We start from the raw sequence: 57671 nt of genomic DNA, 5'->3' as shown, positions 1-57671 counted from the left end.
ATGTGGCCCGTTCGGAAGATAAAAAACGCGTGCGGCTGAATATTATTTCGCATCTCCTGACGCAGATCCCGTATAAAGAAATTCACGTTGAAAAGGTGGAATTACCGAAACGTAAAATTGGCAAAGTGAAACCGACGAAATACCCGTTCCGTTATGTGGAAGAGCGGTTCTAAGATTACTGGAAGACGGCTCGCAGAATGTAGATTACCAGGGGAAAAGGTATTGTTTTTTGTTGGCTGCGGTTGATAATGGCCGCACCAACAAAGGAGATACGAATGAAACACACAGTTGACCACACCCTCTCGCGAAGCATTAAACCAACAGTACCGTCGAGCCATACCTCACCAGACTCCGTTGCGCCGTGTCAGTCATCAGATGCGGATCGTTCATTCATTCACTCAATGAATGAGTTTGTGGAAAAACATGGAACTATTACTGATGATGAGTTTTTCAGGGTGCTTTAATGCTGAGACAATTTAATGTTTACCGGAATACCTCTACAGCAACCAGGGATAAGCTGCCTTACTATATGCTCATTCAGGATGATTATTATGATGATCTTGCCACGCGCGTAATTGTGCCACTTGCGAGAGTGAATAAATTACCGTTATGGCAGAGTCAGCTGGCACCAGCCGTAAATATCGATTTTGAAACGTTTCTAATTTATTCACCCATGATAACCAACCTTAACAACAATAAAATTAACCCCAAAGATTTTGTTTGTAATTTACGTAACACACGTCATGATGTTATAGCCGCAATTGATCGTTTATTAACTAATACATGACGCCAGTCGGCCAGGCATTTGTCCTGCCCGCGCAAGCGCAGCGCCGCCGGGCAAAGCCGACGGCGCAGGTCTTACTTCATCCCTTCCGTACTTTCCTGTTTCGCTTCCAGTCGTTCCACATCGCGATACCAGCGCGGGTGATGTTTCTGCGCCCAGCGACGACTCACCTTCCCTTCAATCATTCCTTTAATCGACCCCTTCACCCAGAACGCCATATACATATGGATCAAAATGGCATGGATCAGAATAATGGCTGAGGTGGCGTGGATCAGCAGCGCGTAGCGCACCACCTGAATCGGGAAATACGAGGCAAAATACGGACGCCAGATAATGACGCCCGTCACCAGCAGCACAAAAATCATGCTCATGATGGTCCAGAACATCATCTTTTGTCCGGCATTATATTTGCCTACTTTCGCCACTTTATGCTCGTTGCCCTTCAGCACTTCGACAATCCCTTTTAGCCACGGAATGTCCTGCTTATCCGGGATATTGTGATGGACGAAGCGCACGAACATAAACATCAGCACCACGAAAATCAGCACGCCGAAGAACGGGTGCAGAATGCGTCCCATCTGCGGGGTGCCGAAAGTTTCCGTCAGCCACTGGAGCGTAGGGAAGAAAAACGAGATGCCGGAGACCGCCACCAGGAAGAAGCAAATGACCACCGTCCAGTGACAGGCGCGGTCGACAAACTTCGTGCGCACGATCATTTTCGACTTACTCATGATGCTCCTCCTCGTCGTCATCCACCTCTTTATTTGGCCCGATACCAATGTAGTGATAAATCAGCCCGGCAAAGGTGGCGATAAAGCCCGCTGCAGAGAGCGGTTTGAGCGCCCCTTTCCACAGGTTGATTGAGGTGTCGATCGCCGGATCTTTCGGCAGATTGTGATACAGCTCCGGCTGGTCGTTATGGTGCAGCACGTACATAACGTGCGTACCGCCCACGCCCTGCGGGTTATAAATACCCGCCTTGTCGTAGCCGCGCGCTTTGAGTTTGTCCACCCGCGCCTGCGCCACATCAAGCATCTCTTTCTTGGTGCCGAAGTGAATCGCCCCGGTCGGACAGGTTTTCACACAGGCAGGCTCCTGCCCGACGCTCACGCGGTCCACGCACAGTGTGCATTTATAGACCCGGTTATCCTCTTTATTGAGGCGCGGAATATTAAACGGACAGCCCGCGATGCAGTACCCACAGCCGATGCAGTTGTCCTGCTGGAAGTCTACGATCCCATTGGCATACTGAATAATCGCCCCCGCGGACGGGCATGCCTTCAGACAGCCCGGATCCTCACAGTGCATGCAGCCGTCTTTACGGATTAACCACTCCAGCTTGCCGTTCTGCTCGGTCTCGCTAAAGCGCATCACCGTCCAGGATTTGGCGCTCAGATCCGCCGGATTATCGTAGACCCCGACGCAGTGCCCCACCTCGTCGCGGATATCATTCCACTCCGAACAGGCCACCTGGCAGGCTTTACAGCCCACGCAGGAAGAGACATCGATAAGCTTAGCGACTTCTGCCTTATAGTCCCGCGCACGAGGCGCGGGGGTAATCGGGTTGGTCGCGGAGCGTTTAATAATGTCTTGTGTTTCCATCGCCATTTAATCGCTCCTTACGCTTTCTCGATGTTGACCAGAAACGCTTTGTACTCCGGCGTTTGCGAGTTGGAATCGCCAACGTTTGGCGTCAGGGTATTGGCGATGTAGCCTTTCTGCGCCACCCCTTCAAAGCCCCAGTGCAGCGGAATACCGACCGTCTCCACCTGCTGACCATGAACGTTCAGGCTCTGCAGACGACGGGTCACCACCGCCACCGCACGGATAAAGCCACGCTTGCTGCTCACCTTCACGCGGTCACCGTTGGCAATCCCCTTCGCTTTCGCCAGCGTTTCGCTTATCTCCACAAACTGTTCCGGCTGGGCGATGGCGTTAAGCCGCGCGTGCTTGGTCCAGGTATGGAAATGCTCGGTCAGGCGATAGGTTGTACCCACATACGGGAATTTGTCCTTTTTGCCTAAGCGCAATTCGTCGTCTTCATAGATCCGCACAACCGGGCTGGAGACCACGTTCGGGTGCAGCGGGTTAGTGCCGAGCGGCGTTTCCATCGGCTCGTAGTGTTCCGGGAATGGCCCTTCTGCCAGCTTGTTGAGCGCAAACAGGCGACCCAGCCCTTCCGGCTGCATGATAAACGGCCCGGTGTTGCTGCCCGGCGCGGCGGTGTTGTAGTCCGGGATATCATTCCCTGCCCACTTCGAGCCGTTCCACTGGATCAGCATGCGTTTTGGATCCCACGGCTTGCCGTTCACGTCGGCGGAGGCGCGGTTATACAGCACGCGGCGGTTCAGCGGCCACGCCCAGGCCCAGCCCAGCGTATTGCCCAGCCCGGACGGGTCGGCGTTATCGCGGTTCGCCATCTGGTTACCCTGCTCCGTCCAGCTGCCGGTGTAGATCCAGCAGGAAGATGCCGTGGTACCGTCATCACGCAACAGCGCGAAGCTGTTCAGCAGCTGGCCTTTTTTCGCCACCAGGCTACCGTTGGCATCATAAATATCCGCCAGCGCAACGCCGTTGTTCTCTTTCGCCACTTCTTCTGACTCTGGACGATCCGGCTGCTTATAGTTCCAGCGCATTTTCAGCAGCGGCTCAGCGCCTTTACCGCCCTCGGTGCGATACATTTCGCGCAGACGATGGTAAATCCCGGCCAGGATCTCACCGTCATTCCGCGCTTCACCCGGCGCCTCCTGGCCTTTCCAGTGCCACTGCAGCCAGCGACCGGAGTTCGCAATGGAGCCCTCTTCTTCCGCAAAGCAGGTGGACGGCAGGCGGAACACCTCGGTCTGAATCGACGCCGGATCGACATCGTTCGCTTCACCGTGGTTCTGCCAGAAGGTCGAGGTTTCGGTCACCAGCGGGTCGATGACGACCATGTACTTCAGCTTGCTCAGGCTGCGAACGACTTTGTTCTTGTCCGGGAAGGACGCTACCGGGTTAAAGCCCTGGCAGATATACCCCGTGACGTTCCCCTTATCCATCATGTTGAAATACTTAATGACGTCGTACGCCTGGTCCCACTTCGGCAGCCACTCGAAGCCCCAGTCGTTCTCCTTCTGCGCCGCGTCGCCGTAGAAGGATTTCATCAGGCTGACGTAGAACTTCGGATAGTTGCTCCAGTAGTTCACCTGATCCGGCAGCGTCGCTTTTGGCGTGTTGGCCTCAAGATACGTTTGCAGATTTGCCTGCTTTTCCGACGGCAGCGTCAGGTAACCCGGCAGGCTGGTGGAGAGCAGGCCGAGGTCGGTGAGCCCCTGAATATTGGAGTGACCGCGCAGCGCATTCACGCCGCCCCCTGCCATCCCCATGTTGCCGAGCAGCAGCTGGATCATTGCCATGGTGCGGATGTTCTGCGCACCCACGGTGTGCTGCGTCCAGCCCAGCGCATACAGGAAGGTCGTTGTTCTGTCTGCCGCACTGGTGGAGGCCAGCACTTCGCACACTTTCAGGAAGTCCGCTTTCGGCGTACCGCAGATGTTCTCCACCACGTCCGGCGTATAGCGGGAAACATGCTGCTTCAGCAGGTTCCATACGCAGCGCGGGTGCGTCAGTGTTTCATCGCGCATCGCATAGCCGTTTTCGTCGAACTGATAGTTCCACGAGGACTTGTCGTACTGACGTTTTTCCGCGTCATAGCCGCTGAACAGCCCGTCGTCGAAGGCAAAGTCATCCCGCACCAGCAGGTTTGCGTTGGTGTAGTGCTTAACGTATTCCGCGTTAATTTTGTTGTTTTCGATCAGGTACAGCAGTACGCCGGACAGGAACGTAATGTCCGTGCCGGAGCGGATCGGCGCATAGATATCGGCCACCGAAGCCGTGCGCGTAAAGCGCGGATCGACGACGATCAGCGTCGCATCGTTGTTGTTTTTCGCTTCCATCGCCCAGCGGAATCCCACCGGATGGGCTTCAGCGGCGTTACCGCCCATTACCACCACGACGTTAGCGTTTTTGATATCAACCCAGTGGTTGGTCATCGCACCGCGACCAAATGTTGGAGCAAGACTTGCTACCGTTGGTCCGTGTCAGACGCGCGCCTGGTTATCAACCGCCAGCATGCCGAGAGAGCGCACAAATTTTTGCGTCAGCATGCCGGTTTCATTACTGGCCGCAGAGGCACATAACATACCGGTGGAAAGCCAGCGGTTGACCGTCACCCCCTCTGCATTCTTTTCAACAAAGTTGGCGTCGCGGTCGGCTTTCATCAATTTTGCAATACGGGAGAAGGCCTCATCCCAGGAAATACGCTGCCATTTGTCCGAACCTGGCGCACGGTATTCCGGATAACGCAGGCGGTTTTCGCTGTGAACGTAGTCCAGCAGACCCGCGCCTTTCGGGCATAACGCCCCACGGCTCACCGGATGATCCGGGTCCCCTTCAATATGATAAATCGCTTCTCTGGCGTTCTTCGCGCCATCACCCAGGCTGTACATCAAAAGCCCACAACCCACGGAGCAGTATGTGCAGGTGTTACGGATCTCTTTCGCGCGCAGCAGTTTATAGTTGCGAGCCTGAGCCAGCGCCATTTTAGGAGCGAATCCCAGCATAGCGGCTGTTGTTCCGGCCATACCGCCCGCGCAGATTTTAAAAAATTGTCTGCGGCTGACGTCCATTGTTGTCCTCGTGTTCAAATAAGACTTCGCGCCGCAAACTAACAGCAAAACCCCTTTTTTTTTTGCGTCAAATCAAGGTCGCGTGACTTCGCCCTCTTAATGGTCACCGCTCGCGCCTTCAAATAATCCTTTAGGGTTAAACACATGCGAGAATAATTCGCAACAGCGTCAGGATTAATGCTATATCTTTTTCCTTTAATTTTTTTAGCGATGAAGACGTAATGGACAGAAAGAGAGCAACGCTTATCGGGCTGGCAGCGATTCTGTTGTGGAGCACAATGGTGGGCCTGATTCGTAGCGTGAGTGAGGGGCTGGGACCCGTCGGCGGTGCGGCGATGATATACACCCTCAGCGGATTATTGTGTCTGGTAACGGTGGGATTTCCTGATATTAAACGCTTTTCACCCAGGTATCTTATTGCTGGCAGCGTACTTTTTGTCAGTTACGAAATTTGCCTTGCCCTGTCGTTAGGCTATGCCGCCACGCGAGCGCAGGCCATTGAAGTGGGGATGGTCAATTATCTCTGGCCGAGCCTGACGATCGTCTTTGCTATTTTGTTCAACGGACAGAAATCAACTCTGTGGGTTATCCCCGGCTTAGTCCTTGCACTGCTCGGTGTATGTTGGGTATTAGGGGGTGAGCAAGGATTACACCCTGATGAAATAATACGCAATATTGTATCGAATCCACTCAGCTATGCGCTGGCTTTTGCCGGGGCATTTATCTGGGCGGCCTACTGCACGGTAACCCGTAAATTTGCTAACGGGCAAAACGGCATTACCCTGTTTGTTTTGCTGACGGCACTGAGCCTGTGGGTGAAATATGCGCTGAGCGATCAGCCGGAAATGGTCTTCACTGTTCCGGTTGTCGTGAAACTCGTTATGTGTGGTGTGGCGCTAGGGTTAGGTTATGCCGCCTGGAATGTTGGCATTCTGCACGGTAACGTCACGGTGCTGGCCGCCGTATCCTATTTTACTCCCGTACTCTCTGCCGCGCTTGCCGCCGTGCTGCTGAGTTCCCCCCTCTCTTTCTCGTTCTGGCAAGGCGCGCTGATGGTCTGCGTCGGGTCATTGCTTTGCTGGTACGCCACCAAAAAATAATTCCGGGTCAGCTGTCGGGTAATATTCATCCCGACAGCAAAAAATTAACATAAATTTAATATTTGGGCGCGCGTTTAACTTCTGTTTATATTACCTTCTTTTCGTAAATTTGCGTCTCTTAATATTGACACAAACTGACACCGCTATGTGATTAATTGCCGTCAAATACTCACAATATTAATAGCACAAAGTGCAATAGTATGTTTCTGTGTGTTTCTGTCTAAGCAACGGAATTTCCGTGCAATTAAGGGCGCAAGGCCGCCACTTTCGGTTAAATACACTCTACCACTCCAACCAAAAGAACGGCATTACCGATAATTAACATATTTTATAACAACCCAATGAAACTATATTGACGGAAATAAACCCCACCCAAAATTGATTAAATACTCATCATTTCAGGCTATTTTTAGGCCATTTATCCGATCTCGATCACACTAAATGAAATTATTATTAATATTTTGAAACTTATTATTGAAAGAGGACTACAAGATTTTTAAAAATAACGTGCCATTGACGAGCAGCCTCGTTTAAAACTCGTTCAAAGTGGCTCAGGAAATACCTAAGAAAATTATAAGGAATATTTAAGATGAAACTTAAATTAGTTGCAGTGGCAGTGACTTCCATGTTGGCAGCAGGCGTTGTAAACGCGGCTGAAGTTTATAACAAAGACGGTAACAAGCTGGATCTGTACGGTAAAGTAACAGGTCTGCACTATTTCTCTGATGACGCTGGCAACGACGGCGACAAAACTTACGTTCGTCTGGGCTTCAAAGGTGAAACTCAGATCAACGATCAGCTGACCGGTTACGGCCAGTGGGAATATGAGTTCAAAGGCAACCGTTCTGAATCCCAGGGCACTGACGGCAGCAAAACGCGTTTGGCCTTCGCAGGTCTGAAATTCAACGAATTCGGTTCTTTCGACTACGGTCGTAACTACGGTGTTGCTTACGACATCGGCGCATGGACTGACGTTCTGCCAGAGTTCGGTGGTGATACCTGGACGCAGACTGATGGCTTTATGACTGGCCGTACGACTGGCGTTGCAACCTACCGTAACACCGACTTCTTCGGTCTGGTTGACGGTCTGAACTTCGCTGCTCAGTACCAGGGTAAAAACGATGACCGTAACATCACCGAAGCGAACGGTGACGGCTGGGGTCTTTCTTCTACCTATGAAATGGACGGCTTCGCTGTCGGTGCTAACTACGCGAAATCTGACCGTACTGACCGTCAGGTTGCTGCAGGTCGCGTAGCCAATACCGTTAACGCTGGCGGTGAAAACGCAGAAGTTTGGGCTGCTGGTCTGAAATACGATGCGAACAACATCTACCTGGCAACCACCTACTCTGAAACCCGCAACATGACCAACTTCGGTGACGGTTATATCGCGAACAGAGCTCAGAACTTCGAAGTTGTTGCTCAGTATCAGTTCGACTTCGGTCTGCGTCCATCCATCGCTTACCTGAAATCCAAAGGTAAAGATCTGGGTTCATACGGCGACCAGGATCTGGTTGAATACGTTGACGTTGGCGCGAGCTACTACTTCAACAAAAACATGTCTACCTATGTTGATTACAAAATCAACCTGGTTGACGACAACAGCTTCACCAAAGCAACTGGCGTTGCTACCGACAACATCGTTGCTGTCGGCCTGACCTACCAGTTCTAAGATTTGTCACGCTAAAAAGCCAGCCCATGTGGCTGGCTTTTTTTATACGGATTTCTGGCGTCAAAAAGGAGAACGCCATGCACCTGTTCAAAGGACGCTGCTTATGCGGAATGAGTCAGTTCAGCGTGAGCCTCAACCATTTTGATGTATATGCCTGTCACTGTACGCAATGCCAGAAGTGGTCAGGCGGCATTGCCATGTATCTTGAGACGCAGGGCGAGCCCCTTGTGGAGCAAGATTCCATTGCTCCGTCTCATTTCGCCTCATCCGCACGCGGAGAACGCTGGTTTTGTCCAGGCTGCGGCTGCCCGCTGTGGTTCAAACTGACCGCAACGGCGCGCTATTTTATTCCCTGGACGCTGCTTGAGATGAGCGAAGATGAACGACGCCGGCTGGTACTTGCAGCAGAAATCTATACTGAAACCCAACCCGCGTTTTTTGGCCTGACCGGGCAATACGCACGCTATAGCGGTTCAGAAATTGAAGCACGAGATGAACACTGCCTGCTAACGCCCTAAACTGCTGCCCGGCCAGCCTGCGCACCAGGCTTGTCTACTGCTTTGGCACCTTCGCCAGGCTAAACCACATTCCTGCCGCCAGCAGCAACAGCATGACCCCCGCACTCCCCAGCGCCACGCTGTGGGAGGTAATAAACGCACTTTTCGCCGCCTCCGTCACCGAAACCGCCAGTGCTGGCGTGAGATCCTGCGCCACCTTCATCGCCTCGCCGATGGATGAAGAGGCTTTGTCGACGAGAGACGCATTCAGCCCCTGCGGCAAATCAATCGACGCAGAGAAACTGCGGGTCAGCAGCAGACCAAAGATAGCGATCCCAAGCCCGGCCCCCAGTTCATAAGACATAGTTTCAATCGCCCCGGCAGCGGCGGCCTTTTCTTTCGGCGCGGCGGCCATGATTGCAGAGGTCGAGGCCAGCAGCGCGCTGGCGGCGCTGAAGCCCAACAGCACCATCAGGCTCCACGCCTGCCACTGCTGCGTGCTGAAATCAAGCATCGAGAGGCCAATGAAACTGACCGCGCTGAGCCCCATGCCACCCGCAGCGACAATGCGTAGCCCCAGACGCCCCACCAGTACTCCGGCGATCGGCCCGCTAAACCCGCTCGCCACCATGACCGGAAGCATAAACATGCCGGCTTCGAATGGCGTAAAGCCGTGAACGAATTGCAATTCCTGCGCCATCAGCAGCTCAAAGCCCACCAGCGCGATCATCGCCGTCATCGCCATCACCACACCGCTGAGAATGATGCGGTGACAAAACAGGCGCATGTCGATCATTGGCACGCGGGCGCGCAGTTGAATACGCACGAAAATCAACAGCATCACAGCCCCGGTAAGCAACGTACAGGCTACCAGCCACGGCGACAGCACGCCTTTCAACGCGGTTTTGGCGCTGTAGACCAGCAGCAGGATCGCCACAATCAGCACGATGGCATGGCTGATATTCAGCGGCTGCTCAGGACGCCCCTGTTGACGGGGTACAAAACGCGCGGCCAGCGACACCACCACCAGCACGATCGGGACGTTGATCAAAAACACCGATCCCCAGTAGAAATGCTCAAGCAGGATACCGCCAATCAGCGGACCAAATGCCGCCCCACCTGAACCCACGGCCGCCCAGACGCCAAGCGCGATATTACGATCCCGCGCGTCGGTAAACAGCGTGCGGATCCCGGCCAGCGTGGCCGGAATGATCATCGCCGCGCCGATTGCCAGCGAGGCGCGCGCCGCAATCAGCCACCCGGCTGACGGCGCAAAGGCTGCCGCCAGGGACGACACCCCGAACAGCATGCTGCCGATCATTAACAATCGTTTAAACCCCATGCGGTCACCGAGTGCGCCCATCGGCAGCACCATACCCGCCATCACCAGCGAGTAGATGTCGATAATCCACAGTAATTCGTTACCGCTGGCGCCCAGCGTCATGCTCAATGTCGGCGCCGCCACGTGCAGCACCGTCGCGTCGATCGCGACCGGGATATAAACCAGCACGATAATCACTAACGCTAACCACTGACGAAACATAAATTTCCTTTTCATTTTAAACATGGACACATGTCCAGAATGCGATCCTACCTAAAGTTGAACGAGTGTCCAGCTTTTTGTTACACTCGTTTCATTCCCATTGAGAGTGAGTAAACATGCGATATCTGAGCAAGGATGAACGGCGGGAAGCAATCTTACAGGCCGCCATGCGCGTGGCGCTCGCCGAGGGGCTGGCGGCGATGACGGTGCGGCGCATTGCGACTGAAGCGGGCGTCGCTACCGGGCAGGTGCATCACCACTTTGCCTCCGGCGGTGAGTTGAAATCGCTGGCATTCGTTCGCCTGATCCGCGAGCTATTAGATGCCGACGTAGCGGATGAGCGTGCCACCTGGCGGGAGCGGTTGCACAGCATGCTCGGCAGCGACGACGGTAAGTTTGAGCCTTATATCCGACTGTGGCGGGAAGCGCAAATTCTCGCCAGCCGGGATCCCGAGATCAAAGCGGCTTATGTCCTGACCATGGAGATGTGGCATCACGAGACGGTGGTTATTATCCGTGCCGGGGCGGAAGCAAGGGCATTCACACTCACCGATCGGGCGGAAAATATTGCCTGGCGTTTGATAGGGCTGGTTTGCGGCCTGGATGGGATCACCGTATTAAATATGCCTGAAATGGACGATGCGGCGCTAAATAAACATCTCGACAAACTTATCACGCTGGAATTGTTTTAATACTCCTTCCGGAGTATTAATTCCCGCAACACTTACAATTGGTAACATATTAAGCGCTCCGCAATTTCCATTCTCACCTCAGGGGCGCGCTTTTTTATCTATCCTTTCAGATGTATCCCAAAACATCCAATAAATCCAACAGCAAATTCTCACTCATCTTTTTGTTTTTACTTCTTTTTTCTTTCCATTAAGGTAAGCAAGAGGGCGCTATGTCGCAACAAAGTGAAAAGAATAATCCGCATCTGTTGAGTAACTGGAAACCTGAAAACGCGCAATTCTGGGAGAATATAGGAAAACATATCGCACGAAGAAATCTATGGATTTCTGTGGCTTGCCTGCTATTAGCGTTTTGCGTCTGGATGTTATTTAGCGCCATCGCCGTCAACCTGAATAAAGTCGGATTTAATTTCACCACCGATCAGCTTTTTATGCTAACAGCATTACCTTCTCTCTCCGGTGCGATATTGCGCGTCCCCTACTCATTTATGGTACCGATATTCGGTGGGCGTTACTGGACGGTATTGAGTACCGTCATCCTGATTATCCCCTGCGTGTGGCTGGGAATTGCCATTCAAAACCCCGCGACGCCGTACTGGATCTTTATCATCATCGCCCTGCTCTGCGGTTTTGCTGGCGCTAACTTCGCATCGAGCATGGGCAACATCAGCTTTTTCTTCCCGAAATCCAGACAGGGCAGCGCGCTGGGCATCAACGGCGGGCTGGGCAACCTGGGCGTCAGCGTGATGCAGCTGGTTGCGCCGCTGGTCATTTTCCTCCCGATGTTCACCTTCCTCGGGGTGCACGGCGTGCCACAGGAGGATAGCTCGACGATGTGGCTGGCAAACGCGGCCTGGATCTGGGCCCCCCTCCTGCTGCTGGCAACCATTGCGGCGTTTTTTGGCATGAACGATATTGCCAGCTCAAAGGCCTCCATCGCCAGCCAGCTTCCGGTCCTGAAACGCTTTCACCTCTGGCTGCTAAGCCTGCTCTATCTGGCGACCTTCGGCTCGTTTATCGGTTTCTCGGCGGGCTTTGCCATGCTGTCGAAAACCCAGTTTCCGGACGTGAACATCCTGCACCTTGCCTTCTTTGGTCCCCTGATCGGCGCGCTGGCCCGCTCGGCGGGCGGGATGATCTCCGACAAACTGGGCGGCGTGCGGGTGACGCTGATCAACTTCGTCTTTATGGCGATTTTTAGCGCCCTGATTTTCCTGACGCTTCCGGGCTCCGGTTCAGGCAGTTTCTTCGCCTTCTATCTGGTGTTTATGGGGCTGTTCCTCACTGCCGGGCTGGGCAGCGGCTCCACCTTCCAGATGATTGCGATTATTTTCCGCCAAATTACCCTCGACCGCGTCAAAAAGCAGGGCGGCACGGACGAGCAGGCGCAGCATGAAGCGGTGACCGAAACAGCGGCCGCGCTGGGCTTTATCTCTGCCATCGGCGCCGTGGGCGGCTTCTTCATTCCCAAAGCGTTTGGCACCTCGCTGGCGATGACCGGATCGCCGGTCGGGGCCATGAAAGTGTTCCTCGTGTTTTACATCGTCTGTGTCCTTGTCACCTGGCTGGTGTACGGCCGCAAATCGTCACAAAAATAATAACGACCTCTTTGCCGGAGCGGGATGCAACCCCCTCCGGCCATGCTATCGAAGCAGGAGAAATGTCATGAGCAAACTGTTGGACCGCTTTCGTTACTTCAAAACTAAAGGCGACAGTTTCGCCGATGGGCACGGACAGGTGTATCACACCAACCGCGACTGGGAGGACAGCTATCGTCAGCGCTGGCAGTTCGACAAGATTGTGCGCTCCACCCACGGCGTGAACTGTACCGGCTCCTGTAGCTGGAAGATTTATGTCAAAAATGGCCTGGTGACCTGGGAAACCCAGCAAACCGACTATCCACGCACCCGCCCTGACCTGCCCAACCACGAACCGCGCGGCTGCCCGCGTGGCGCAAGCTATTCCTGGTATCTCTACAGCGCCAACCGACTCAAATATCCGCTGGTGCGCCGCAGGTTAATTGAACTCTGGCGAGAAGCGCTGGCGCAGCATACCGGTCCGGTGCTGGCCTGGGATGCCATTCAGAACGATCCGCAGAAAGCGCAGAGCTACAGGAAAGCGCGCGGAAAAGGCGGTTTTATCCGCTCAAACTGGAAAGAGCTGAACCAGCTGATTGCCGCCGCCAACGTCTGGACCATCAAAAATTATGGCCCCGATCGCGTCGCCGGTTTTTCCCCTATCCCGGCGATGTCGATGGTCTCTTACGCCGCCGGGACCCGCTATCTCTCGCTGCTGGGCGGCACCTGCCTTAGCTTTTACGACTGGTACTGCGATCTGCCTCCGGCCTCCCCAATGACCTGGGGGGAGCAGACCGATGTGCCGGAGTCCGCAGACTGGTATAACTCCAGCTACATCATTGCCTGGGGCTCGAACGTGCCGCAGACGCGTACCCCGGACGCCCACTTTTTCACCGAGGTGCGCTACAAAGGCACCAAAACCGTCGCCATTACGCCGGACTTCTCGGAAGTCGCGAAGCTGAGCGACCAGTGGCTGGCGCCTAAACAGGGCACCGACAGCGCCCTCGCCATGGCAATGGGCCATGTGATCCTTAAAGAGTTCCACCTCGATAACCCGAGCGACTACTTCCTCAACTACTGCCGCCGCTACACCGACATGCCGATGCTGGTCCTGCTGGACGAACAGGCCGATGGTCGCGTCGTACCGGGGCGGATGCTGCGGGCCTCAGACCTTGTCGACGGGCTGGGTGAAGCCAATAATCCTGAATGGAAAACGGTCGCCTTTGATATTGCCGGGAATCTGGTGGTGCCAAACGGTTCCATCGGCTTCCGCTGGGGAGAAAAAGGCAAATGGAACCTGGAGCCCCGGGCGGCAGGCCATGAAAGCGAGCTGACCCTCTCCCTGCTGATTACGCACGATAGCGTCGCAGATGTCGCCTTCCCCTACTTTGGCGGTAATGAGAACCCGCATTTTCGCAGCGTGAAGCAGGAGCCGGTGCTGACGCGCCGCGTGCCGAGCAAAACCCTGACGCTCGCCGACGGTCGCGAGAAACGGGTAGTCAGCGTTTACGATCTGGTGCTGGCGAACTACGGCCTCGATCGTGGTCTGCAGGACAGTAACGCCGCAGACAGCTATGACCAGATCAAAGCCTACACTCCCGCATGGGGAGAGCAGATCACCGGCGTACCCGCGTATCTGATTGAAAAAATCGCCCGCGAGTTTGCCGACACGGCGCACAAAACGCACGGGCGGTCGATGATTATCCTCGGTGCCGGGGTGAATCACTGGTACCACATGGACATGAACTACCGCGGGATGATCAACATGCTGGTCTTCTGCGGCTGCGTCGGGCAGAGCGGTGGCGGCTGGTCGCACTATGTGGGCCAGGAGAAACTGCGTCCGCAAACCGGCTGGCTGCCGCTGGCCTTTGCGCTGGACTGGAACCGCCCGCCACGTCAGATGAACAGCACGTCATTCTTTTACAACCACGCCAGCCAGTGGCGCTATGAGAAGCTGACTGCGCAGGAGCTCCTCTCCCCGCTGGCGGATGCCACCCAATTCACCGGGCACCTGATCGACTTCAACGTTCGCGCCGAGCGCATGGGCTGGTTGCCCTCGGCGCCGCAGCTCAACCTGAACCCGTTGCACATTAAGGCACGTGCCGATGCGGCGGGCATGACGCCGCAGGACTACACCGTTCAGGGGCTAAAATCGGGTGACGTTCGCTTCGCCTGCGAGCAACCCGATAACGGCAAGAACCACCCGCGTAACCTGTTTGTCTGGCGCTCTAACCTGCTTGGCTCGTCCGGGAAAGGTCACGAGTACATGCTGAAATACCTGCTCGGCACCGAGAGCGGCATTCAGGGTGAAGATTTGGGTTCCACAGACGACGTGAAGCCTGAAGAGGTCGAATGGCAAACTGCTGCCATCGAGGGCAAGCTCGATCTGCTGGTGACGCTCGACTTCCGCATGTCCAGCACCAGTCTGTTCTCCGATATCGTCCTGCCGACTGCCACCTGGTACGAAAAAGACGATATGAATACCTCGGACATGCACCCGTTTATTCACCCGCTCTCCGCCGCCGTCGATCCGGCGTGGGAATCGCGCAGCGACTGGGAGATCTACAAAGGCATCGCCAGGGTCTTCTCCGAGGTGTGCGTCGGTCACCTGGGCAACGAAACCGACGTGGTTCTGCAACCGTTGCAGCACGACTCTCCGGCGGAACTCTCTCAGCCGTTTGATATCCAGGACTGGCGCAAAGGTGAATGCGATTTGATCCCCGGCAAAACCGCGCCAAACATTGCGGTCGTTGAGCGAAACTACCCGGAAACTTACGAGCGCTTTACGTCTCTTGGCCCTCTGATGGACAAGCTCGGTAACGGCGGAAAAGGCATATCGTGGAATACTCAGAACGAGGTCGATTTCCTCGGCAAGCTCAATTACGTCAAGCCCGACGGCCCGGCAAAAGGTCGTCCGCGGATTGAAACCGCCATTGACGCTTCAGAGGTGATCCTCGCCCTCGCGCCGGAAACCAACGGTCAGGTGGCGGTTAAGGCCTGGCAAGCGCTTGGGGAGTTGACCGGACGTGACCACACGCATCTGGCGCTGAACAAAGAAGACGAGAAAATTCGCTTCCGCGACATCCAGGCGCAGCCGCGCAAAATCATCTCCAGCCCTACCTGGTCCGGTCTTGAGAGCGAGCACGTCTCCTATAACGCGGGTTATACCAACGTTCATGAGCTCATCCCCTGGCGCACCCTTTCCGGTCGTCAGCAGCTGTATCAGGATCACCCGTGGATGCGTGCTTTCGGGGAGAGTCTGGTGGCCTACCGTCCGCCGATTGATACCCGTAGCGTGAGCCATATGCGCGAGATCCCGCCGAACGGCTTCCCGGAAAAAGCGCTTAACTTCCTGACGCCGCATCAGAAATGGGGCATTCACTCCACCTACAGCGAAAACCTCCTGATGCAGACCCTGTCGCGCGGCGGGCCGATTGTCTGGATAAGCGAGACCGACGCGCGTGAGCTGGGCATTGAGGACAACGACTGGATCGAAGCCTTTAACGCTAACGGCGCCCTCACCGCCCGCGCGGTAGTCAGCCAGCGCGTGCCGCCGGGCATGACCATGATGTACCACGCTCAGGAGCGCATTCTGAACATTCCGGGCTCTGAAGTGACCGGCCGTCGCGGGGGGATCCACAACTCCGTTACCCGCGTCTGCCCGAAACCGACGCACATGATCGGCGGCTATGCGCAGCTGGCGTACAGCTTTAACTATTACGGCACCGTCGGCTCGAACCGCGACGAATTCATCATGATCCGCAAAATGAAAAACATTAACTGGCTGGATGGCGAAGGTCGGGATCAGGTACAGGAGACGAAAAAATGAAAATACGCTCACAGGTTGGCATGGTTCTGAATCTCGATAAATGCATCGGCTGCCACACCTGCTCGGTCACCTGTAAGAACGTCTGGACCGGGCGTGAAGGCATGGAATATGCGTGGTTCAACAACGTCGAAACCAAGCCGGGCATTGGCTATCCAAAAAACTGGGAAGACCAGGATGAGTGGCAAGGCGGCTGGATCCGAGGGATCCACGGCAAACTGACCCCGCGTCTCGGCGGCAAAATGGGCGTTCTGTCGAAAATTTTCGCTAACCCTGTTCTGCCGCAAATTGACGATTACTATGAACCCTTCACCTTTGATTATCAGGACCTGCATCGCGCCCCGGAGGGGGATCATCTCCCTACCGCCCGCCCTCGCTCGCTGATTGACGGCAAGCGGATGGATAAAATCGTTTGGGGGCCTAACTGGGAGGAGCTGCTGGGCGGTGAGTTCGAAAAGCGCGCCCGCGACCGCAACTTTCAGAAGATCCAGAAGGAGATGTACGGCCAGTTTGAAAATACCTTCATGATGTACCTGCCGCGCCTGTGCGAGCACTGTCTGAACCCGAGCTGCGTCGCCACCTGCCCGAGCGGTGCCATCTACAAGCGCGAAGAGGACGGCATTGTGCTGATTGACCAGGACAAGTGCCGCGGCTGGCGTCTGTGTATCAGCGGTTGCCCGTACAAGAAAATCTACTTCAACTGGAAGAGCGGTAAATCCGAGAAATGCATCTTCTGCTACCCGCGCATTGAGTCCGGCCAGCCGACCGTTTGCTCAGAAACCTGCGTCGGGCGCATTCGCTATCTCGGCGTGCTGCTGTACGACGCGGACCGCATTGAAGAAGCGGCCAGCACCGAGCACGAAACCGATCTGTACGAACGTCAGTGCGACGTGTTCCTGAATCCGCACGATCCGGCGGTCATCGAAGAAGCGCTGAAACAGGGTATTCCGGCGAACGTCATTGAGGCAGCGCAAAAATCGCCTGTTTATAAAATGGCGATGGACTGGAAGCTGGCTCTGCCGCTGCACCCGGAATACCGCACCCTGCCGATGGTCTGGTACGTGCCACCGCTGTCACCGATTCAGTCCTACGCGGATGCCGGCGGCCTGCCGCAGAGTGATGGCGTACTGCCTGCTGTCGAAAGCCTGCGCATCCCGGTGCAGTATCTGGCAAATATGCTTAGCGCAGGTGACCTAGGCCCGGTGCTGCGAGCTCTGAAACGCATGATGGCGATGCGCCACTACAAACGCTCCCAGACCGTGGAAGGCGTGACCGATACTCGCGCCATCGAAGAAGTCGGCCTGACCGAAGCGCAGGTTGAGGAGATGTACCGCTATCTGGCTATTGCGAATTACGAAGATCGCTTCGTGATCCCCACCAGCCACCGTGAAATGGCGCGCGACGCGTTCCCGGAGAAAAACGGCTGCGGCTTCACCTTTGGTGACGGTTGCCACGGCTCCGACACCAAATTCAACCTCTTCAACAGCAGCCGCATCGATGCCATCAACATTACCGAGGTGCGCGAACATGGGGAGGGAGAATAATGCAGATCCTCAAGATCGTCGCGCTGTTGATTGAGTATCCCGATGACACGCTGTGGGAGAACCGTGATGAAGCGCTCTCGTTGATTGCGCAGGACGCGCCCATGCTGCTGCCGTTTGCCCGACAGCACCTGAGCGCCCCGCTGCTGGATAAACAGGCCGAGTGGTGTGAAGTGTTCGAACGCGGGCGCGCGACTTCGCTGCTGCTGTTCGAGCACGTTCACGCCGAATCCCGCGATCGCGGCCAGGCGATGGTTGACCTGATGAGTCAGTATGAAAAAGCGGGCCTGGTGCTGGACTGCCGTGAACTACCGGATTACCTGCCGCTCTATCTGGAATATCTCAGCATCGTAACCGACGACGAAGCGCGTGAGGGATTGCAGAACGTCGCGCCAATCCTCGCCCTGGTTGGCGGTCGTCTGAAACAGCGCGGCGTGGCGCATTATCAGCTGTTTGACGCCCTGCTCGCCCTCGCCGGAAGCCGCCTTTCAAGTGACAGTGTCACTCAACAGGTGTCAGGCGAGAAACGCGACGACACCCGCCAGGCGCTGGATGCCGTGTGGGAAGAGGAACAGGTGAAGTTTATCGAAGACAACGCCACATCGTGCGACAGCTCGCCGATGCAGCACTATCAACGACGCTTTAGCCAGGACGTCGCGCCGCAGTACGTGGACGTCAGTGCCGGAGGCCCAAAATGACACATTACCTGAACGTGTTTTTCTATGACATTTACCCCTACATCTGCGCCACCGTTTTTTTCCTCGGCAGCTGGCTGCGTTACGACTACGGGCAGTACACCTGGCGCGCCTCGTCGAGCCAGATGCTCAGCAAACGCGGTATGAACTGGGCCTCTAACCTATTTCACATCGGGATCCTGGGGATTTTCTTCGGCCACCTGTTCGGCATGTTAACCCCGCACTGGATGTATGCCTGGTTTTTGCCCGTCGCGGTTAAACAGCAGTTGGCCATGATTGCGGGCGGGATTTGCGGCGTGCTGACACTCATCGGTGGGTCAATGCTGCTGATCCGCCGCCTGTTCAACCAGCGCGTGCGTGCAACGTCCACCACGCCGGATATCATCATCATGAGTATCCTGCTGATCCAGTGCATTCTTGGGCTGTCGACCATTCCGTTCTCCGCTCAGTATCCGGACGGAAGCGAGATGATGAAGCTGGTCGGCTGGGCACAGGGGATCGTGACGTTTAAGGGCGGCTCGTCGGAGATGTTAAGCGGCGTCGCACCGATCTTCCGCGTACATCTGGTGCTGGGGATGACGATCTTCCTTATCTTCCCGTTCACCCGCCTGGTCCACGTCTGGAGCGCGCCGTTTGAGTATTTTACCCGGCGGTATCAGGTGGTGAGATCGCGCCGCTGAGTGTGTCGGGTGGCGAGGTAAACGTAAAACGGCAATCTTCATTGCCGTTTTTTATGTTTGCGCCTTCTCCCCGTGGGCTGACGAATCCCCAATAATTTTTTAACCTGAAGCGATTTATGTGACATCAGGATTATGAATGCCTTACAGCGATGCCCTGGCACGTTCACCGGTCATGTCGTTACAGAGTAGCAAGGAACATAAAGTGAACGGAATGACCGCCAGAGCCGTATGTTCCCCCTCACCCCAACCCTCTCCCTCAAGGGAGAGGGGGTCGTCTGTGCGGGTATTATTTTGTGGGGATCCCTCAGCCTTTGGTAGAGGGCCCCGCGTGCACGGTACGCTATCCCCTATTTTCCTGCCTGCGGATGCGTATCAAACCCCGCCATCACCGCCGTCAATTCTGCTAGTGTAAAGCCGTGCTTCGGATCGTCAACCCCAAGACCAAACCGCGACTGCATCAGCTGATACAGCGCCTCTGCATCCGGCAAATGGATCTGCTCCTCCACATGGCCATTCTGCCAGTGGGTGAAGTTGAAGTTGGTCAGCGTCAGCTTGCCGCCGTCCGGCAGATGGCGGCACATCAGCAGATGATGGCGGAAATGCGATTGCGGCCAGTGCGCCGACCAGAAGTTCCCCATAACATAATCACTGAAATATTGCGTCGTCAGGTCAAAGTGATACATCGACTGCCAGTGTTCATGATGGCGGAACTGCAGCACCCAGTCGTTCCCCTCGCTCAGCAGACGATACTGCCCGTGCGGCGTTTCCTGTTCTTCGTTAGCCAGCAGACGAATCGGCGCCGTCAGCGTCTGGCCGCCAAACCCAACGTCAGCAATCCAGCGTTCACCGTTAAGCTCGACCAGCAGCAGGCGGTGCGTACGCGGCGGCATCTGCGACGGATTCGCCAGGACCACGCGCCCGAGCACGCTGCGCACCTTAAACCCGACGTCACGCAAGACTCGCTCAAAAAGGCCGTTTTGCTCAAAGCAATATCCCCCACGGCGCGCGGTCACCAGTTTGTCCTCCAGACATTGATCTTCGAGATGAATTTCGCGCGGCAGGACGACATCAATATTTTCGAATGGAATGGCGCAGTTGTGGTGTAAATGCAGCGCGCGCACGGTATCGATATCTACCCGTGTGGGTTGCGTCCAGCCGATACGCGCGAAATAGCCAGTCAGAAATGGGGACATGCATCAGTTTCCTTTGAGGGTGGTGTTCTGTTTATAAACTAATTTTGCGCATTCATTTTGATTTACGTGCTTTTTCGCCATACTCATCGTGTAGATGAGGAGATCCTATGAGCCACTTTCGCCCTGTTGAATTGCGTCATGCCAGCCGCCTGCTGAACCACGGTCCTACCGTACTGATTACCAGTCGGGATGAATCTCTCGACAGACGCAACGTGATGGCCGCCGCATGGTCAATGCCCGTGGAGTTTGAACCGCCGCGCATCGCTATCGTGGTGGACAAAAGTACCTGGTCGCGCGAGCTGATTGAGCGCAGCGGGAAGTTTGGGATTGTCATTCCCGGCGTAGCGGCGGCCAACTGGACTTACGCGGTCGGCAGCGTCAGCGGGCGCGACGAGGACAAATTCAACTGCTACGGCATTCCGGTCGTAAACGGCCCTGAACTCGGCCTGCCGGTTATCGAAGAAAAATGTCTGGCGTGGATGGAGTGCCGGTTATTACCCGTTACCTCCGCGGCGGAAAAATATGACACATTGTTTGGCGAAGTGGTTTCGGCGGCAGCAGATGAGCGCGCGTTCGTCGCCGGACGCTGGCAGTTTGACGGGGATAAACGGAATACGCTGCATCATCTTGGGGCCGGGACGTTTGTGACGAGCGGGAAGATGGTGAAGGCTCTGGATTGAATTCATCAATGTCATTGCATTAAATTATAATAATTTTCTATGACATTTTATGTTTATCATAATCCTGTAAATCGGAGGATATTTCTGGAGTTGCTGCGGATGCAAACTCTTATTGAGGAAATATCAATGTCATGGAATAAAGAAGGCGCAATCTCCTATGCGAAATCGCACGCACAACCGAAGAGCACGGGTTATTGTGCTCACTACGTCACCGAAGCAATCAGAATGGGTGGGAGATTAAAGATTCCCAATACGCGTCTGGCAAAAGATATGGGACGGACATTGGTCAATGCAGGTTTCCGCTTAGTGTATGATCAACCCCACGCCGGAGACGTAGCCGTTATTCAGAATATTGTTGGTCACGATAGCGGGCACGTTTGCATATACGATGGTCAGCAGTGGATTAGCGATTTCATACAACGCACCCTGTATCCAGGGCAAGCATACCGTACTATGCAACCCCATTATGAACTGTTCAGGCACGACTAATGAAAATACTCTTCTTTGTTCTTTTCGCCCTGTCTCCTTTCGCGGTCGCAGAGAGCATCTCTGCACCGGAACAGGCTGCGCTTAAATTCAATCAGTGGTATATCGCGCAGTTAAATCAGAATAAACCGCCAGTACTGAATCCCGACATCATGAATGATTACGTTACCTCAGGAACAATTGCAGCAATTAAAAAAATGTACTCAGGCGACAGCAACGAAAAAGATATGCCCGATGCGGATATGTTCATCAAGTCTCAGGATTGGGACGAAGACTGGAATCAGATCACCGTCTTGCATTCTGAGTTTGATGCGGTTTGCACAAACGTTTATATCGCGTTTGGTAAAAAACAAGATCACGTTGTGGCAGATTGTCTCGTTCAGGAGAAAGGTAAATGGAAAATCCGATCGGCAACGCTGATTAAGTAAAAGATGATACAAGGAAAAGACACATGGTAGCCCAGGGACTACCATGTGCACTTCATTAACTCTTCGCGCGCTTCGAAATAATCTCATCCGCAACATTCCGCGGTGCTTCCGCAAAATGATGGAACTCCATCGTATACGTCGCGCGTCCCTGGGACATCGAGCGTAATGTCGTGGCGTAGCCAAACATCTCGGCCAGCGGCACGTCAGCGCGGATAATCTGGCTGCCGTACTGCTCTTCCATGCCCTGCACCATGCAGCGTCGGGAGGAGAGATCGCCCATGATGTTACCGGCGTACTCTTCCGGTGTTTCCACCTCCACGTGCATGATCGGCTCAAGAATCACCGGATCCGCCCTGCGAGCGCCCTCTTTGAAACCAAGGATTGCCGCCATGCGGAACGCCATCTCCGAGGAGTCGACATCGTGGTACGAGCCAAACGTCAGCGTCGCTTTAACATCGACAACCGGATAGCCCGCCAGCACACCGCTGTTCATGGCCTCCCGCAGCCCTTTCTCAACGGACGGGATATACTCGCGTGGCACCACGCCGCCCTTGGTCGCATCCTCAAACGTAAAGCCACTGCCAGGTTCTGTCGGCTCCAGGCTCAGGACAACATGGCCATACTGCCCTTTACCACCGGACTGACGGACAAACTTACCTTCGATATCCTTCACCGCCTTACGCAGGGTTTCACGGTAGGTCACCTGTGGACGACCAATGTTCGCCTCGACGCCAAACTCACGCTTCATACGGTCGACGATAATCTCCAGGTGTAACTCACCCATTCCGGAAATAATGGTCTGACCGGACTCTTCGTCAGTATGCAGACGGAACGACGGATCTTCCGCTGCCAGACGCTGCAGCGCGATCCCCATTTTCTCCTGATCGCCTTTGGTTTTCGGCTCGATTGCCAGCGAGATAACCGGATCCGGGAACTCCATGCGTTCAAGCGTGATAACGGCGTTCGGGTCGGTGAGCGTATCACCTGTGGTCACGTCTTTCAGCCCAACGCAGGCCGCGATGTCCCCGGCGCGCAGTTCATCCACCTCGTGACGGTCGTTGGCGTGCATCAGCACAATACGCCCGATGCGCTCTTTTTTTCCTTTCACCGGGTTATAGACCGCATCACCTTTACGCAGCACGCCAGAGTAAACGCGGATAAAGGTCAGTTGCCCGACATACGGGTCGCTCATCAGCTTGAATGCCAGGGCGGAGAACGGCTCATCATCGCTCGGATGACGCTCCGCGTGCTGCCCTTTTTCATCCACGCCATCAATGGCCGGCACGTCCAGCGGGGACGGCATCAGCTCAATCACCGCATCAAGCATGCGCTGCACGCCTTTGTTTTTGAACGCGCTGCCGCACAGCATCGGCTGGATTTCGCCAGAAATGGTGCGGATACGCAGGCCTTTAATCATGTCCGCTTCCGTCAGATCCCCCGTTTCGAGGTACTTATCCATCAGCTCATCGCTGGCTTCTGCCGCGGCAGAGACCATTTTTTCCCGCCATTCCTGGGCAGTACTGACGAGATCGTCCGGCACGGGTGCATAGGTAAACACCATGCCCTGAGTGGCATCGTCCCACAAAATGGTGCGCATCTTGATGAGGTCCACCACGCCGGTGAAGTGCTCTTCCGCGCCAACCGGAATCACAATCGGCACCGGGTTGGCCTTCAGGCGTTCCTGCATCATCCGCACCACGCGGAAGAAATCGGCCCCCGGGCGGTCCATTTTGTTAACAAACGCAATGCGAGGAACTTTGTATTTGTTCGCCTGACGCCAGACGGTTTCCGACTGTGGCTGCACGCCACCCACGGAGTCATACACCATGACCGCGCCGTCGAGCACGCGCATGGAACGTTCGACCTCAATGGTGAAATCCACGTGCCCCGGGGTGTCGATGATGTTGATCCGGTGCGGTTCAAACCCTCTGTCCATGCCTGGCCAGAAGCAGCTGACCGCTGCGGAGGTAATCGTGATCCCGCGCTCTTGCTCCTGCGCCATCCAGTCAGTGGTTGCCGCGCCATCGTGTACTTCACCCAGCTTATGGCTCATCCCGGTATAAAACAGGATGCGCTCAGTGGTGGTTGTTTTACCGGCATCGATATGCGCGGAGATACCGATGTTGCGATAACGTTCGAGAGGGATGGGTCGGGGCATACTATTTCCTTAAGTCTTTCTGACTTGTCTGTGACGACCGGGATGGTCGTGTATTCGTTCGTTTGCTATAATAGTCCTATTGTACGAGTATTATCGAACTATTTTTTACGGGTTGACCTATTGTTGATATAGCTCAATCTGACGCCATACGCAGGAAAACGATGATCCCAAACCACCCTGAAACTGAACAAATACTGCTGGAAAATGTGCTGTTTGCCCTCGGCAACCCGCTCCGGCTGTCAATTATCCGCCGACTTGCCGACGGCGACGAACTCAGCTGTAACGCGCTTCGCCCGGAAGATGTGGTGAAATCCACCATGACCCACCACTGGCGCGTATTGCGGGACAGCGGCGTAATCTGGCAGCGTCCGCAGGGACGAGAAAACATGATTTCTTTGCGAAGAGACGATCTGGATACCCGTTTTCCAGGGCTGATGGAGATACTTTTGCAGGCTAAATGATAAGAGTACGTCTGGTTTAATGCCCCTTAAAAATTTAAGGGGCACACGGACAGCGAAGGGATTTATCTTACGTGCATACGATATTCAATCATCCCGCTTTTTTTCGCAATCCAGTCGTACAATCGTTGCGCGCGATAATTGGCTTCATGCGTATGCCAGTAAAGATGGCTGGCGTGATGTTTTCTTGCTTCTCTCTGCACATATTCTATTAACTGTTTGCCCGTGTGTTTGCCCCTTGCTGCATCGCTGACATATAAATCTTCGAGGTAGCAATAATCGCTCTCGGACCAGGTCGAACGGTGAAAAAGATAATGCGCAAACCCCACCACCTCTCCATTGCATCGTGCCACTACGCAGAATACTGGCTCAACGGGGCTGAAAAATCGTTGCCAGGTTCGTTCTGTCACTGCCCCGGATAGATCGACGTTGTAAAATTCCTGATATTTTCTCCATAGTGGCATCCAGCTTTCAAAATCACGTTCTTTAACTGCCTCAATGGTCACGCTCGTATTATTCATATTGCCTCTGTGCTTATCCCGTATTTGTTTCAGGAAGAGTGTATTCGCTGAATGGCCCGTTTTGCCCCGCCAATTCTCATCATAAAGGCAGACCAATTTTTCATCCTGCTACATGCACTATTGCTTTAGAATCAAGGGATACAGAGGGAAAAGTGGACAACATAATGTTTAAGCACGCGCAGCTTGAAACGGTTAAGGCATGGATTTCCGACCCTGCAAACGGTTCACTACCGCTTCATGAAAGGATCCAGAGAGCGATACGCACATTGATACTTGAAGGGACCTTGTCGCACGGTAAGGCGCTTCCTGCTTCACGTGCGCTGGCTACCTCATTGAATGTTTCGCGGGATACGGTTGAAGCAGCCTATTCCAGCCTGCATGCAGAAGGTTTTATTGAGCGGCAAACAGGCAGAGGGAGCTTCGTCTCTTCCAGCGCCCGGTTTTTAAAACCACGTATCCGACAGCATCCGCCAACCGCGGAAACACGAAAAGCAAAACTTAGCGCCCGTGGAAAGGTCATCTATGAAAGTGGCGGGATCCGCGAGTTTTCTTCGCCACGTCCGCTGGCGCCCGGTATCCCCGAAACCCGCCTGTTCCCCATTCCAACCTGGGAGCGTCTTCAGCGGCAGGTCCTGAAGGAATATCAGCACAAAATACTGGAGCAAAGTCCACCGCAGGGCATGGAGCGCTTACGGCGGGCCATCGCGGAATATGTCAATCTTGAGCGCGGGACACGTGCGAGTGCAGAACAGGTGATCGTTCTGACAAGTTCTCAACAGGCGCTAGCGCTCTGTTCACACGTGCTGCTGGACAACGGGGAGAGTATTGTCATTGAAGATCCCACCTATCAAGGGGCACACAAAGCGTTTAAGGCTGCCGGACTGCACCCTGTCCCGGTTCCTCTTGATGAAAAAGGCATATCCGTTGACGCACTTAATTCGCTAACCGAACCTGCCAGAGCTATCTACCTTACGCCTTCTCATCAGTATCCAACCGGGGTGACGCTCTCTCTTGACCGACGACTGGCCGTCATTGACTGGGCAAACCGTCACGCCGCCTGGATCATTGAGGATGACTATGACAGTGAGTTTCACTATGAAGGAAAGCCTATGGCCTGCCTTCAGGGGCTGGATGCTTACAACCGGACAATTTATATCGGCACGTTCACCAAGTCGCTGTTCCCCGGGCTACGTATTGCGTACATGATCGTCCCCTCAGAACTGACCGAGCCCTTTACCATGGCCAGGACATTAATGGACGGCCATACCGCATCAATAACTCAACTGACGCTGGCTAAATTTTTGGAGGGTGGCCATTTTGGTGCCTATATTCGCAAGATGAGGAACGTTTATGTTGCTCGTCGCGACAAACTGGCCAGCCTGATGGACGAGTATCTTTCTGATTATGTTGTGTACGCAACGCCAGCGGGTGGCATGCAGATGCCTTGCCACCTGAGGCACGGGTTATCCGAGAAGGATATTGCCGCCGCGGCCCGTCGCGCTGATATTGATATATTAGGACTTACCGGCTTATATGCAGTCAGCCCGGTATCCACCGGTTTTTTAATGGGATTTGCCGCTTACACCGAAAGGGAAATAGAAGACGCGGTAAAAAAGCTGGCCGCAATTTTCCGGTCATGTTGTTATCTCTCGCCACTGTAGATACTCGACAGCAGCCCTGGTGGCCTGCGGACTATGCGCCGTACCGCAGGCCCTCACCGCATGGTGAGGGCAGGATGCTCCCTTAGTGCTGGACGCCCGAGCGGTCAGTAAGCTCGTCGGCGGAGAGAATATCAGCTCGCGATGCCACGCTCTTGCGGCGGGCGTACCTGTCCGGCTGGCCTTCCGGGCGCGTTTTGAAGCGTCGGTGGAGCCACATATACTGCTCCGGTGCCATCAGCACGGCTCGCTCGATAGCCCTGTTCATCTGCGTTGCAACCGTCTCTTTGTCAGCACCCTGCAACGACGCGCTGATATCCTCAAGAATAATAAGTTCGTAACCGGTACCGTCCGCCCTGCGACGCGGCACGAACGGAATCACGGCGGGCTGAGCGCTTTTTACCAGCATATAGCTCCCTGCCGTGGTTGCGGCATCCGGGACAGCAAAGAAGGGTGCAAACACGCTGTTAGCCTTGCCATAGTCGTGATCCGGGGCGTACCACAGAATCTCATTCTGCTTCAGGGCGCGGATCATCCCTTTTAAATCATGACGGTCCAGCATGGTTTTATTAGAACGCAGACGCCCGCGCGTCTGAAGCCAGTCCAGCAACGCATTATTATTCGGACGATAAACCCCAATCCCCGGGTTGAGCATGCCAAAAATCCGCGCGCCCAGTTCAAGGGTGAGAAAATGCATGCCAACCAGCACCACGCCCTTTCCTTGCGCCCTGGCCTGCTCCATATGCTCATACCCGCGCACGGTAAAGCATTTACGCACCCGCCACTCGGGCCAGAACCACGCCATGCCGGTTTCAATTACCCCCATTCCCACGGATTCAAAGTTACGCTGCAGCAAGGCTTCACGCTCCTCTGCTTTCATCTGCGGGAAGCATAGCTCAAGGTTGCGGCGGGCAATCGCCACGCGGCGAGGGAGAAGGCGCATAGCCAGCCGCCCGAGGCGATGTCCAATTCTGAATAACAGCGGATAAGGCAGTAGCATAATGAGCCATAGCGCGGCGATGCCTGTCCAGCTTAGCCAGTATCGAGGATGGAAAAAGGCAGGTGAAAACCGGGGTAATTTTGTCATGAGAAAATTATCCTTTAACGTTGCTGTCCTTAATTGATTCTGTTGTCGATCTTTCCTAAGGATTTATAAAATGTCAGTCAGGAACGTAAAGTGTACCGGATAAGATTAAACTTATTTTTATCGTTTTTTGCGGAAAGAAGGCTGGAGAGGCAGACAAAGCCGGGTAAGACGAAGCGGCCACCCGGCATAAAACTTACATTGAATATCCCGGTTTCTTAATCAGGTCATCCATCTTCGGGGCGATCTCGGTATCCCAGACCTGGGCTTTCCAGTCTGCTTCCTGAACTTCATTCAGCGCTACCGAAATGGAACGGTCTTTACTGTTAAGATGGCGCGTAATCACTTCGGCAATATCGGCCGCCAGCGCGGTTTTTTGTTCGTCGTTGAGATCGCGGGGAAAGTATTTGATATCTACGTGTGGCATATGCAGGTTTCCTGTTGTGGTTGAGCGCTTCACGTTATCAGATAATAGTATTTGCCTTTAACACCTTGTGCAGTTCTGGCAGCTGACAGACGGTATCGGCGATCGCTGTAAATTTCGGGGTATTGGCAGCAAACCAGTCGTGACGAGGCCCCCAGGTGCGCGCCACGGCAATATACACATCCAGCAGCGTCAGTCGTTCTCCCAATGCAAACGGCGCGGCTTTAAGCTGACTTTCGAACCATAAATAGAGGGATTTCCGGTACGCAATGCAGTTTTTCTGCAACTGTTCCGGTGCGTCGGGCGCCCAGCGTTCGGGATAATCTGCAAACGTAAAAGTGGGATAGACGTTAGCCACAAACCAGATAAGCAAACGCTGAAACTGCTGGCGTTCGGCCTGCCCCACGGGCGGCGCAAGATCGGGACAACGGTCGAGTACCATCAGGGCAATCGCCGCCGTTTCGGTCATGATGGCGCCATTTTCCAGCGCCAGCGTGGGCACCTGACACAGCGGATTGAGCTTTTGCAGCAACTCACGCTGCGGACCAGGCTGGTCAAACCCGTCCACGTTCACAAACTGATAAGGGATATCGGCCAGGGTCAGCATCACTTCACTGATTGTCGAGCCCCAGCCGGGTACGCCATAAAGTTTCATCATGTTGCCCCCTCAGGGATGAAAACCCTAAGTGTAGAGCACCATTAGTAGGTTATCCCAGGCGGGTTGACCTCCGACTGCGTGACCGCTTCGCCCTGTTCACCCCAGCGCGCCAGCACCTTCTGGTACTCACCCCGCGCAATCGCCCCGTCCAGCGCGGCCTGCAGGGCGTACACCAGCCCATTCCCCTTTTTCGTGGTCGTGGCGACAAAGGCTTTCTTTGGGCCTAACCCCACGACACGCGTTTTTCCGGTGAGCGCCGCTTTCCAGGACGAAACCGACTGCGGACCAAATAACACATCCGCCCGGCCAGACTGAATATAGAGATTGCCCGAGGCATCGTCGTGGAGATAGACCGGCAGCGCAGGTTCGCGTCCCGCCTTTTTATTCTCCTCGTTCCAGCCCAGCAGGATGCGCTCCTGATTGGTCCCCGAGCCGACAATCACCTTTTTCCCGGCCAGATCTTCCGGGCTTTTGATCGACTGAATCTCGCTGGTGGATTTCACCGAGAACGCCAGCGAATCGACGCGGTAGGTCGCAAAATCAAACTTCTCTTTACGCTGTTCGGTCACCGCAATGTTCACCAGCGCCACGTCGTAGCGTCCGGAGGCGATCCCCAGCGGCCAGTCTTCCCACGCCGTCGGTATCAGCTTCAGCTTGAGCCCCAGGCTACCCGCCAGCAGGCGGGCGATATCCGGATCGCTGCCGATGCGCGTGCGATTGTCGCTGGCCAGCAGCGCCAGCGGTGGAGAGTTCAGCATGGAAACGGCAACCGTAAGCGTTCCCGGCTCAACGAACCTGTAGTTCGCGGGGATCTTCGCCACCGCCTGCCGATCCACCGTCACCGGCAGCGGCTGCTCGTTGGCCTGCACATCAATCCCGGCGTGGCTCACCGTCGTGAAGAACAACCCAACCAGACATCCATATTTCATCTGCGCTCCTTACAGCACTTTAGAGAGGAACTGGCGCGTTCGCGGGTGCGACGGACGGTTTAAAACGTCGTCGCTGTTGCCCTGCTCCACAATTTTCCCGTCGACCATAAATACCACCTGATCCGCCACTTCCCGGGCAAAGCCGATCTCATGCGTGACCACCACCAGCGTGGTGCCAGAGCGGGCCAGCTTTTTGATGACGTCCAGGACTTCCCCCACCAGCTCCGGATCCAGCGCCGAGGTAGGCTCGTCAAACAGCATTACGCGCGGACGCAGCGCCAGCGCACGGGCAATGGCAATGCGCTGCTGCTGGCCGCCGGAGAGATGGCGGGACCAGGCGTCCGCTTTATCCCTTAGCCCCACCACATCCAGCAGGCTATATGCCCATTCCACCGCCTCTTTCCTGCTGAGCTTTTTATGCGCGATGGGCGCCTCAATCAGATTTTCCAGCACCGTGAGATGCGGAAAGAGATTGAAGTTCTGAAACACGTAACCCACGTTGACGCGCTGCCTGAGGATCTCGTTCTCTTTCAGTTCGTAAAGCCTGTCACCCTGACGACGGTAGCCAATGTAGTCCCCGTCGATCTGGATGAAGCCTTCGTCGACGCGCTCCAGGTGGTTAATGGTGCGTAGCAGCGTCGATTTACCCGAGCCGGACGGCCCGAGGATCACCGTTACGGAGCCCGGCGGGATCTCAAGCGTGACGTTGTCGAGCGCTTTATGGCGGCCAAAATATTTGCTGACGCCGGTAATTGAAATATGTCCTTCAGGAGAGGCTTGCATGGACGGGCTCCTGTGCTGGCGTGGTGGTGACAGCGCGGCTACGACGGGTGGCGCTGTTCTGGTTCACGGCGGAGCGGCGTTCGCTGCGGGCGAGCCCGCGCTCAACACCATACTGGATAGCGGACAGAACGGTGGTGATCGCCAGGTACCACGCGGCACCGACCATCAGCAGCGGGATCACCTCCTGCGTGCGGTTGTAGATCATCTGGATGGTATAGAACAGCTCCGGCATCGCCAGGACATACACCATCGCCGTACCCTTGGCGAGACTGATAATTTCATTGAACCCCGAGGGCAATATGGTACGCAGCGCCTGGGGCAGAATGATCCGCACCGTGCGACGCCATGCGGGCAGGCCGAGCGCGGCGGCAGCCTCATACTGGCCGTGATCGACCCCGAGGAATCCGCCACGAATGATCTCGGCGGTATAGGCACTCTGAACGAGGGTTAACCCCACCACCGCGGTAGAAAATTGCCCGAGCACGTTGATGGTTTCAAAGCTGCCCCAGGTGATGCCGGTGAACGGTACGCCGAGCGAGAGCGTGTCGTAGAGATAGGAGAAGTTGTAGAGGATGATCAGCACGACTATGAGCGGCAGCGAGCGGAACAACCAGATGTAGCCCCACGCCAGGCTGCTTAACAGCCAGGAGGAAGAGAGTCTCGCCAGCGCCAGCAGGCCGCCAATCACCACGCTCAGCGCGGTGCCGATCAGGGTCAGCAGCAGGGTCTGCCCGACACCTGCGAGGATCACCGGGTCAAAGAACCAGCGGGCAAACACCGCCCACTCCCAGCGCGGGTTAAAGGCCACGGACTGGATCACAACGGCCAGGATAAACAGGGCCACCACGGCGCCGACGGTCCGCAGCGGATAACGCGCCGGGACCACCTTAATGGTTTCAACGTTGCTCATCGTCGTTCCTCATGCGGTTTTACTGAACGCTTCACGTACCAGCGTTTTGGTGAAACGCAGCCGACCGTCAAACGGCGGCTGGCTGTACTCTTCCGGATCACGGGTGAGATCGAACTGCGGCTGGTATCCCTGGCTGAGATAGAGCCGCACCGCTTCCGGCTGACGAAAACCGGTCGTCAGGTAGATCTGGCTGTAACCCGCCTGCACCGCCCTGCGCTCCAGTTCCTGCACCACGCGGGCAGCAAGCCCCTGCTGACGCAGGGATTTGTCCGTCCAGATGCGTTTAATTTCGGCGGTCCGTTCATCAAAGGGTTTGTACGCACCGGTGGCGATAATCTTCTCGTCACGTTCCAGCACGATAAACAACCCCTGTGGCGCTAAATACCACGCCGTGAGCTCCACTTCCGCGTCCTTAGAGAAGTAGTCGCCGTAGCGGGCGGCATATTCACCGAACAGCCCCTCGATAATCGGCTGCAGTTCGGCATCTTCCGGCGAAACATCACGAAATTGTTCACGCATAGCGCCTCCTTAATCTCCCAGACCTGCCGGGTTCACCTCGGAATGAGCAATGCGCTCAACCCCTTCTCCCCAGCGGTTTAGCACTTTGTCGTAATCGCCGTTTTTGATTACGCCATTAAGCGCGGTTTGCACCGGCTCGACCAGGCCGCAGCCTTTTCTCAGCGTGACCGCGATGTGCGCCGCTTTCGGCCAGCCGCCGTCCACGCTGCCGACGAGTTTGGTTTTGCCGTTGAGCGCCGCTTTCCACGCGCCTATCACGTTCGGGCCAAAGTAGGCATCCGCGCGCCCGGACTGCAGCGCCAGCGTTTGCGCCGCATCGTCTTTGGTGTAGATCGGAGTAAAGGGTTTCAGCCCTTTCCTGAGGTTCTCGGCATTCCATGCCAGCAGAATGGCTTCCTGATTGGTACCGGAACCCACAATAATCCTGAGCCCGGCGATGTCCTCTGCTTTTTTAAGCGAGGTAATCGGGCTGGTCGATTTCACGTAGAAACCGAGGGAGTCCTTACGGTAGGTGGCAAAATCAAACTTCTCTTTGCGCGCTTTGGTGACGGTAATATTGCTGATGGCGGCATCGTATTTCCCGGACGCCACGCCCAGCGGCCAGTCTTCCCACGAGGTCGGCACCACGTTCAGCTCCAGCCCGAGGCTGTCAGCCACCAGGCGAGCGACGTCAACCTCGCTTCCCAACAGCGTTTTGTTGTCATCGGAGAAAACCGTAAGCGGCGGTTGATTCAGCCCCGCCACCGCCACGGTAAATTTCCCGGGCACGGCAAAGCGATAATCCTTCGGTAGCTGCGCCACCGCATCACCGTTTTTGACGGTGTTGATCGGCGTTTTATTGGCCTCAATACTCACGCCAGTGCCGTTAATCGTGACATTCTCTGCCCGGACGACAGGGGTAAAGGCCAGCGCGAGCGCCAGAATAAGCGATGTTTTCTGCATAGCGGTGTTCTCGTTTATTGTTGTGTGAACGTGTTTTTCGGTTGATCCAGACCTAAGCTGTCGCGCAGCGTGGTGCCGGGATAGTCGGTACGGAACAGCCCGCGGGCCTGCAAAACGGGCACTACCTGGTCAACAAAGCGCGGGAAGGTATCCGGCGTGCCGCCCTGAATGATGAAGCCGTCTGCGGCATAGCCTTCAAACCAGGCCTGAAGGCCGTCTGCAACCTCTTCCGGCGTGCCGGAAAAACGCGGGCGCGGCGACGCGGCTTCCAGCGCCACCTGGCGCAGGGTTAAGTTGCGTTCGTGGGCGTTACGCTTAATTTCATCGGTGGTGCTGCGGAAGCTGTTTTTGCCTAGATCGCCGATATCCGGGAACGGCTCGTCAAGCGGGTACTGACTAAAATCGTGATGCTCAAAATAACGTCCGAGGTAATTAAGGGCATCGTTAATCGACACCAGCGCCGCCGTAGTCTGGTACTGGTTTTCCACGTCTTCGGCATCGCTGCCAACGATGACGCTGACGCCCTGGAAAATATGCAAATCTGACGCGCGCCGACCGTTCGTTTCCAACTGCTGCTTCACGTCGCGATAAAACGCTTTTGCTTCTTCGAAGGTGTCATGGTGGGTAAAAATGGCGTCGGCATGTTTTGCCGCCAGTTTTTTCCCGTCATCCGACGCACCGGCCTGAAAGACAACCGGACGTCCTTGCGGCGTGCGACCAATATTGAGCGGCCCGGCGACCTGGAAGAAATCCCCGTGATGATTCAGGGGGTGCAGTTTAGCCGGGTCAAAAAACTGACCGCTCTCTTTATTACGGATAAAGGCATCCTCTTCCCAGGAGTCCCAAAGTCCTTTCACCACGTCCAGATACTCATCGGCAATGCGATAGCGCAGCGCATGTTCCGGGTGTTTTTCGCGGGAAAAGTTCTTCGCTGAACCTTCCAGCGGCGAAGTCACCACGTTCCAGCCAGCGCGTCCGTTGCTCAGGTGGTCGAGGCTGGCGAACTGCCGTGCCGTGGTAAAGGGCTCGCTGTAGGAGGTGGATAAGGTTCCCACCAGCCCCAGTCGCGAGGTAATACTTGCCAGCGCGGATAACACCGTTAAGGGCTCAAACCGGTTTAAAAAATGCGGGATCGATTTTTCGTTAATATAAAGACCGTCGGCAACGAATAAGAAATCGAGTTTGCCCTCTTCCGCTTTCAATGCCGTCTCTTTAACGAAATCAAAATTGATACTGGCATCCGCGATGGCTGCCGGGTGACGCCAGGCGGACATATTTCCGGATGCACCATGCAAAATGGTCCCGAGCCGCAGTTGACGATGTGCAGACATATTTACCTCATGATTAATCAGACGTGTTGCAGGGCGTGTTCCGCAAGCTGGGCAAAATAGCGGGCAGCGGGTTCAATTAAGGCTTCATCCGGATTAAATGCCGGGTGGTGTAAACCAAACGGACTGTTGCTGCCGATGCTGACAAACGCGCCGGGCACAGACTGGAGATAGACTGCGAAATCTTCTCCGCCCATATGTAGCTCGGCGTGATGGGTTTCATACCCCGCTTCACGGGCGACCGAGGTGGCGAAATCGGCCCAGCGTTGGTCATTGACCAGCGCAGTGGGCCCGGCAAACCAGGTGATATCAATCTGCGCGCTAAAGGCGCTGGCAAAACCGGCCGCAATTTCCCCCACGCGGGCCTTCACGTTTTGCTGCACTTCCGTGCGGTGAGTGCGTAGCGTACCTTCCAGCTCAACGCTTTCCGGCAGCACGTTCCAGGTGTTGCCCCCGGCGATGCGCGTCACGCTCAGCACTACCGAATCCAGCGTATTCACATTGCGGCTGGCAACGCTTTGCAGCGCGGTCACCAGCTGGCTGGCCAGGAGAATAGCGTCGTTGCCTTCATGCGGGCGCGCGGCGTGCGCGCCTTTACCGGTAATGCGGATCGCGAAGCGGTCGACGTTGGCATAGAACGGCCCGCCACGGGTCGCGAACTTCCCCACCGGCAGGCCGGGCTCGTTGTGCATCCCAAAAATCGCGCTGACATCCCGCAGGGCACCGGCCCGCACCATGCTCTTCGCCCCCCCAAAGTTCTCTTCGGCTGGCTGAAACAGGATACGCACCCGCCCCTTAAGCGAGGCTTCCCGCGCTTTCAGTTTTAACGCTGCACCGAGGATCACGCTGGTATGGATATCGTGTCCGCAGGCATGCATCACGCCGGGCTGCTGCGAGCTAAACGGCACGCCGCTGCGCTCCTCAATGGGCAGGGCATCAATGTCTGCCCGCAGCGCGATCAGTTTGTTACCGGTCCCGATCTCCGCCACCACACCGGTCGGCAGGTCGTAAGGCAGCGGCGTGATGCCCGCGGCTGAAAGCCACCGGCGCAGGCGCGCCGTCGTTTCCACTTCCTGGCCGGACAGCTCCGGGTTCTGATGCAGCTCGCGACGCCAGGCAATCAGTTGTTCACCAAAGCTCATACGGTAACCTCCCTGTTCAGACGCGCCTCGGCCAGCAAACGCAGGGACTGCACGCGCGTTGCCCCCTCCGCAACCGGCGTGTCGATGATAAATTCGTCGATCCCCCACTGCGCGTGTAGCGCGTTCAGCTGTTCCAGCACCGACTCCGCCGTCCCCGCCAGCAGCGACTGGGCGCGACGGGCGATGCGCACCGGCTCGCTCCCGGCCTGACGGGCAAAGGCATAGGCCTGATCCTCGCTGGCGACGGTCACGCGCTGGCCGTTTGCCAGCTCAACACCCCACACTTCGACCTTCTGCGCCAGGGCTTCGGCCTCAACCTGGGTCGGTGCGATAATCGCCTGCACCGCCACTATCACCTCCCGCGCGCTGTTCTTACGCCAGGTCGAAACCACCTCGCGTAACAGTTCCGGATCTCCGTTCAGATGCGCGGCAAAGACAAAGTGCCAGTCGAGTGATGCGGCGAGCAGCGCGCTTTCCGTGCTGGCGCCCAGCAGAAAACCCTGTGCAGGTACCGGCGGCAGCGGCGTGGCGCGAACGGCTTCCTCCGCTGAGTGGTTTTCAGGGCGGATCCAGCGATCGAGCTGGGCCAGCTGTTCGGCAAAGCTGCCCTTTTCCTGCTGATCCAGCCCCAGCTGCAGCGCGCGGGTCGAGAGCGGTAATCCCCCAGGCGCTTTTCCGACGCCAAGATCCACGCGGCCGGGCGCCAGCGCGGCCAGCACGTTGAAATTCTCGGCGACTTTATAAGGGCTGTAGTGCTGGAGCATGACGCCCCCGGAACCGACCCGGATGCGCGTTGTTTGCCCGAGGATCCAGGCAATCAGCAGCTCCGGCGAGGGACTGGCAAGCTGAGGGGTATTGTGGTGTTCGGCAATCCAGAAGCGGTGATAGCCCAGATTTTCTGCCTGCTGCGCCAGCGCTAAGGTACGCGCCAGTGCATCGGCAGCCGTTTCGTTTTCAGCGATGGGGCTTTTGTCCAGAATGCTGATTCGCCATGACATGTTGCGTTCTCGTTTGACTTAACATGTCGACATTATTAAAGGCGTATTTCACCACTGAGAAACAATTAATTTACATTTAGTTTTCTGGAAATCAGATATACAGCGCCCTGCTAGGGATGAGTTTTCAGCGAAGCAATCAGCGCATCCGCCTCCTGGCGATGGGTGATGCGAACAAACTGAATGTGGGCGTATTGCGGGTTTTTCATATCAGCGTCGTAACGCTCGCGGTTAATGCGCCAGGTTTTAAGGGTCCAGATGATGATGGATTCCCGGCTGAAAAATGAGCGGCGGAAGCTTTCGCAGTTTCCGGTGCCAGGCCACAGTTCCTGTTGGTGCCATGCGCGTTTTAACGCGCGCGTCACCGCCTGCCAGAGCGTACGGATAAAACCGCAGTCCACCCACACGACCAGATCAACCTCACGCCATTTCACCGGGCGCGTGCGGTTGTAGTTGCCATCAAGCACCCAGCCGGGTGTGGCAGCAAGCGTATTTGCCAGCGTCTCCAGTAGCTCCTCATCGGGCGTTCCCTTCCATTCAGGGCGCCAGTAGAGCCTGTCCATCTCAATATAAGGGAGCGACAGTTCCGTCGCGATGCGCCGGGCAAGCGTACTCTTTCCGCTCCCGCTGGTACCGATAATATTGATTTTCACCGTTCCGCCTGGCCATGCTGAAGAAAACATTTCGGATCATATCGTTTTATTTTTGTTAATGAAATGCCCGTGACGCGCTGCCTCATTGCGCGCTACCTCAACGTAATTATTAAGGATTTCTGATGATTAAAGCAGCACTTCACTATTAGTTCTGTCTAAAAACTCGCCACGATTCAGCGTGTTGTAATCCTCATCTGCTCTGACCACACGATTTCCTTCGACCTGCATCACTTTCGACACGGTTATATTTTGCGTCGCTTATGAATTGCAGGTAGGATGCCTCGCCATGTTTCGCCTTATCCATACGCAGAATGACTGGGAAGGCGACATGTGTTTGCGCAGAAGCAATCGTTTGTATCGCTCTCTGCCAGGCAGGACTATCACGATAATGGTTCAGACAGGCAAACAGGTAACTCAATGAAAACAAGCAATAAAAGCGCAGCCGATCATCACGCTGCTAAACGTCGCTGGTTGAACTCCCACGAAGAGGGCTACCACAAAGCGATGGGCAACCGTCAGGTGCAAATGATCGCCATCGGCGGCGCTATCGGAACAGGTCTGTTTTTAGGTGCTGGTGCGCGTCTGCAAATGGCTGGCCCGGCTCTCGCCCTGGTGTATCTGGTGTGCGGGATCTTCTCTTTCTTCATTCTTCGCGCACTGGGTGAACTGGTGCTGCATCGTCCGTCCAGCGGGAGTTTTGTTTCCTACGCCCGTGAATTCCTCGGTGAAAAAGCGGCCTACGTGGCAGGCTGGATGTACTTCGTCAACTGGGCGATGACCGGTATCGTCGATATCACCGCCGTTGCGCTCTACATGCACTACTGGGGCGCGTTCGGTGACGTGCCGCAGTGGGTCTTTGCCCTTGGTGCGCTGGCGATTGTCGGCACCATGAACATGATCGGCGTGAAGTGGTTCGCCGAAATGGAGTTCTGGTTTGCGCTGGTAAAAGTGCTGGCGATTGTGATTTTCCTGGTCGTCGGGACCGTGTTCCTCGGCAGCGGTAAGCCGCTGGATGGCAATGCCACCGGCTTCCACCTGATAACCGATAACGGCGGTTTCTTCCCGCACGGTCTGCTGCCTGCGCTGGTTCTGGTTCAGGGCGTCGTGTTTGCCTTTGCCTCTATCGAACTGGTGGGTACCGCAGCGGGTGAATGTAAAGACCCGCAGACCATGGTGCCGAAAGCCATTAACAGCGTGATCTGGCGTATCGGTCTGTTCTACGTTGGTTCCGTGGTGCTGCTGGTTCTGCTGCTGCCGTGGAATGCCTATCAGGCTGGTCAGAGCCCGTTTGTCACCTTCTTCTCTAAGCTCGGCGTGCCTTACGTTGGCAGCATCATGAACATCGTGGTACTGACGGCGGCACTCTCCAGCCTCAACTCCGGCCTTTACTCTACCGGTCGTATCCTGCGCTCTATGTCGATGGGCGGTTCTGCGCCGAAGTTCATGTCGAAGATGAGCAAGCAGCACGTACCGTATGCCGGTATTCTGGCGACACTGGTGGTGTATGTCTTCGGTGTATTCCTGAACTATCTGGTGCCGTCTCAGGTTTTCGAGATCGTTCTGAACGTGGCCGCACTTGGAATTATCGCCTCCTGGGCCTTTATCGTGGTTTGCCAGATGCGCCTGCGTAAAGCCATTAAAGAAGGCAAAGCCGCAGACGTCAGCTTTAAGCTGCCGGGCGCACCGGTGACCTCATGGCTCACCCTGCTCTTCCTGTTTAGCGTGCTGGTACTGATGGCGTTCGACTACCCGAACGGTACCTATACCATCGCCACCATTCCGCTGCTGGCCGTATTGCTGATCGCAGGCTGGTTCGGCGTACGTAAACGCGTTCACGAAATTCACAGCACCGCGCCGGTTCATCCTGATGATGAAAAACACGACGCACCGCTGGTGGAAGAGACCTCGCGTTAATAAAAAAGCCGGGTGGCGGCTTCGCCTTACCCGGCCTTCATCTTATCGTTTTTGCAGGCCCGGTAAGCGCAGCGCCACCGGGCAATTCCCACATTAGAGTGCAATACGAATCACATCGTCAGGCTGAGTGGCTTCCTGCTGGCGAGTGGATTTTTGTTTCACCGTCACGTACAGGATTTTGCCATCGGCAGACAGCGCCAGGCTATTCGGGTAGACAGGCGTGTCGAAGGTTTTTGTCACCTTATAAGACTTCGCGTCAATCACGCTCACTTTACCGGCTCCACGGTGCGTCACGTAGGCTTCATTGCGAGCCGGGTTAAACAGAACCGCCAGTGATTCAGGCGCCGCAATTTTCTCAATCACGCTGCCGTCTTTCAGGCTCACCACCAGCACTTCCGGCTGTTTTGAGTCGGTCAGGAAGGCACGCTGACCGGCGGTGTCCAGGCTCAAATTCAGGTAGAAGTGTTCTTTGCCGTCGTCCTGCACTTTTTTGCGGCTGAGGATGGTGTTGGTGGCGGTATCAATGGTGACCAGCTCGCCGTCCGCATTCGTTGTATACAGGCGTTTCGCCCTGGCATCAAGCGCCAGCCCGGTGCTGTAGGTACCCGTATTTGCGATGGTTCCTTTCAGCTTCAGCGTGGCGCCATCCACCACCCAAATCACGCTCTCTTTGCCCACCCCGGTGATGTAAATCGTGTTGCTCGCGTCATCTGCCACCAGCTGTCGCGGCTGCAGCGGTTTCACCGTTTCGCTGCGCTGGCGACTATCGAGCACCAGACGCCCTTTCACGTCGCCCGTTTTCGCATCAATGGCCGTCACCGCACCGTTGATCGTGTTACCCAACCACAGGGTTTGCGTCGCGCCGTCGAGGGTTGCACCAAAAGGTTTGAGATCGCTATGAATGGCCTGCGTGACCTCCAGCGTGGCAGGATCAAGACGATAGATAATCCCACCCTTGTCAGTTTTACGGCTTTGCGACGTCGCAACCCACAGCGCATTCTCCTGCTGGCTGACCGCCATTTCATAGGCACCTTTACCCACTGCTTTACGCAGCATCTCTTCGGCGGCATGCACCTGGAAGGTTCCGGCAAACAGTAAAGCGGCAGACAGCAGAGAGGTGCTCAGTCGCGGTGAGCACAGATGGCGTAAAGACATAACAATTCCTTTTTTGAAAAATGGGAGTACGGCTGACATCGCTTCCGGCTGGCAACGTCATGGCGTCGCCGTTATGATAATGAGAATAGTAATCATTAATGAGTTAAAAGTGGAGTTTTTCTTTCCCTTCTCGCCTTTCATTAACGCAATGTGCGGTTATAGTTTTCAAAACATTTACAAAACCTTTAACATGTATGGACATGTTCCATTTGGTTCGTTTACACACCACAACCGGTTTTACTCATGAAAATCATTTCTGCCCGTAAGGCATCTCTCCCGCTGCTGCTGGTCCCCGTTGTTTTTGTGCCGCTTAGTGCGATCGGCGCAGAGGAACAAACCATGATCGTCAGCGCCACGCCGCAAACCGTATCAGAGCTTGATACCCCGGCGGCGGTCAGCGTCGTGAATGGCGATGATATGCGTCATGCCACGCCACGCATTAACCTCTCTGAATCGCTTGGCAGCGTTCCCGGGCTGCAAATCCAGAACCGGCAGAACTATGCCCAGGATCTCCAGCTTTCAGTGCGTGGGTTTGGTGCCCGATCAACGTTTGGCGTGCGCGGCATTCGCATGTATGTCGACGGTATCCCTGCCACCATGCCGGACGGACAGGGCCAGACGTCTAACATTGATCTCTCCAGCATTGACAGCGTTGAAGTGCTGCGTGGCCCCTTCTCTGCCCTGTACGGTAACGCCTCTGGCGGCGTGATTAACATGACTACCCAGACCGGGCAGCAGCCACCGACCCTTGAGGCGAGCAGCTATTACGGCAGTTACGGTACATGGCGCTATGGAATGAAAGCCACCGGCGCCATGGGTGACGGAACGCATGCGGGAGACGTGGATTACACGGTTTCGACTACCCGCTTCACCACCAAAGGCTTCCGCGACCACAGCGGCGCGCGGAAGAATCTGGCTAACGCCAAACTGGGTGTACGCATTGACGACGCCAGCAAGCTGACGCTGATTTTCAACAGCGTGGACATGAAAGCCAACGATCCGGGCGGGCTGAGCTATCAGGAGTGGCAAAACAACCCGCGTCAGTCTCCGCGCGGCGATCAGTACAACACGCGCAAGACCATCAAGCAGACCCAGGCCGGTCTGCGCTATGACCGTCAGCTTAGCGCTCAGGACGATCTGAGCGTGATGATGTATGCCGGTGAGCGTGAAATGACGCAGTATCAGTCGATTCCTTATCAGCCGCAGCTGCGACCTTCTCACTCCGGCGGCGTGATTGATATGCAGCGCCACTATCAGGGCGTTGATACCCGCTGGACGCACCGTGGTGAGCTGCTGGTGCCGGTCACCTTCACCACCGGTCTGAACTATGAAAACATGAGTGAAGATCGTCGCGGGTACGAAAACTTCGTGATGAACAACGGCGTGCCGGATTACGGCGTTAAAGGCGATAAGCGTCGTGATGAACGCAATCTGATGTGGAACGTCGATCCTTATCTGCAAACCAGCTGGCAGTTAACGCAGAAACTTTCCGTCGACGCGGGCGTGCGTTACAGCTCGGTCTGGTTCGATTCCAACGACCACTACGTTACGCCGGGGAACGGCGATGACAGCGGTGACGCGAGCTATCACAAATGGCTCCCGGCAGGCTCGGTGAAATATGCGGTGACGGACGCGTGGAACCTCTATGCGGCCGCAGGACGTGGATTCGAAACGCCGACCATCAACGAACTTTCTTATCGCGCCGATAATCAGGGCGGCCTGAACATCGGCCTGAAACCTTCCACGAACAACACCTATGAAGTGGGCAGCAAAACCCGCATCGGTAATGGTCTGCTGACGGCAGCGCTGTTCCGCACAGACACAGATGATGAGATCGTGGTAGATGCCAGCGCTGGCGGTCGTACAAGCTATAAAAATGCCGGGAAAACTCGCCGTCAGGGAGTAGAAGTCTCTCTCGATCAACAGTTTGCTGAGAACTGGAAACTGAAAATGGCGTGGACGTACCTGGACGCCACCTACCGCACCAACGTCTGCGGCGATGCCGACTGTAATGGCAACCGTATGCCGGGCATTGCCCGCAATATGGGCTTCGCGTCGTTTGGCTGGCAGCCAGAAGAAGGCTGGTACGCGGGTTCTGACGTGCGCTATATGAGCGACATCATGGCTGATGACGAAAACACGGCGAAAGCGCCGTCGTACACGGTGGTTGGGCTCAATACCGGGTATAAATTTAACTATGGCAACTGGGGAATGGACGTCTTTGGCCGCGTAGATAACCTGTTCGACAAAGAGTATGTCGGCTCCGTTATTGTTAACGAATCGAACGGGCGTTATTACGAGCCCGCACCTGGCCGTAACTACGGTGTTGGTCTGTCGGTCTCTTATCGCTTCGAGTGAGAAAAAAAGTAAAGTTTATTTTATAAATGAAATAATGCTCCTGATGGCAATAAGCCATCAGGAGTTATTCACCAGATAAATAATTAGGTGCGGGATATAGTCGCTCTGCTAAATAATCTCTTAGTTAAAATATTGTCGCTGTAAAAGCGTATTCGCTTCATCAATCAACTTATCAATGGCCTTCTGGCTGGCATCAACATCTCTTCTCTCAAGGGCTGAAAGCAGCTCGTCATAGTGATAAGTCGACACTTTGATGTCATCAAGCTCACGGTGAAGATAGTTAATACACGGGCCGATGCGCACCCATAGCTGTTCAATCAACGCATTCAGCGTCGGCATTTCGGCATACTGATAAAGCGTAAACCGGAAAACGCGATTCGCATGGAGCGCCTGCTGGACGTTCCCGTTGCGCATGGCCTCATGAAATACGTCCGACAATTTGCGCAACGTCTCCAGCTTTTGCTCAGACATATTCTGACAGGCTGCGGCGACTGCCATGGGCTCAAGCTGTTTGCGAATGGCGTTAATTTCGTTATAACGATCTAGCGTGACCTCTGGCACCAGAAAGGCCTGCGCGGGCGTAGCGTGTAACGCCCCTGCCGACACCAGACGCAGCAGCGCTTCGCGGACCGGCGTAATACTGGTTCCCAATTTATCGGCAATCTCTTTCGTAATCAGCCGTGCGCCAGGTTTGAGGGAGCCTGTAATTAATGCTCCTTTCAAACTGAGTTCAACTTGCATGGTAAGACTGATCCTTTGGGCTTTTTCTAAGTGATCCAAATCAAGCATGTTCAATTCCTGTAGCTAAAACTTAATGCTATTTTTAAGCGTCGGTTTAATAAAACGACGCTGCTTCGATATATCCTGTATCGTCATGCCTGGTGGTGGGAAGTACGTAAAAACAGCAAAAAAAGCAAACTGTGATTTTTTATCGGCTTCGGGCGCATCCGGGATGATGGCGCGAAAAACCATGTCCGTTAATTAAAGACAATATATCGTATCTTCACAAATAAATATGGCGGGAAACCCCGCCATCATGCTTTTTATTTATTGTCACCCGCGACGCGAATCACGACTTTGCCGAAATTTCGACCTTCCAGCAGGCCAATCAGCGCCTCGGGCGCGTTCTCCAGCCCATCCGTGACCTGTTCACGATAGTGAATTTTACCTTCCTGCACCCAGCGCCCCATCTCGTCCTGGAACGCCTTAATGTGGTGGCCATAGTCCTGAGCGATAATGAACCCCTGCATCCGAATACGTTTCTTCAGAATTGTGCCCATCAGCAGCGGCAAGCGATCCGGTCCTTCAGGCAAGCCCGTCGCATTGTAGCCACTCACCAGGCCGCAAACCGGCACGCGCGCAGAGGTATTCAGTAGCGGCAGTACGGCGTCAAAGACTTTCCCCCCGACGTTTTCATAATAGACATCAATCCCTTTCGGGCAGGCGTGCTTCAGCTGGTCGGCAAAATCCGCCGCGTGGTGATCGAGACACTGATCAAACCCAAGAACATCAACGGCATGACGGCACTTTTCTGCCCCACCGGCAACGCCCACTACCCGGCAACCTTTGATTTTGCCAATCTGCCCAACGGTGGCGCCAACCGGACCTGTCGCCGCAGCGACCACCAGCGTTTCACCCGCTTTCGGTTGTCCGATATCCAGTAACCCCATATAGGCGGTAAAACCAGGCATACCCAGAATACCCAGCGACCAGGAAGGATGAGACGGATTGTCGCCCAGCTTGACCAGGCCGCTGCCGTCCGAAAGTTCATATTCCTGCCAGCCGCTGTAGCCCAGCACCCATTCACCGGGTTTGAAATCGGGATGGTTTGACTGCTCAACGCGGCTGACCGTTCCCCCGACCATCACGGCACCCACCTCTACCGGAGGGGAATAGGATGGCGCATCGCTCATGCGACCCCGCATATACGGATCCAGCGACAGCCAGACGGTACGAAGCAACAGCTGCCCCTCAACGGGCGTGGGAACAGGTTGTGTTTCCAGACGAAAATTTTCCGCGACCGGCGCGCCCTGTGGACGAGAAGCCAGCACCCAGCGGCGATTTTGCGAAACAGCGTGATTCATCAGGATCTCCTTCTGCTACAAATGTCATTACAGCCTGGCTCATGAACGGCGTTATCGCTTCCTTTACGAGCCCGACTGGTTAAGCCGTACAACCAGATAGACACAGCTTTCATTCGTTTCGTTGATGAAACGGCAGTCATTTGGCGGCCCAAGTTCAAGACAGTCACCGGCCTGCATCTCGTGGCGTGTGTCGCCTTCCTGAAACACCAGCTCGCCGGACTGCAGCCAGATGAGCTGACGAGCCAGCGCGTAAGACGATGCGGGCATCGGCACATCGCTCCCGGCAGGCAGTTCTACCTGAACAAGGTCGATGGGCAGATCGGTACGGGGAGAAACATGACGGCGGAGATAGTGCGTTTGCGGGTCGCGCCAGACAGGCTGATTGGCAAGGCGCAGGAGTTTACCTTCCTGCATCTCCGCGCGTGCAATCAGCGTGGACATGCTGATGCCAAACGCGCCGGACAGGCGGGCAAGAAGAGTCGCTGTCGGGCTGCTGTCTCCGCGCTCAATTTTGTGGATCATCGCGCGCGAGACCCCTGCCCGGTCAGCCAGCTCGCTCAGGGACCATCCGCGGGACTCGCGTTCAAGACGAATTCTTGCACTAATTCGTTGATTCATTGTGTCTGTTATTGTGTTCATGACGTCATACTATAGTGTATGAATGGCATTTCAATGGGGTTCTGATAACAAAAAATAAGGCTTATGGCATAGCGCCCGGACGATGCAGTTGTGTAATATCGTATCTACAACGTAATACTATAGTGAACAACACACAGAGGGAACATCATGATCGTTCGTCATGCCTGCAAAGAAGACTGCGCTGCGATAGGAGAGATCTATAACCACGCGGTGCTGCACACTGCCGCGATCTGGAACGATAAAACCGTCGATACCAATAACCGTATCGCGTGGTTTGAGGCTCGTACACTTGCAGGCTATCCGGTTCTGGTGAGCGAGGAAAACGGTGTTGTTACCGGATACGCCTCTTTCGGTGACTGGCGAGCCTTTGATGGTTTCCGCCATACGGTAGAACATTCGGTCTATGTCCATCCGGATCATCAGGGCAAGGGGATTGGCCGCACGTTGATGAAAGCGCTGATTAACGAGGCCCGCACCCTCGGTAAACATGTGATGGTGGCCGGTATTGAAGCGCAAAATCAGGCCTCCATTCACCTTCATGAAACCCTCGGTTTCGTGACTACCGGACAAATGCCGCAGGTGGGAACCAAGTTTGGCCGGTGGCTGGACTTAATATTTATGCAGCTGCAGCTTGACGAGCGCAGCGACCCGGACGCTATTCCATGAATCAATCACTGACGCTGGCATTTCTGGTGGCGGCGGGAATCGGTCTGGTGGTACAGAATACCTTGATGGTGCGCATCACCCAATCCTCCTCCACCATTCTGATCGCGATGCTGCTCAACTCGCTGGTCGGCATCGTGCTGTTTGTCAGCATTCTGCTGCTGAAACAGGGCGTCGCCGGGTTTAGCGAGCTGGCCGCAACGGTGCGCTGGTGGACGCTTATTCCGGGGCTGCTGGGTTCGTTTTTCGTCTTTGCCAGTATCAGCGGATATCAGAACGTTGGCGCAGCGACCACCATCGCCGTACTGGTGGCCAGCCAGCTGATCGGTGGGCTGGTGATGGACGTTCTGAGAAGCCATGGCGTTCCACTCCGCGCCCTGGCAGGCCCGGTGTGCGGTGCGGTGATGCTGGTTGTCGGGGCCTGGCTGGTCGCACGACGCCAGTTTTGAGGCTACAGAATCGTGCCGCCTTTGGTCAGCTGTTCCTGCCGCGCGTCCATTTCTTCTTTATGCTGCTTACCGTGATGCGAAATCGCGGTACGCAGACGCTGCTGCTGGGTATAGCGTTCTTCCCGGCTGAGCTCGGCATCATCGCTCAGTTCAATCAGCAGTTCGTTCATATGGGCAATCACGCTCTCGTCGATGGCGGCATCCACGCGGGCGATCACGTCGTTTAAATGTGACATTGTCACTCCTCCTCACGTGCCCGGTGGCGCTACGCTTACCGGGCCTACGGGTGCAAAATGTAGGCCCGATAAGGCGTAGCCGCTACCCGGCAATAAAATGCTTAGTTCAGCTTCGCTTTTGAAAAATCACTGCCCATCAGGCTCACGCTGTACCCGGTCACGTTGCTGCGGGTCGCATAGAACGTTTTGCCGTTTGCCAGTGCGATCCACGGAGCCTGCTGGTAGAAAATCTCCTGCGCCTGGCCATAGAGCTTCGCACGCTCAGCCGGATTGCTGGTCAGCTTCGCTTTTTGTACCAGGGAATCATAATCTTTATCGCACCAACGTGCGGCATTTGACCCGGTTTTAATGCTGTTGCAGCCCAGCAGCACATCGGCAAAATTGTCCGGGTCACCGTTATCGGACATCCAGCCAAACAGTGCGGAATCATGTTCGCCTTTACGCATTCCGGAGAGATATTCGCCCCACTCGTAAGAGACGATTTTTGCCTTTACGCCCACCTTCGCCCAGTCGCTCTGGATCATCTCCGCAATGCGACGCGAGTTTGGGTTATACGGACGCTGAACCGGCATTGACCATAGCGTAACGTCTGCGCCCTTCTCCAGCCCGGCCTGCTTCAGCAGCGCTTTCGCTTTTTCCGGATCGTAGCTGTAATCCTTCAGATCGTTATTAAAGCCCATCATATTGGGTGGGATCGGCGATTTTGCCACCGTCCCCGACCCCATAAAGACCGCGTTAACGATAGCCTTTTTGTCGGTCGCGTAGTTTAGCGCCTGGCGCACCAGCACGTTATCAAACGGTTTTTTCTCGGTGTTAAACGCCAGATAGCCGACGTTCAGCGCATCAACCGAGTGCAGCGTCAGGTCTTTGTTCTTCTTAATCACCTCAAACTGCACCGGAGACGGCGCGGGTATAATCTGGCATTCGTTGGTCTGCAGTTTCGCCAGACGCGTCTCCACATTTGGCGTGATGGAGAAGATCAGATGTTTGGTCGGCACCTCGCCATCCCAGTAGTTCGGATTAGCGACGTAGCGGATCAGTGAATCCACTTTGTACTGCTGCAGCACATAAGGACCGGTACCGATCGGCCAGGTGTCCACGTTTTCAGGCGTACCTTTTTTCAGCATCGCATCGGCGTATTCTGCGGAGAGAATCGAGGCAAAATCCATCCCCCAGTCGGCCAGGAACGCGGCGTTGGGTTCACTCAATGTGAACTGAACGTGGTAATCGTCGACTTTTTTGACGTCCTGAATCAGCTTATCAAGACCCACGTCGTTAAAGTATTCATAGTTACCCTGGGACACGTTGTGGTACGGATGCTTAGGGTCTTTCTGACGCATAACCGAGAAAATAACGTCATCGGCGTTAAAGTCGCGGGTCGGCTTGAAGTATTTGTTGCTGTTGAACTTCACCCCTTTGCGCAGGGTAAAGGTATAGGTCTTACCGTCCGGTGAAATCGTCCAGGATTCCGCCAGCGACGGAACCGGCGTGTTTTTCACCGGGTCGAAATTGATCAGGCGGTTGTACAGTACCTGAGAACTGGCGACAAAAGAGGGGCCGGAACTGGCGATTTGCGGGTTGAACGACTCGGGTGATGCTTCAGAACAGTAAATTAAGGTGTCGTTGTTTGCCGCCCACGCGGCACCGGCTGGTAAAAGCGCGCTCAGCGCAAGGGCGAGCAGTGTTTTCCCTGTAGACATGGTTATAACCCTGACAGTTTTATTATATAGGACAGTAATAACAGCACAGCCGTTATGACCTGGCAAATAACGAAACACTATCAGGTTATTCTAAAGCCGCGTTTTTTGCTGGTTTTACGGTCAGCATCCGAAAAGATGATTTGCCTTAAGTGCCATTATCCGTCAAGCACAACCGTCACTTTCTATGCCGCAAGAAATCGGCCCTTTTAGCGTCTCTTCCTCCGTTTGTTTTCTTCCTCGTTTCGTTAAAGTAACGGCGTGAAGAAGTATATGGGATCAAATCGTGGCTAAAACTCTTTTACGCAGCGGTAACCTGGATGATTTTCAGGCCGTGGGCGGCGGCGGACAAGCCGTTTTCGAATCAGCGTTACAAATCCGGGAAGCGCTCCGGTTGCGCAAACAACAGGCTATCGTTGACTGTCTGGCGATTCCGCAGGTCAACGACAGCGGCGACCGCGTGGACTGGTATTCCCCGGTGGAGGGAAACGTCACAAGCTGGAAAGCGGCTGATGAGGACGACCGCTATCGCGCCCTGCGCTATCTGGAAAACACCCTTGCAAGCGTAGAGTCGTTAAGCAAGAAATGTCTTCAGTCGCCGAAAACAGCGCAACAGCTCTTCGGCTCGCTGCTGTCGAAAGCATTTCAGTTCCCTGGGGAAAATTTCGTTTTTCTCGTCGACGGAAAACCGATCCTGTGCTTCTGGGGTTTTGTGAACCTGAATGAAAATGCGCGTGACGATGTCCTCGACTGCCTGCGTGAATCGCTGATCCCTGAGCCCGCCCCTATTGTGATTGAAGATCCTGAACCTGAGCCCGAGCTAGTGCCCGAACCGGCCATCACCTTTGAAAAAGCTGACGAGCCGCTGATTGCCCCGGTCGCCGCGATACGGATTACGCCGGAAGACCTGTATGCGCCCGAGCCCGCACCGGTTGTTGCGCAACCTGCGCCTGAACCCGCACCTGTCGTCATCACGAAGAAGCGTCGCGTTCCCCTTTGGACGCTGCCGGTCGCGGCGGTGATCGTTGCCGCTATTGCCGCCCCGCTGATGTGGCCAAAACCGGCCCCTTCTGCAGAGCCCGCGCCTGCGCCGGTCCCTGAGCCCGTGGCTATCGCCCCAAAACCGATCAAAGCCGTTGAGCCACTGGCGATGAATTTACCCCTGCATCAGGCTGAGGTGGTGGCGAGCAAAGAAAAAGAGCCTGAACCCGCTCCCGTGGTGATTGTCGCGATCCCGAAAGATGCCATGGTAATGGAGGCCGGTCAGGTGAAAGCCGGATCGACACGCTTCCTGAACGGTACCTGGCGCGCGATTCTCGACGTGAAAGACCCGGTCACCGGCAAGCCACCGTCAATGCGCTATCAAATCCAGAACAATAAAGGTTTCGTCCGCATAGTCCATGGCGACAATATTGTCTGCCGCGCGGAGATCTTCTCCGGGCTACACAGCAATGGTGAGCTGATGATCAAGAGTCGCGGCACGGCCCGCTGCACCGACGGTTCCCGCTACCCGATGCCGGAAGTCGCCTGTAAAGCCGGCACCAGCGATATCGCAGAATGTCGCGCCCGTTATGATGCCAACACCGTCGTCCCCCTGACGTTCAAGAAAGCAGGTGCCTGATCCTATGCTGGTAAATCTTTGCGACTATAAACAAAGCGTTACGCTTATTGCCAACAGCGGCGTGCAATTCCTCGATTTCGGGCTGACGCCGCAGGACACCGCCAGCCACGGGCGCTTCGTACGTAAGACCGCCAACGGCCCTCTTTTACGCCTCGATTTCGATCTGGTTAACGGGCGCTATACCGTGCCGGGAACGCACGGCGGCCAGCCTGAAGTGGTTAAACCGGAAACGACTATCCCGCTGCAGCAGTCCCTTGCGGTGCTGGACGGCGTCTGGCTTCCCGTCCCGTTTCTGCGTTTCAACCCGCCGCGCACCTTTGTGGAGGGGCCGGATAACTGGGCCCGCGTGCAGGTCCGCAAGCTCGACACCCCCGACACCGCAGGCAATACGCACCGCGTGACCCTCGCCCTCGACAGCCAGATTGCGGAACATGCCACCTCCGCGCTATCGCCGGTTGAAAACGATATCCTGAACGGCACCCGTTTCGCACTGGCCTGGCGCGATAGCGAGGTTGAAAGCTTCCTCGACCAGACCTGGATTGACGGCTGGCTGCGTGAAGCATTTACCCAGTATGCTGACGGCGTTGAAAATCGTTCTGAACGTGACCTGCATCAGGCGATGCGCAGCTTTGAATATCAGGCCCACTGGCTTAACCTGCTGACCATGCTCGGTGAACAGCTCACCGTGCCGGAAGTGAAATTTGTTACCCATACCCTCAGTACGCCAGCGATTCCGGTCGACCTGATCCTCGACGTCGGTAACACTCACACCTGCGGCGTCATTATTGAAGACCACGGCGATGCGAACGATGGACTGCGGCAGACCGCCGAGTTGCAGGTTCGTTCATTGAGCGAGCCGCAATTCCTCAATGAGCCTCTGTTTACCAGCCGTCTCGAGTTTTCCGAAGCACGCTTTGGCAAACAGCACTTCTCGGTTGAAAGTGGCCGCGAAGATGCGTTTGTCTGGCCGTCGATCGTTCGCGTGGGTGATGAAGCCCGCAAGCTGGCGATGCAGCGTCTGGGAACCGAAGGGAACAGCGGCATCTCCAGCCCGCGTCGCTATTTGTGGGATGAAACACCGGTGGTGCAGGACTGGCGCTTTAGTCAGATGAACGGCAAAACCCAGCGTGAGCCGCTTGCCACGGCGTTCCCGCTGATGAACCTGATGAACGATGACGGTGAACCGCTGTTTACATTACCGCAGGACGAGCGACTGCCGGTCTTCTCGCCGCAGTACAGCCGCAGCACCCTGATGACGCATATGCTGTGCGAGCTGCTGGCGCAGGCGCTGGGTCAGATCAACAGCGTCGCCACCCGCCTGCGTCTGGGCTTCCCTGCCTCGCCACGCCAGCTGCGCACCCTGATCCTGACCCTGCCCTCGGCAATGCCAAAGCAGGAGCGCGAGATTTTCCGTCGCCGCATGTTCGAAGCCATCGCCATCGTCTGGAAAGCGATGGGCTGGCACCCGCAGGATGAGGATTTTGCCACCCGCAAACAGCAGGAAAAAAGCGTGGTGCCGGTCCCTGAAATCCAGATGGAGTGGGATGAGGCCAGCTGTGGTCAACTGGTCTGGCTGTATAACGAAGCGATCTCCCATTTTGGCGGCCAGACGGAAGCCTTCTTTGCCTCGCTCGCCCGCACGGATCGTGAGCCTGAGCCGGGTGTGCAGCCCGGCCGCGCATTGCGCGTCGCGTCTATCGACATCGGTGGCGGCACCACGGATATGGCGATCACCCATTATCAACTGGATGACGGCTCCGGTAATAACGTCAAAATCACGCCGCAGCTGCTGTTCCGCGAAGGGTTTAAAGTGGCGGGCGATGATACCCTGCTGGACGTGATTCAGCGCTACGTGCTGCCCGCCCTGCAAACGCAGCTGCAGAAATCCGGGATTGCGGACGCCTCGCTGCTCATGGCGTCGCTGTTCGGCGACTCCGGGCGTATTGATACCCAGGCCGTGCTGCGCCAGCAAACGGCGCTGCAGCTCTTTATGCCGATTGGCCACGCCATTCTTGCCGCGTGGGAATCCAGCGACGTTGACGATCCGCTGGCTGGCCTGCATGCCACCTTTGGCGATCTTCTGCCGCAGAAACCAACCCGCAACGTCATGAATTATCTGCAGCAGGCGATTGATCATGCCCTGCCTGCGGGCTCAGAAGCGTTCGACCTGTTCGCCGTACCGCTGCACGTCAATTTCCGCGAGATGCAGGATGCGATGCTGGCCGGTCAGTTTACGCTGACCTCTCCGCTTCACGCAGTCTGTGAAGTGATTTCCCACTACAGCTGCGATATTCTGCTGATTACCGGTCGCCCAGGCTGCCTGCCAGGCGTTCAGGCGCTGATCCGTCACCTGCAGCCGGTGCCGGTCAATCGCATCGTCTGGCTGGATAAATACCAGGTACATGAGTGGTATCCGTTCAGTCAGCAGGGGCGCATTGGTAACCCTAAATCAACCGCCGCCGTGGGTGCCATGCTGTGCAGCCTGGCGCTCGACCTGCGTCTGCCGCGCTTCAACTTTAAAGCCGCGGACATTGGCGCGTATTCTACCGTGCGTTATCTCGGCGTGCTGGATAACACCGTCAATACCCTGCGTGAGGAAAACGTCTGGTATCAGGATATCGACCTCGATAAGCCGGGCGCAAAACTCGACGCACGCCTGCACTTCCCGCTACGCGGCAACGTCACCCTCGGCTTCCGCCAGCTGGCGAACGCACGCTGGCCTGCCACGCCGCTTTATACGCTCAGCATCAATTCGGCTGAACTGGCGAAAGCGATTGCCGGTGACGGCGTGCTGAACGTGCGGCTTAAGCTCTGCGGCGGCAGCAAGCAGGAAGGTCCTGAGTCCTTTGAACTGAGCGATGCCTGGCTACAGGACGGCACACCGGTAGCGCCTGACGCCTTAACCTTCAAACTGAATACTCTGGCCGATCGCCGACACAGCGGCAGCCACTACTGGATCGACAGCGGGAGCGTATACCTGAAATGACAGCGACGACCACCACCACTCAGGCGTTAATCGGGTGGATTAATGAGACGCGCATGAATGCCCCTGTGCTGGACAACGATGCTGACGCCCTGCTTGCCCGCATCAACGCGGCGCAGGCGCGAGAGCAGGCTATTGAACGTGCCCTGATCCGCCAGAGCAGCATTGGACTTTACGGTCATTCGCAGAGCGCAAAAGCACACCTGCTGCTGTCGCTGTGCGGCAGCGGTAATGGACGGCTAAACGTTACGCCAGGCCAGCGCACCTTTGACTATTTTTCGCATATCAATCCGGGTCATGCCCTGACCAACATGGCCGTCCGCTTTACCCGGGAAAACCGGGAGGTGGTTGATGAGGCGTTTCCGCTACGTCTGAGTCTGATCACCGAGGCCGAACTGGTACAGCTGTTTATTGCCCGCACGACGCTGCATCCGCAGATGCGCGCAGTGGATAAGGCGGTCATTGAGACCCGTCTTGAGAAATGGCGTGGCCTGCGTCAGCCGCAGGGCGTACCGGGTATCACGGCGCAGGAAGTGGGTGCCATCGCCCGCTTCTGGCAGTGCACAATACCCACTGCGAAACAGCAAATTGATGATGCCCTGTGGTATGAGCTTGCCCAACTGGTGCCTTCACTTGATCTCAGCACCCGGGCAAGCGTCTGGTCGCTGCTGTGGGGTGAGCAACAGGAATTCACCCAACAGTGGCTGAAGCTCGCCCATGTTCTGCATCAGACCAGCCATGCCAGCGAGCTTGCTGCTCCGCTGAGTCTGCTGGTAGATAGCTTTGGCCTGCCGGGTGAAGGGTTCCTGACGCATGGCACCTTAACCCAGCAGGACGCACAGGAGACGCTGCTGCATCCGCTGAATAACGGCGACATGCTCAACGCCATCAGCCTCCCGGTTGACGTGCTGGCCTTCCTGACCCGCGAGCTGGTCCTGCCGGTTGAGAGTGGTGCGCTGGATAACGTTGATATCATTGATATTCCGGTCTTTGAAGACAGCAGTGCCGATCCGTTAGCGAAGGCAAAATGTCAGTGGCTGCTCGACCATTACCGCCAGCAGCTACAGCCTGACGTGCTGGTTATCTGCAATGCGACAGCGCAGCACGAGCAGACGGCCAAAAAAGCAAAAGTGTTAATGAACTGGGTCAAAGAGACGCAGCCTGCTGAAGAGTCTGCCCTGCCGGGGCTGGTGTGGGCGATTACCCCGCATGACGCCCGCTTTACCACCCGCCAGAATCTTGATGAAGCCGTACAGCATCTGCTCGGTAATCCGGGTTTACGCTGGGGCACGCTGCAGGCGCTGGATAGCCACAGCATGCAGCGCGTCATTGAGTGGTTGTCTCAGGCCACGCTCTCTGCGCAGCGGCAGAAGCGCCTTGGAACGCTGAAAAGCTTGCTTCGCCAGGAGCTTTCGGCGCTAATGCGCAGCTATCTCGCCCCGCTGGTTGAGGAACCGGCTACCCGACGCGCCCAGGCCGAAAACATGGTGCGCACCCTGCAAAGCAGTGCCGCCCGTCACGGCGAGCTTCTTGAAGGATTGATGCCGCCGATGAAAGCGTTTGAAACGCTGCTCGCCGTCCAGCAACCGCGCGAGGAGCAGGTCAATGGGCTGTTTACGGATACCATTGATCTGTTTACCGATAACGCCCAGGAAAGTGCTGGTCAGTTCCAGACGAAGGACAAGGCGCGTCTGGCGCACAGAGTATGGATAAATCATCTGCGTCAGTGGAGCCGTAATGAGGCCACGGCCGCCCGTCTCGGTCTGGAACCCGCAGTATTACAGCAAATCGCGGATGTTCTGGTGGTCACCAGCTACCGGCTTAATCTGGCGCAACAGCTTCAGCGTATTGTCGAAGCGGATAAGAGCAGCGCCGCGCAACTGCACGCCGTGATGGGCAATTTCGTTGGCTGGCTGGGGTATGACCAAACGCCTTCAGCAGAGCGTCCGGCAAGCCGCATCCGCAAGGGACAGGCTATCTTCGTTACGCCCGTCGTCAGCAGCGCCGCGCCACGTCTGACGCGTCTGGCGGAACAGCCAGTCCATGCGGCCACCGCGTACGTTTACGACTGGCTGGTTGCCCTCTATAGCCGGGCGATAGAGAACATTGATTACCAGCATCCGCATGATATTCAACCTGACGCACGTCAGGCATTACGGGCTTTAATCATGTAGTTGCCATTCTTGCCGGGTGGCGCTGCGCTTACCCGGCCTACATTCCGCCATAATATCAATACATTGCAAAATTCATCGTAGGCCCGTGCAAGCGTCGCGCCGCCGGGCGAAACTTTTGCGCACATCACTCCGTCATACACCCGGCTAACGTCTGAGCCAGTGCTGACGGATTTTCCCACGACATAGAATGCCCCGCCGCAGGGATAATTTTTACCTCAACGCCTTTCTGCTTCAGATTATCAACATCGTCGTCAGGCAGAGAATGTTCGCCGAAGATCAGCGTCACCGGGCACGAGAGCGACAGGAATTGCGTTTCCCATACCGGCATTACACCCTCAACCAGGCTCTTTGCTCCGCGCCAGACTGCATACGGCGCATTGCTTTGCAGACACCCCGCCCACGCTGAGGTTTCTGCGCTGAGCATGGCGTCATAACCCTGTTCCAGAAACTGCTGTTCGGTTTGCGCCGCAATCGAGCGGCTGAACATCCCACCACCCGCGTGAAAATTAGGTTCCGACACCATCAGTCCTTTAACACGCGTTCCCAGCATTGCCGCCGTTTCAATCGCGATACTGCCGCCCATGCTGTGGCCGTATAACCAGAAGGCATCCAATTCAAGATGGTCAATCAGCTCTGCCACCACGCGGGCCTGGTCAGTGGTGTGATAGCTGTAATGCTCGGGTTTATCGCTGTAACCGCTGCCGGGCAAATCAATGAGAATGGCCCGGCGTGCGCCAAACTGAAGATCACGGACAACGTGGGGATATTCATAGGAAGAGGCACACCCCAGCCCGTGGATGAAGACCACGGGCTCGCCTGAACCGGGCAAATCATGCCAGCGCACGGTGCAACCCGCCTGCTGCGAGTAAAAACTGTTCATAAGCACTCCTTTTACGATGTACTGTGTATTTATACAGCTATCGAATCAGGAATGCCATGTTCATCTGGAAAAAGTGGAAGCGTGCTTCAGAAAAGCGAGATCAGGAGCGCAACGGGGAAGCTCATCGGCCAGGTCGACCCCACCAAAAACGCGCTGAGCAGGCGGATGCGTTTGCGATCTTTTGAAAGGAACCAGGTAATTAATGCACAGATGGAAGCCATCACTGCGTAAAAAACCAACATCTTTTGATACAACGTCATTCTGTATACCAGAGCCGAAAAAATAACCGCACGCAATATGCGTCATATGTTGATACAGATCAAGTTTTTTCGTTACATAATAACCACTTAAATATTATGGCTAATAACAATGGAGTAGCTTGCTTTACACGCAGGGCGAAGAAGGAGAATGCCCGGCCGCGCAAGCGGCCAGGCAGGATGGCTTAGTGTTTGATCATCACATGCCGGACGACCGTATAATCCTCAAGCCCGTACACCGACATATCTTTGCCGTAGCCGGATAACTTCATGCCGCCGTGCGGCATTTCGCTCACCAGCATAAAGTGGGTATTCACCCAGGTACAGCCGTACTGCAACCGCGCACTCAGACGATGAGCACGGCCCACGTCTTTGGTCCAGACCGATGACGCCAGGCCATACTGTGAATCATTCGCCCAGGCCAGCACCTGCGCTTCATCGTCAAATTCAGTGACGCTCACCACCGGCCCAAACACTTCGCGCTGAACAATGGCATCGTCCTGTTTTGCCCCCGCCAGCAGGGTCGGCTGGAAGTAGTAGCCAGCCCCCTCCTTTTTGCTTCCGCCCGTCACAACGCTGATATGACCGAGCGCTTTCGCCTGATCGACAGCCTGACAGACGCGTGAAAGGTGAGCGGCCGAGCTGAGCGGCCCCAGTTCAGTAGCGGCATCTTCCGGCGCCCCCATTTTGAGGCTGGCGACCGCAGCACCCAGCTTTTCAACCAGCGCAGGATATATGCCTTTCTGGGCATAAATGCGGCAGGCCGCCGTACAGTCCTGCCCGGCATTGTAGAAACCAAACGTTCGCACCCCTTCGACAACCGCGTCCAGGTCAGCATCATCAAAAACGATTACCGGAGCCTTACCGCCCAGCTCCATGTGGGTGCGCTTAATGGAGGACGCCGTATGGCCGATGATATGCTCGCCGGTGGCAATTGAACCGGTCAGCGACACCATGCGGACTTTGTCATGCCCGGTGAGCGGATCGCCAACCGTCTTACCGCGACCAAATAACACGTTCACAACGCCTGCCGGGAAGATATCTTTCGCCAGTTCTCCCAGTTTTAACGCCGTCAGCGGCGTGATTTCAGAGGGTTTTATCACCACGCAGTTACCGGCAGCCAGCGCGGGTGCCAGCTTCCATGCTGCCATCATCAGCGGGTAGTTCCACGGCGCAATCGATGCAACTACACCCACCGGATCACGGCGGATCATCGAGGTGTGCCCCTCAAGGTATTCACCTGCGGCCAGACCGTTCAGGCAGCGGGCCGCCCCGGCGAAGAAACGAAACACGTCGACCACCGCCGGAATTTCATCCCCCAGAGCACAGTGGAGCGGCTTC

Annotated in this window: 49 protein-coding genes and 1 pseudogene (2 of these 50 only partly in view); 23 read left to right on the top strand and 27 right to left on the bottom strand. The window is 55.7% G+C overall.

All coding sequences use genetic code 11. The features are described 5' to 3' along the window. Both ppk2 and O1723_RS10325 read left to right on the top strand, forming a co-directional pair. Positions 1-173: the final stretch of a polyphosphate kinase 2 gene (gene ppk2, locus O1723_RS10330; protein WP_023337334.1), read on the top strand. Its footprint begins 646 nt before the window's first position; the window shows 173 of its 819 coding nt (coding positions 647-819); its start codon lies off the left edge, out of view; the stop codon is at positions 171-173. A 290-nt stretch (positions 174-463) separates the two neighbouring features. Continuing rightward, on the top strand, positions 464-787 hold the full coding sequence (locus tag O1723_RS10325; RefSeq protein WP_023337335.1) for a CcdB family protein: 324 nt from the start codon (positions 464-466) through the stop codon (positions 785-787). Between the two features lie 71 nt (positions 788-858). On the opposite strand, the gene fdnI is transcribed toward O1723_RS10325, so the two are convergent. From fdnI to fdnG, 3 genes are read right to left on the bottom strand one after another with little or no spacing between them, the layout of a single operon-like run. Then, complete coding sequence (gene fdnI / locus O1723_RS10320) at positions 859-1515, bottom strand: formate dehydrogenase-N subunit gamma (protein WP_014883910.1); 657 nt, start codon at positions 1513-1515, stop codon at positions 859-861. Further along, the gene (fdxH, locus tag O1723_RS10315; RefSeq protein ID WP_023330472.1) at positions 1508-2392 is read right to left on the bottom strand and encodes a formate dehydrogenase subunit beta; all 885 of its coding nucleotides are present in this window, start codon (positions 2390-2392) and stop codon (positions 1508-1510) included. Before fdxH ends, fdnI begins: the two co-directional genes overlap by 8 nt. 11 nt (positions 2393-2403) lie before the next feature. Continuing rightward, positions 2404-5451: a formate dehydrogenase-N subunit alpha gene (gene fdnG, locus O1723_RS10310; protein ID WP_100126844.1), complete on the bottom strand. Its 3048-nt coding sequence runs from the start codon at positions 5449-5451 to the stop codon at positions 2404-2406. Between the two features lie 221 nt (positions 5452-5672). Here fdnG and yddG point away from each other — a divergent pair, with 221 nt between their 5' ends. From yddG to O1723_RS10295, 3 genes are all read left to right on the top strand, one after another. Further along, positions 5673-6551, top strand: a complete 879-nt coding sequence (gene yddG / locus O1723_RS10305; RefSeq protein ID WP_023337338.1) for an aromatic amino acid DMT transporter YddG — start codon at positions 5673-5675, stop codon at positions 6549-6551. A 589-nt stretch (positions 6552-7140) separates the two neighbouring features. Further along, positions 7141-8223: a porin OmpC gene (ompC, locus tag O1723_RS10300; RefSeq protein WP_248191046.1), complete on the top strand. Its 1083-nt coding sequence runs from the start codon at positions 7141-7143 to the stop codon at positions 8221-8223. Between the two features lie 77 nt (positions 8224-8300). Next, complete coding sequence (locus O1723_RS10295; RefSeq protein WP_014883916.1) at positions 8301-8741, top strand: GFA family protein; 441 nt, start codon at positions 8301-8303, stop codon at positions 8739-8741. Between the two features lie 34 nt (positions 8742-8775). On the opposite strand, the gene O1723_RS10290 is transcribed toward O1723_RS10295, so the two are convergent. Continuing rightward, the gene (locus tag O1723_RS10290) at positions 8776-10263 is read right to left on the bottom strand and encodes an MFS transporter (RefSeq protein ID WP_023337339.1); all 1488 of its coding nucleotides are present in this window, start codon (positions 10261-10263) and stop codon (positions 8776-8778) included. Positions 10264-10379: 116 nt separating this feature from the next. Between O1723_RS10290 and O1723_RS10285 the strand changes: the two genes are divergently transcribed. The 6 genes from O1723_RS10285 to narI all read left to right on the top strand — a co-directional run bounded on the left by O1723_RS10285 (position 10380) and on the right by narI (position 19271). Continuing rightward, entirely contained in the window at positions 10380-10955 is a 576-nt protein-coding gene (locus tag O1723_RS10285; RefSeq protein ID WP_014883918.1) for a TetR family transcriptional regulator, read from the top strand. A gap of 209 nt (positions 10956-11164) precedes the next feature. Next, positions 11165-12550, top strand: a complete 1386-nt coding sequence (locus O1723_RS10280; RefSeq protein WP_248191043.1) for a NarK family nitrate/nitrite MFS transporter — start codon at positions 11165-11167, stop codon at positions 12548-12550. Between the two features lie 67 nt (positions 12551-12617). Next, positions 12618-16358: a nitrate reductase subunit alpha gene (locus O1723_RS10275; RefSeq protein WP_248191042.1), complete on the top strand. Its 3741-nt coding sequence runs from the start codon at positions 12618-12620 to the stop codon at positions 16356-16358. Beyond that, positions 16355-17899: a nitrate reductase subunit beta gene (narH, locus tag O1723_RS10270; RefSeq protein ID WP_023337341.1), complete on the top strand. Its 1545-nt coding sequence runs from the start codon at positions 16355-16357 to the stop codon at positions 17897-17899. Before O1723_RS10275 ends, narH begins: the two co-directional genes overlap by 4 nt. Beyond that, positions 17899-18594, top strand: coding sequence for a nitrate reductase molybdenum cofactor assembly chaperone (narW, locus tag O1723_RS10265; protein ID WP_014883922.1), 696 nt, complete (start codon positions 17899-17901; stop codon positions 18592-18594). Before narH ends, narW begins: the two co-directional genes overlap by 1 nt. Continuing rightward, complete coding sequence (narI, locus tag O1723_RS10260) at positions 18591-19271, top strand: respiratory nitrate reductase subunit gamma (protein WP_014883923.1); 681 nt, start codon at positions 18591-18593, stop codon at positions 19269-19271. The genes narW and narI overlap by 4 nt, the downstream gene beginning before the upstream one ends. Before the next feature lie 347 nt (positions 19272-19618). On the opposite strand, the gene nhoA is transcribed toward narI, so the two are convergent. Continuing rightward, complete coding sequence (nhoA, locus tag O1723_RS10255; protein WP_014883924.1) at positions 19619-20464, bottom strand: N-hydroxyarylamine O-acetyltransferase; 846 nt, start codon at positions 20462-20464, stop codon at positions 19619-19621. A 107-nt stretch (positions 20465-20571) separates the two neighbouring features. On the opposite strand from nhoA, the gene O1723_RS10250 reads away from it, so the two are divergent. The 3 genes from O1723_RS10250 (at position 20572) to O1723_RS10240 (ending at position 22058) form a co-directional block, all read left to right on the top strand. Next, on the top strand, positions 20572-21144 hold the full coding sequence (locus O1723_RS10250; protein WP_014883925.1) for a flavin reductase family protein: 573 nt from the start codon (positions 20572-20574) through the stop codon (positions 21142-21144). 126 nt (positions 21145-21270) lie between these two features. Beyond that, positions 21271-21633 carry a hypothetical protein gene (locus O1723_RS10245; protein WP_023330481.1) on the top strand — a complete coding sequence of 121 codons (363 nt, stop codon included), beginning with the start codon at positions 21271-21273 and terminating at the stop codon, positions 21631-21633. Next, positions 21633-22058, top strand: coding sequence for a DUF3828 domain-containing protein (locus O1723_RS10240; protein ID WP_014883927.1), 426 nt, complete (start codon positions 21633-21635; stop codon positions 22056-22058). Before O1723_RS10245 ends, O1723_RS10240 begins: the two co-directional genes overlap by 1 nt. Positions 22059-22113: 55 nt before the next feature. On the opposite strand, the gene fusA is transcribed toward O1723_RS10240, so the two are convergent. Continuing rightward, on the bottom strand, positions 22114-24216 hold the full coding sequence (fusA, locus tag O1723_RS10235) for an elongation factor G (protein ID WP_248191039.1): 2103 nt from the start codon (positions 24214-24216) through the stop codon (positions 22114-22116). A 161-nt stretch (positions 24217-24377) separates the two neighbouring features. Here fusA and O1723_RS10230 point away from each other — a divergent pair, with 161 nt between their 5' ends. Beyond that, positions 24378-24677: an ArsR/SmtB family transcription factor gene (locus O1723_RS10230; protein WP_014883928.1), complete on the top strand. Its 300-nt coding sequence runs from the start codon at positions 24378-24380 to the stop codon at positions 24675-24677. A gap of 62 nt (positions 24678-24739) precedes the next feature. On the opposite strand, the gene O1723_RS10225 is transcribed toward O1723_RS10230, so the two are convergent. Further along, positions 24740-25195, bottom strand: coding sequence for a GNAT family N-acetyltransferase (locus O1723_RS10225; protein WP_023337343.1), 456 nt, complete (start codon positions 25193-25195; stop codon positions 24740-24742). A 164-nt stretch (positions 25196-25359) separates the two neighbouring features. Here O1723_RS10225 and pdxR point away from each other — a divergent pair, with 164 nt between their 5' ends. Next, the gene (gene pdxR, locus O1723_RS10220) at positions 25360-26856 is read left to right on the top strand and encodes a MocR-like pyridoxine biosynthesis transcription factor PdxR (RefSeq protein WP_014883930.1); all 1497 of its coding nucleotides are present in this window, start codon (positions 25360-25362) and stop codon (positions 26854-26856) included. Positions 26857-26938: 82 nt separating this feature from the next. Here the strand turns inward: pdxR and O1723_RS10215 are convergent, their stop codons facing one another. The 11 genes and pseudogenes from O1723_RS10215 to O1723_RS10165 form a co-directional block, all read right to left on the bottom strand. Next, a complete protein-coding gene (locus tag O1723_RS10215) occupies positions 26939-27940 on the bottom strand; it encodes a Kdo(2)-lipid IV(A) acyltransferase (RefSeq protein ID WP_023337344.1) in 1002 nt (333 codons plus the stop codon). A 193-nt stretch (positions 27941-28133) separates the two neighbouring features. Continuing rightward, positions 28134-28364, bottom strand: coding sequence for a tautomerase PptA (pptA, locus tag O1723_RS10210; RefSeq protein WP_014883932.1), 231 nt, complete (start codon positions 28362-28364; stop codon positions 28134-28136). A gap of 37 nt (positions 28365-28401) precedes the next feature. Beyond that, entirely contained in the window at positions 28402-29019 is a 618-nt protein-coding gene (locus O1723_RS10205; RefSeq protein WP_014883933.1) for a glutathione S-transferase family protein, read from the bottom strand. Positions 29020-29060: 41 nt separating this feature from the next. Further along, positions 29061-29948, bottom strand: a complete 888-nt coding sequence (locus O1723_RS10200; RefSeq protein WP_014883934.1) for a transporter substrate-binding domain-containing protein — start codon at positions 29946-29948, stop codon at positions 29061-29063. 9 nt (positions 29949-29957) lie between these two features. Beyond that, a complete protein-coding gene (locus tag O1723_RS10195; RefSeq protein WP_248191038.1) occupies positions 29958-30731 on the bottom strand; it encodes an amino acid ABC transporter ATP-binding protein in 774 nt (257 codons plus the stop codon). Then, entirely contained in the window at positions 30715-31641 is a 927-nt protein-coding gene (locus O1723_RS10190; protein ID WP_014883936.1) for an amino acid ABC transporter permease, read from the bottom strand. The genes O1723_RS10195 and O1723_RS10190 overlap by 17 nt, the downstream gene beginning before the upstream one ends. Positions 31642-31650: 9 nt before the next feature. Then, a complete protein-coding gene (locus O1723_RS10185) occupies positions 31651-32160 on the bottom strand; it encodes a GNAT family N-acetyltransferase (RefSeq protein ID WP_014883937.1) in 510 nt (169 codons plus the stop codon). A 9-nt stretch (positions 32161-32169) separates the two neighbouring features. Next, a pseudogene (locus O1723_RS10180) lies at positions 32170-34433 on the bottom strand (NtaA/DmoA family FMN-dependent monooxygenase). Between the two features lie 17 nt (positions 34434-34450). After that, the gene (locus O1723_RS10175; protein WP_014883940.1) at positions 34451-35572 is read right to left on the bottom strand and encodes an amidohydrolase; all 1122 of its coding nucleotides are present in this window, start codon (positions 35570-35572) and stop codon (positions 34451-34453) included. After that, entirely contained in the window at positions 35569-36570 is a 1002-nt protein-coding gene (locus O1723_RS10170; protein WP_014883941.1) for an LLM class flavin-dependent oxidoreductase, read from the bottom strand. Before O1723_RS10170 ends, O1723_RS10175 begins: the two co-directional genes overlap by 4 nt. A 110-nt stretch (positions 36571-36680) precedes the next feature. Continuing rightward, complete coding sequence (locus O1723_RS10165; RefSeq protein ID WP_023337348.1) at positions 36681-37220, bottom strand: AAA family ATPase; 540 nt, start codon at positions 37218-37220, stop codon at positions 36681-36683. A 417-nt stretch (positions 37221-37637) separates the two neighbouring features. On the opposite strand from O1723_RS10165, the gene ansP reads away from it, so the two are divergent. Then, positions 37638-39134, top strand: a complete 1497-nt coding sequence (ansP, locus tag O1723_RS10160; RefSeq protein ID WP_014883943.1) for an L-asparagine permease — start codon at positions 37638-37640, stop codon at positions 39132-39134. Positions 39135-39227: 93 nt separating this feature from the next. Here the strand turns inward: ansP and yncE are convergent, their stop codons facing one another. Then, positions 39228-40289 (bottom strand): 7-bladed beta-propeller protein YncE, encoded by a 1062-nt coding sequence (yncE, locus tag O1723_RS10155; RefSeq protein ID WP_014883944.1) that lies wholly within the window; start codon positions 40287-40289, stop codon positions 39228-39230. Positions 40290-40532: 243 nt separating this feature from the next. Between yncE and pqqU the strand changes: the two genes are divergently transcribed. Then, the gene (gene pqqU, locus O1723_RS10150; protein WP_014883945.1) at positions 40533-42647 is read left to right on the top strand and encodes a TonB-dependent receptor PqqU; all 2115 of its coding nucleotides are present in this window, start codon (positions 40533-40535) and stop codon (positions 42645-42647) included. A 120-nt stretch (positions 42648-42767) separates the two neighbouring features. Here the strand turns inward: pqqU and O1723_RS10145 are convergent, their stop codons facing one another. The 3 genes from O1723_RS10145 to O1723_RS10135 all read right to left on the bottom strand — a co-directional run bounded on the left by O1723_RS10145 (position 42768) and on the right by O1723_RS10135 (position 45370). Then, positions 42768-43436, bottom strand: coding sequence for a GntR family transcriptional regulator (locus tag O1723_RS10145; RefSeq protein ID WP_014883946.1), 669 nt, complete (start codon positions 43434-43436; stop codon positions 42768-42770). Positions 43437-43690: 254 nt separating this feature from the next. Then, complete coding sequence (locus O1723_RS10140; protein WP_023330497.1) at positions 43691-44731, bottom strand: NADP-dependent oxidoreductase; 1041 nt, start codon at positions 44729-44731, stop codon at positions 43691-43693. 63 nt (positions 44732-44794) lie between these two features. Next, positions 44795-45370, bottom strand: a complete 576-nt coding sequence (locus O1723_RS10135) for a helix-turn-helix domain-containing protein (protein WP_014883947.1) — start codon at positions 45368-45370, stop codon at positions 44795-44797. A gap of 147 nt (positions 45371-45517) precedes the next feature. Here O1723_RS10135 and O1723_RS10130 point away from each other — a divergent pair, with 147 nt between their 5' ends. Together O1723_RS10130 and O1723_RS10125 are read left to right on the top strand one after the other, a co-directional pair. Then, the gene (locus O1723_RS10130; RefSeq protein WP_014883948.1) at positions 45518-46036 is read left to right on the top strand and encodes a GNAT family N-acetyltransferase; all 519 of its coding nucleotides are present in this window, start codon (positions 45518-45520) and stop codon (positions 46034-46036) included. Next, positions 46033-46482 (top strand): DMT family transporter, encoded by a 450-nt coding sequence (locus O1723_RS10125; protein ID WP_014883949.1) that lies wholly within the window; start codon positions 46033-46035, stop codon positions 46480-46482. Before O1723_RS10130 ends, O1723_RS10125 begins: the two co-directional genes overlap by 4 nt. Positions 46483-46484: 2 nt before the next feature. Here the strand turns inward: O1723_RS10125 and O1723_RS10120 are convergent, their stop codons facing one another. Together O1723_RS10120 and O1723_RS10115 are read right to left on the bottom strand one after the other, a co-directional pair. After that, a complete protein-coding gene (locus tag O1723_RS10120) occupies positions 46485-46718 on the bottom strand; it encodes a YdcY family protein (RefSeq protein WP_014883950.1) in 234 nt (77 codons plus the stop codon). Positions 46719-46819: 101 nt separating this feature from the next. Beyond that, a complete protein-coding gene (locus tag O1723_RS10115; RefSeq protein WP_014883951.1) occupies positions 46820-48418 on the bottom strand; it encodes an ABC transporter substrate-binding protein in 1599 nt (532 codons plus the stop codon). Between the two features lie 283 nt (positions 48419-48701). Here O1723_RS10115 and O1723_RS10110 point away from each other — a divergent pair, with 283 nt between their 5' ends. From O1723_RS10110 to O1723_RS10100, 3 genes are read left to right on the top strand one after another with little or no spacing between them, the layout of a single operon-like run. After that, on the top strand, positions 48702-50036 hold the full coding sequence (locus O1723_RS10110; protein WP_023330499.1) for an SrfA family protein: 1335 nt from the start codon (positions 48702-48704) through the stop codon (positions 50034-50036). Positions 50037-50040: 4 nt separating this feature from the next. After that, on the top strand, positions 50041-53022 hold the full coding sequence (locus O1723_RS10105; protein ID WP_014883953.1) for a virulence factor SrfB: 2982 nt from the start codon (positions 50041-50043) through the stop codon (positions 53020-53022). Beyond that, positions 53019-55193 carry a virulence factor SrfC family protein gene (locus tag O1723_RS10100; protein ID WP_325825146.1) on the top strand — a complete coding sequence of 725 codons (2175 nt, stop codon included), beginning with the start codon at positions 53019-53021 and terminating at the stop codon, positions 55191-55193. The genes O1723_RS10105 and O1723_RS10100 overlap by 4 nt, the downstream gene beginning before the upstream one ends. Positions 55194-55317: 124 nt before the next feature. On the opposite strand, the gene O1723_RS10095 is transcribed toward O1723_RS10100, so the two are convergent. From O1723_RS10095 to patD, 3 genes are all read right to left on the bottom strand, one after another. Next, positions 55318-56073, bottom strand: a complete 756-nt coding sequence (locus O1723_RS10095) for an alpha/beta fold hydrolase (protein WP_014883955.1) — start codon at positions 56071-56073, stop codon at positions 55318-55320. 86 nt (positions 56074-56159) lie between these two features. Next, positions 56160-56333, bottom strand: coding sequence for a GhoT/OrtT family toxin (locus O1723_RS10090; RefSeq protein WP_014883956.1), 174 nt, complete (start codon positions 56331-56333; stop codon positions 56160-56162). 182 nt (positions 56334-56515) lie between these two features. Beyond that, positions 56516-57671: the 3' portion of an aminobutyraldehyde dehydrogenase gene (patD, locus tag O1723_RS10085; RefSeq protein ID WP_014883957.1), read on the bottom strand. 269 nt of this gene lie beyond the right edge of the window; 1156 of the gene's 1425 nt are visible here — the last part of the coding sequence; its start codon lies beyond the right edge, outside the window — the gene reads right to left on this strand; it ends in the stop codon at positions 56516-56518.

The sequence above is a fragment of the Enterobacter cloacae complex sp. HYC080_NIDB genome (assembly GCF_056673325.1).
Note: the sequence above shows the minus strand (reverse complement) of the source record. Positions and strands in the feature narration are given on the sequence as shown.

Bases quoted from the DNA above. Each gene is read 5' to 3' on its own strand.
- O1723_RS10325 (WP_023337335.1), top strand. From the start codon at position 464: ATGCTGAGACAATTTAATGTTTACCGGAATACCTCTACAGCAACCAGG.
- fdnI (WP_014883910.1), bottom strand. From the start codon at position 1,515: ATGAGTAAGTCGAAAATGATCGTGCGCACGAAGTTTGTCGACCGCGCC.
- fdxH (WP_023330472.1), bottom strand. From the start codon at position 2,392: ATGGCGATGGAAACACAAGACATTATTAAACGCTCCGCGACCAACCCG.
- yddG (WP_023337338.1), top strand. From the start codon at position 5,673: ATGGACAGAAAGAGAGCAACGCTTATCGGGCTGGCAGCGATTCTGTTG.
- ompC (WP_248191046.1), top strand. From the start codon at position 7,141: ATGAAACTTAAATTAGTTGCAGTGGCAGTGACTTCCATGTTGGCAGCA.
- O1723_RS10295 (WP_014883916.1), top strand. From the start codon at position 8,301: ATGCACCTGTTCAAAGGACGCTGCTTATGCGGAATGAGTCAGTTCAGC.
- O1723_RS10290 (WP_023337339.1), bottom strand. From the start codon at position 10,263: ATGTTTCGTCAGTGGTTAGCGTTAGTGATTATCGTGCTGGTTTATATC.
- O1723_RS10285 (WP_014883918.1), top strand. From the start codon at position 10,380: ATGCGATATCTGAGCAAGGATGAACGGCGGGAAGCAATCTTACAGGCC.
- O1723_RS10280 (WP_248191043.1), top strand. From the start codon at position 11,165: ATGTCGCAACAAAGTGAAAAGAATAATCCGCATCTGTTGAGTAACTGG.
- O1723_RS10275 (WP_248191042.1), top strand. From the start codon at position 12,618: ATGAGCAAACTGTTGGACCGCTTTCGTTACTTCAAAACTAAAGGCGAC.
- narH (WP_023337341.1), top strand. From the start codon at position 16,355: ATGAAAATACGCTCACAGGTTGGCATGGTTCTGAATCTCGATAAATGC.
- narW (WP_014883922.1), top strand. From the start codon at position 17,899: ATGCAGATCCTCAAGATCGTCGCGCTGTTGATTGAGTATCCCGATGAC.
- narI (WP_014883923.1), top strand. From the start codon at position 18,591: ATGACACATTACCTGAACGTGTTTTTCTATGACATTTACCCCTACATC.
- nhoA (WP_014883924.1), bottom strand. From the start codon at position 20,464: ATGTCCCCATTTCTGACTGGCTATTTCGCGCGTATCGGCTGGACGCAA.
- O1723_RS10250 (WP_014883925.1), top strand. From the start codon at position 20,572: ATGAGCCACTTTCGCCCTGTTGAATTGCGTCATGCCAGCCGCCTGCTG.
- O1723_RS10245 (WP_023330481.1), top strand. From the start codon at position 21,271: ATGTCATGGAATAAAGAAGGCGCAATCTCCTATGCGAAATCGCACGCA.
- O1723_RS10240 (WP_014883927.1), top strand. From the start codon at position 21,633: ATGAAAATACTCTTCTTTGTTCTTTTCGCCCTGTCTCCTTTCGCGGTC.
- fusA (WP_248191039.1), bottom strand. From the start codon at position 24,216: ATGCCCCGACCCATCCCTCTCGAACGTTATCGCAACATCGGTATCTCC.
- O1723_RS10230 (WP_014883928.1), top strand. From the start codon at position 24,378: ATGATCCCAAACCACCCTGAAACTGAACAAATACTGCTGGAAAATGTG.
- O1723_RS10225 (WP_023337343.1), bottom strand. From the start codon at position 25,195: ATGAATAATACGAGCGTGACCATTGAGGCAGTTAAAGAACGTGATTTT.
- pdxR (WP_014883930.1), top strand. From the start codon at position 25,360: ATGTTTAAGCACGCGCAGCTTGAAACGGTTAAGGCATGGATTTCCGAC.
- O1723_RS10215 (WP_023337344.1), bottom strand. From the start codon at position 27,940: ATGACAAAATTACCCCGGTTTTCACCTGCCTTTTTCCATCCTCGATAC.
- pptA (WP_014883932.1), bottom strand. From the start codon at position 28,364: ATGCCACACGTAGATATCAAATACTTTCCCCGCGATCTCAACGACGAA.
- O1723_RS10205 (WP_014883933.1), bottom strand. From the start codon at position 29,019: ATGATGAAACTTTATGGCGTACCCGGCTGGGGCTCGACAATCAGTGAA.
- O1723_RS10200 (WP_014883934.1), bottom strand. From the start codon at position 29,948: ATGAAATATGGATGTCTGGTTGGGTTGTTCTTCACGACGGTGAGCCAC.
- O1723_RS10195 (WP_248191038.1), bottom strand. From the start codon at position 30,731: ATGCAAGCCTCTCCTGAAGGACATATTTCAATTACCGGCGTCAGCAAA.
- O1723_RS10190 (WP_014883936.1), bottom strand. From the start codon at position 31,641: ATGAGCAACGTTGAAACCATTAAGGTGGTCCCGGCGCGTTATCCGCTG.
- O1723_RS10185 (WP_014883937.1), bottom strand. From the start codon at position 32,160: ATGCGTGAACAATTTCGTGATGTTTCGCCGGAAGATGCCGAACTGCAG.
- O1723_RS10175 (WP_014883940.1), bottom strand. From the start codon at position 35,572: ATGAGCTTTGGTGAACAACTGATTGCCTGGCGTCGCGAGCTGCATCAG.
- O1723_RS10170 (WP_014883941.1), bottom strand. From the start codon at position 36,570: ATGTCATGGCGAATCAGCATTCTGGACAAAAGCCCCATCGCTGAAAAC.
- ansP (WP_014883943.1), top strand. From the start codon at position 37,638: ATGAAAACAAGCAATAAAAGCGCAGCCGATCATCACGCTGCTAAACGT.
- yncE (WP_014883944.1), bottom strand. From the start codon at position 40,289: ATGTCTTTACGCCATCTGTGCTCACCGCGACTGAGCACCTCTCTGCTG.
- pqqU (WP_014883945.1), top strand. From the start codon at position 40,533: ATGAAAATCATTTCTGCCCGTAAGGCATCTCTCCCGCTGCTGCTGGTC.
- O1723_RS10145 (WP_014883946.1), bottom strand. From the start codon at position 43,436: ATGCTTGATTTGGATCACTTAGAAAAAGCCCAAAGGATCAGTCTTACC.
- O1723_RS10140 (WP_023330497.1), bottom strand. From the start codon at position 44,731: ATGAATCACGCTGTTTCGCAAAATCGCCGCTGGGTGCTGGCTTCTCGT.
- O1723_RS10135 (WP_014883947.1), bottom strand. From the start codon at position 45,370: ATGAACACAATAACAGACACAATGAATCAACGAATTAGTGCAAGAATT.
- O1723_RS10130 (WP_014883948.1), top strand. From the start codon at position 45,518: ATGATCGTTCGTCATGCCTGCAAAGAAGACTGCGCTGCGATAGGAGAG.
- O1723_RS10125 (WP_014883949.1), top strand. From the start codon at position 46,033: ATGAATCAATCACTGACGCTGGCATTTCTGGTGGCGGCGGGAATCGGT.
- O1723_RS10120 (WP_014883950.1), bottom strand. From the start codon at position 46,718: ATGTCACATTTAAACGACGTGATCGCCCGCGTGGATGCCGCCATCGAC.
- O1723_RS10115 (WP_014883951.1), bottom strand. From the start codon at position 48,418: ATGTCTACAGGGAAAACACTGCTCGCCCTTGCGCTGAGCGCGCTTTTA.
- O1723_RS10105 (WP_014883953.1), top strand. From the start codon at position 50,041: ATGCTGGTAAATCTTTGCGACTATAAACAAAGCGTTACGCTTATTGCC.
- O1723_RS10100 (WP_325825146.1), top strand. From the start codon at position 53,019: ATGACAGCGACGACCACCACCACTCAGGCGTTAATCGGGTGGATTAAT.
- O1723_RS10095 (WP_014883955.1), bottom strand. From the start codon at position 56,073: ATGAACAGTTTTTACTCGCAGCAGGCGGGTTGCACCGTGCGCTGGCAT.
- O1723_RS10090 (WP_014883956.1), bottom strand. From the start codon at position 56,333: ATGACGTTGTATCAAAAGATGTTGGTTTTTTACGCAGTGATGGCTTCC.